Below are 57,671 nucleotides of genomic sequence, written 5' to 3' on the forward strand. Positions count from 1 at the left end.
GCGACGAACCAGCTTGCGGCTTGCTAACAGGCTTCACCAACTCGCCTGCAAGGGACTTTCACCCTCTGGAATAAATTGATACCTTTAGTATCAGGTGCCCATACTGGGCGCACACAAAACCTATAAGGTAGCTGCGCCACCTCATAGCATAATCCGTTGGGGGTAAGCGAAACTACAAATGACAAATCAGGAAATTATCGAAAGCACAGGAGCAAAAGCTTCCTTATCCTTGGGTTTACCTATAGGAATCACTGCCATGTTGCTTTTTGCAATGACATCTGTTACCATCACAGGAGAAAGCCTGTTTCTGTTTGGTTGGTTCGTTATAAATGGAATTTCAACTTTAGGGTTGTTGATTGCCTTTACCTTAACTACCTGGTTTGCAGGAAAGATATTAGCAAAAGATATTTATGCGAACAAGAGTAGGTTCTGGTCAATTATGAAATACTCTATACTTGTAAATCTTGTTATCTGGCCAGTGTTTCTATTGGTGCATGTAATTACGAATCAGGAACTCGATACTTACTTTGGACTTGAAGTTCCTTTGATATTAGCTGTGATTTCTGTCGTCTTTACACCTTTCACTGTCGGACTTTTAATTTATAATGCAGTAGCTAAAAAAATAAATGAATCCTTTGCCCAACAAGGTACTTGAGCAAAGCTTCAACTACGTTTCCATCACCTCATACATCAGCCAATTATAGCAGGTCAGAACAAAATGAACACCTATAAGTCATTTGAAACAGAAAGGCTGATTCTTAGACCAACCTCTGAAGAAGATGCTCCTTTTATGTTTGAGCTACTGAATACTCCAAAGTGGCTGAAGCATATAGGTGACAGAAATGTCAGGTCTGTTGAGGACGCGAAGGACTACATCAAAACAAGAATCCGCCCACAGTTAGAAAGGCTTGGGTTTTCCAACTATACCATCATCAGGAAATCAGATAATGTAAAACTGGGAGTTTGCGGCCTTTACGACAGGGAAGGATTAGAAGGAATAGACATTGGGTTTGCCCTTCTTCCGGAACATGAAAATAAGGGTTATGCGTTTGAGTCTGCTAACGAAGTCAAACGAGTCGGATTAGAAGAGTTCGGAATTGCCCGGATAGGTGCAATCACCACAAAGGACAATGTTGCCTCTCAAAAACTGTTAGAGAAACTGGGACTAAAATTTAGCAGAACAGTAAAGTTACCGGATGACGATGAAGAACTATTGTTGTATGAATTTCAGAAAGAGGCATTGTAATCCCGGCCACTAGACCAAGTTTTAAGTACCGCGCATTTTCCCTACGAACGATAGGATTTTACCAGCTTTGTTATAGTAGCAATTTACAAGACTGCAAAGTCTTGTGCTTTCCACCCACTATTGTTGTTTTATTTCCCAAACAACTCAAGCGCAGCAGCACTCATGGCCTTTACACCTGTTTTGATGGTTGGCTCGGGTAATGGCGCAAATAAAGGAGAGTGAAGCGATGGCAGTGCTTCTCCTTTTTGTTCGGCAGCCCGCACTTTGGCCGGGTCTACGGCACCAAGCCAGAACATACAGATGGGTACTTTCTTGTCTTGTCTGCCAAACCGGCTGAAATCCTCCCCAACCATATTAGGAGGCATCTCCACTAAGTTCTCTTCTCCGAAGCTTTTCTTTAGCACGCCCACGAGCCGCTTCGTCAGCGCAGGGTCATTGATGGTGGCCGGTGTCTGTGGATCACGAATGCTGATAACAGGCATCTTGTTTTCCGGCAAGCCTGCAGACTCAGCTAAGTTTTTACTGATCCGGCGGATGCTGGCGATGATTTGCTCGCGCACCTCGTCTGAGTAAGAGCGTAGGGTAAGCTGCAGTTTTACCTCGTCCGGAATAATGTTGTGTACGGTACCGCCATGTATGGAGCCCACCGTCACCACAGCCGGGTCAATGGGATTTAGTGTGCGGCTGACAACGGTCTGGAAAGCCAGCACCATCTGGGAACTCAGCACCACCGGGTCGATGGTGGTATGCGGTGCAGCACCATGGCCGCCCTGCCCAAACACAGTGATATCCATCATATCCACGCTGGCCATAAAAGGACCTTCGCGGTAACCGATTTTGCCGGCAGGCAACGACGCATTGTCATGCATGGCAATGGCATAGTCAGGTGTCGGAATTTTTTCATACAGCCCGGCCTTAAACATCAGGTCTGCCCCAAACCCATTCTCCTCTGCCGACTGCGCCACCATAACCAACGTCCCTTTCCATTTGTCCCTGGTATGCACCAGTGCCCGTGCCGTTCCGGTAAAAACCGTCATGTGGATATCGTGTCCGCAGGCATGCATCACATTTACCTCGTTACCAGCTGCGTTTATTCCTTTGGCTGTGCTGGCATACGGGAGGCCGGTTTTCTCCTCCAGCGGCAGGGCATCCATGTCCGTACGGATGAGGACAGTAGGTCCTTTGCCGTTTTTCAGCACTCCCACTACCCCATGCGCTCCCATCTTCTCCATCACCTCAAAGCCAAGGCTTTTTAGCTCGTTTGCCATAACCTTGGCTGTCTTCTCCTCATGCAGGGAAAGCTCAGGGTTCTGGTGGAGTTGCTTGTACAGTTTATCCAAAGACGCATAGTTCTTGTCGGTATAAGAAGTAACTTCTTTCAGTGCGGGTGACTGTGCATAAGTAATGGCGGCGGAAAGCGCCAAGCTAAGGAGTAAGGAGAATCTTTTCACAGGTTAAAGTATAATATGGCGCAATTTACAGCTTTAGGCTGAGATTAACCACCTCACTATAAAGGGGCAAAAGCAAAAGGGACAGAATGACTGGCTAAGCAGTCTGTAGCGGTGACAGAATTAAGGAAAGGAACAAGAGTATAAAGCCATCTCTTAACACCTACACCCTCGGTTTAAGGAGAAGCATGTACTACTGTACATCTCTTAGCTGACTTGCTGTGACCTTATGTTAACCATGCTGCGCCCAGGGTTTTGATTGGATAGGAAGTTGCCTGAATAGCTTTTCACTATTATTCACTGCTTTTCTTGCCAAATTTGCAAGTGCTGTTCTCCTGTTCGTCTATTTTTTCAAGAGAATGGCCCATGAAAGGGGCCGCTTCGTCTAAATTAACATTCACAGTAATTTTAAATTATTACATTTGTTAAGCTTAATAGCAACGGTGTACTTGTTTAAGGTGAGATGTAAGTAAGTTTCCTACCGTTTATTTCGGAAGCCGCGCTCTTTTGGGTGCGGCTTCTGTCTTTTCATACCTTTTTTGTTGCTCCAGCGTTATACTCCGGAAAACAGCACCTAAATAAAACGTTGGAAGAATGAAGAGACTGATAATAATGATGGCTTTGCTGGCTACCAGTGTGGCAGCAAAGGCGCAGTTGCAGGCAGGTGTGAAAGCAGGACTAAGCACCGCAAATGTAGAAATACAGCAGCTCCGCAATGACCCGTGGCAGTACACAAAGGCAGAAAATGTAACCGGTTACCATGCCGGTGCCTTTGCCCGCCTCCAGGTAGCTGGTTTGTTCGTGCAGCCGGAGGCCATTTTAACCTCCACCGGTGGTAAGATAGAAGTATCGGGCACAGACAACATCGGCGTACGGGTAGAGAACTTTAAGTTTAACCGGCTCGATGTACCCATTATGATAGGCTACAACTTCCTGAATGTAGTGCGTGTACAGGCAGGGCCTGTTTCCTCCACCCTGCTCAGCGCCAGGCAAGAGGGGCAGGATATCAAACAGTACATGGAGAACGCAGACTGGGGCTTTCAAGCAGGTGTGGGGCTCGACATCGGGAGCATTACGGCCGATGTACGTTACGAACGCATCAACCGCCAACTTACCAATACCGCTCAACAAACGGGTATGCAGGTAAACAACCAGCAGTTCATCTTTAGCCTGGGCTATAAATTAATCAGGTAAAGGGAAAAATCTTTATAAGCAAAAGCCGCAGGTACAGTGCCTGCGGCTTTTGCTTTTAGGAGTAGTTGAACAACAACAAAGTCTTATATCCTAACTAGCCTTTCTTGCTATCAAGGCATGTACATTTCTGCCCCCGGACCAATCGGAAGCCCCGCCAGAATCCAGATGATGAGCAGCAGAACCCAGCCGATAAAGAACACTACCGAGTATGGCAGCATGGTAGAAATAACAGTACCGATACCCGCATTCTTATCATAGCGCTGTATAAAGGCAACGATGAGCGCGAAATACGACATCATAGGTGAGATGATATTGGTCACGCTGTCGCCGATGCGGTAGGCCACCTGCGTGAACTCCGGGGTGTAGCCCAGCAGCATGAACATCGGGATAAAGACTGGCGCCATGATAGCCCATTTGGCGGAGGCAGAGCCCATTATCAGGTTAATGAGAGCTGCTACAATGATGAAGGTGATCATGAGCGGGATATCACTCAATCCAAGCGTCTTTAGTACATCGGCCCCGTTGATAGCCAAGATCAGCCCCAGGTTTGTCCAATTAAAGTAGGCTACGAACTGCGCCGCGAAGAACACCAGCACAATATATGAGCCCAATGTTTCCATCGATTTGGCCATGCCCCGCATGACATCGCTGTCGTTTTTGATGGTTTTTGCGCCCACGCCATAAGCAATGCCCGCTATACCTGCCAGCAGGAAGATAAAGGCCACAATACCGGACATAAACGGCGAGTGCAGGATCTCGTTTGTCTCAGGGTCGCGCAGGTAACTGTTCTCCGGGATCAGGCCTCCCAGAATAAACGCTGTCATCAACAGTATGGCAATGGAAGCGTATAACAGGCCGCGCTTTTCCAAGGCATTCAGCCTGTCTATGCTTTGCGGCTTTTCTTCTCCCTCATACTCCCCCAGCCGTGGAATCACAATTTTTTCCGTTACCCATGTTCCAAGTCCGGCAATAATGAAAGTAGACATAAACATGAAATAGTAGTTTGCAGCAGGGTTCACGATGTAATCCGGGTCAATGATCCTGGCTGCCTCTGTAGACAAGCCGGCTAACAGCGGATCAACAGTACCCAGCAGGAGGTTGGCGCTATACCCACCCGACACACCGGCAAACGCAGCTGCCAGGCCGGCCAGCGGATGGCGGCCTGCCGCCAGGAAAATAACGGCGGCCAAGGGTACCAGCAGCACATAACCTACTTCCGACGCCGTGTTGGAGATAACGCCTGAGAATACGATGACGAACGTAAGCAGGCGCTTCGGCGACGACAGCACCACCAGGCGCAGCACTGCCCCAATCAGGCCTGTACCCTCTGCTATGCCTATACCCAGTAAAGAAACCAGCACCGTACCAAGCGGTGCAAACCCGGTGAAGTTGGTGACCATGCGCGTCAGGATCAGGTGCAGGCCTTCTGTGGAGAGGAGGTTGACTGGTGTCACGGTTTCTCCGGTACCCGGGTGCACCACGGCCAGGTCGAACTGGCTTGCCACCCACGACAGGATAACCACCAGCAGCGCAAAACCGGCAAAAAGTGTGGCCGGGTGTGGCAGGGCATTGCCAATGCGTTCCACCACCGAGAGGAATCTGTCTACCCCTGATTTCTTCTTTTGTACGTCAGCCATAAATGCTTTTTTAGCTTTTATATAAGCGTTGCAGCCTTCTCAGCTGCACGCCCACATCAAGAGGTTTCGAATTTGGCTAAAAAAAGGCACCCCCACAAATTTTATCTAAAAAGCCCTATATTAGCCATCAGCCATCACACGCTTCTTTATGATTCCTGCTTTACAACCCGGTGACACCATCGCTATTCTTGCCACTGCCCGCAAAATTTCCTATCCTGAAATAGAAGTCGCCATACATACTTTCGAGAGTTGGGGGCTGAAGGTGGTGCTGGGGCAAACGATAGGCGCCAGTTACAACTACTTTGCCGGCGACGATGCGCTGCGCCTGCAGGACCTGCAGCAGATGTTGGACGATGAAAACATCAGAGCGATTATCTGCGGACGCGGCGGCTACGGCACCACCCGCATCATCGACCAAGTGGATTTCGCTAAGTTTCAGCAGCACCCGAAGTGGCTGGTGGGGTTTAGTGATGTCACTGCGCTGCACAGCCACATCCATAATTTCGGTATCCAAAGTGTGCACGCTATTATGCCCCTGCTTTTTCCTAAAGATGGCACCGCTGCCTCTATTGAGACGCTACGGAAGGTTTTATTTGGGGAGGAACTGACCTATACCGTTGCACCGCATGAACTCAACCGTACTGGTTTGGGCCAGGGGCAACTCATCGGAGGAAACCTCTCTATGCTGGGCACGCTCACCGGCACCCGCTCTGATTGCAGCACCGCAGGGAAAATCCTGTTCCTAGAAGACCTGGATGAGTACCTCTACCACATCGACCGCATAATGGTGCACCTCGACCGCAGCGGCAAACTCGAGCATCTCTCCGGCCTCATCATCGGCGACATGAGCGACATGAAAGACACTATCCTACCCTTTGGCAAAACCGCACACGAAATCATTCTGGAGCACACAGGCAAGTATAACTATCCAGTATGCTATGGCTTTCCGGTAGGGCACGAGCCGTTGAACCTGGCACTGGTGTGCGGCCGTGAGGCAAAGCTGGAAGTAAGTGAGCAGGGGGCTGTGCTAAGGTATACATGAGGTGTGTCTCCAGTTCGGGTTTACTTCAGAAGCAAAATGGGTCCTGCTCCTGGTCACCTCCTGCCTGAAGAGTATTTACTTATTACTATTAATTTATATACAGCGTTTTACATTTAAAACTATACGGTTAGACTCTGCCTGTTTCTTTTGCCATACGTAAATATTTATTAGAGCATCCATCATAAAATTGCTCTCCTGAAGCATGAGTCCGCGATACCTCTCTGACAAAATTGAACTTGAACACGCACTTCCACCTGGAGACGAAGAGCGCTTCAACGGCTTTGGCATCATGGGGCTTCCATTTTCTTCCGGCCATATACTGGCGCTCCGCCGATTTGTGGCTTCCTCTGTTGGAAGCGGTTATACTTCTGTCTGGCACCGTAATCCTGATTCAGAATGGGCATTCTACGCAAACGAAGCTCCCTGGCACTCCTGCACCAGGTACTTCGGCAAACAGGCTGCACAGGCTATTGTCACCCCTATCGCTATTAAATGGCTGGATGATTTAAGTTTCGGGGTATCCATAGAAGGCGCAGACCTTTATTGGTCTGTAACAGTGGAGGCAACACCCGCAACGAGAGTTATGAACATGATTGGGAATATGTTACCAGACAGCGCCTGGAAAAACGAAACTATCCTGAACATGATGAGCAAGGTGGCAGGAGTTGCCCTCGGCGTTCAGAAGGTGGGGTTGTCAGGCTTTGTACCTAACGGGCAGCATTTTATTGCAAATCTCAAAACGATTTGGGCTGTAAAGGAAAGCCGCGCAAGTATAGCAGGGGTTGATTTCGGGGAACCGGCTCCGTTAAAAGAACAGGCGAACCTCGCTGACTTTTGGATATCACAGAAAGGTATACTTGCTTTTGGCCAGGCCTACTTTGAATTATTTAACCCTGGTAAGCACCCAGCTGCCACCACAAGAGCTGCACAAGGTAGCGCAGCCTGAAAGCCTGTCTCCGGGCAATCAGGACAACAACTTTCACGAATATACTTTACGCCGCCAGGTCTATTCCTTTTTCCCGCACATCCTGGTAATAGTTGCAGATGCTGTTGAGCACGCACTCTCCACACTTTGGGCTGAAGAAGGTGCAGATGCGCTGCCCATGCCAGAACAGGTGCTTATGGAAATTAAAAAGCTCTACAGCGTCTGGAGGCAGCATCCGGAGGAGCAGGTCGTGTGCTTTGTTGGCGGTTACCTTTGCCCCAATCAGCCCTACGCGCTGACTTACCCGGAACACGTGTGTATCAACGGGTAGCACAGGCTTCTTGAAGTTGAAAAGTAGCAGCAAGGTAGCCGTCTTCAAACCAACGCCGGGTAGCTTTGTCAGCCAGTCCATGGCTTCCTCCACAGGCATGTCCTTCAAAAAGTTAATATTTATTTCGCCCCGCTCCTCTTTTATGATGCGGAGCGTCTGCTGTATCTGGGGAGCCTTCTGCAAAGGATAGCGGGTGGTTTGCACTGCATCTGCCAATTCGTCTACATCTGCGTTCATCACACCTTCCCAGTCGCCGAAGCGCTCCAGCATAGTATAATATGCCTTCTCTTCATCGGCATGGTTCGTACGGTGCGAGAGCATGGTGGAGATCAGCTCGTGCATGGGGTCGCGGCGGCTGTCGAGCGTTAAGCGTTTGTAGGCTTCGTTCAGCAACTCGTGCGTCATCAGCGTCTTGTCTTCCTTTGGCAGTTTATGAGCATCCATAGGCAAATCTTTCTCTGATTCCTATCTACGGCTGTGCCTATATCTCCGTTGATTTTAGTATTTAGCAAAGAACATCAGCTTGTAATTCAATTTTGCTGCCTGCTTTCACCCTTTAATAAAAAGTCTGTAATGGCTACATAAAAAATATAACTATGTACACAACTATTTTCACCCTTTCTCGCTATATGTCTTAATCTGCTCGATGCAGCCTATGTTGTCACGTTAAAATACTTGTATGCGAATTAAATTTTTAGGGACTGGCGGAGCATTTGATACCGACTACCGTAATTCAGCCGCAGTGCTCGAATTCAGAGGTATCAACCTGCTGATAGATTGTGGCTTTACCGTGTTCCCGACGTTGGTGGAGAAGAACCTGACACAGAAGATAGACCATATCATACTGACACATTTACACAACGACCATTGCGGAAGCCTTGCAAATTTGCTCCTCTACAAAAGCATTGTGGAGAAGAGCAAGCGCCCGGTTATACTTTACCCTTCAGAGCAGTTTAAGCAGCAGCTTTACCAGTTTCTGCAGATACAGGTGAAAGACCCCGATAAGTATACTGAGTTTGTTCCACTCGACCAGGTGGAGGGTATTATACCGATTGATACCTATGGCCAGCACTCAGAAGGCATGCAGACCTACGCTTATATTTTTGACAACGACAGCCGCATCGTATACTCCGGAGATCTGAGCAAGCCTGAAGTTCTTTTTGAAAGGCTGGAGCGGCTGCCAGGCAAGAAAACATGTGTCTTCCACGACATCACCTTCAACTCAGATAACACGGGCCACACCTACTATAAAAAGCTGCTGCCATACATCAATGGCATTGATATGTACGGCTACCACTGCGACCCTACCCAAAATCCCCAGGATAACCCCATCAGGCTGGTTTACTTTGAAAAAGCCCTCATGGCATAACGGGTAAGCACATACTCCCCCGAAAAACTTTCAGCAGGGGCATCCCTTCTATTGCCTCCTGAACAAAAAGCTGCTGCTGCAGTTGTACCTGAGAGTTTTCCCAAGTTATATTCCTGTTCCACCGGTTCTTTGCTTTAGAAGTGTCTAACAGCAGGCTCCATACTGCTGCCGGAGAAAAGCAGCAGAACAAAAAGCTACTGCCTGAAGTACCAAGTAACCATGACCGCGATTCCAGATGCCAAAAGGCCATTCCTGAGCCAGCCCCTGCACATAGCTTATAGCCTGCTGTTTGCCGTGTTCTGGATTTACACTGGGCTCACCACCCCTGACCTGGTAAACTGGCTGATGGAGAATACGCTTACGCTGTCTATGATAATATTTCTGGTGGCGTTTTATAACATCTTCCGCTTTACAGACACCAGCTACACCCTTATATTCCTGTTCCTGTTGCTGCATGTATATGGCAGCCAGTACCAGTATGCTGACAACCCATTCGGGGAGTGGCTCAGAGAACAGTTCGGTTTTCAGCGGAACCACTACGACAGGCTGGTGCACCTTGGCTTCGGCCTGTTACTGGCTTATCCCATGCATGATGTGCTGGCCAACGGCTTCAGGATAAAACCTTACTGGCTGACTTTCCTTTTGCCGGTTGAGTTCGTCTTATCCCTCAGCGCCGTATATGAAGTGGTAGAATGGTTTGTGGCCGATGTGGCGTATAGTGGTACTGAGCAGGGAATGGACTTTCTGGGAATGCAGGGGGATATATGGGACGCGCAAAAGGACATAGCCTTAGCGTTTGCGGGTAGTATTGCAGCAATGGGAATTGCCTTCGCCATGAGGCGGCGACAATAGCTGAAAGGAATGCTTAGGATGGCGGAAAAGCAAAGCTGACGTTCTGCTGCAACTGCCTAAAGAAACCGCTCAGGCAGTTGACGAAAACAGACCACTGCATCAAACAAGCTCATTCAGGTCTTTCCCGCCCAGCCCTTACTTGTTGAGTTAACCCCACTCAGGCAGAAGCTACTTAGTCTCTGCGGCTACACCTTTTCCTGTGATGGTGGTGACAGAGGTATTGCCTACCAGGCGCTCACAGGCAGTAAAAAAGGCAGTGATAAACAGGCTCAGGAGAGCCATGTACAAGAATTTCTTAATCATACTAACTTTAAGGGATATTTTCTGAACCGAACATTCAAGCACAGGCAGCTACTACTGCAACGCGGCTGTGATTACGTTCCGGGGAGCAGCATGTGTTTATTAAGGCCACAAATATAAATTGGTTGAACCTAACCCCCATTTTTTGCCGCCAGAAAAATATACCGTTCAGCAAACGGATTCGCAGGCATGGTGTTCCGGTAAGGGTATAGGTTGTAGTCAGTTGAGTTAAAAAAGCCAGCCGCACTAATAGCGCGGCTGGCTTTAAATCGAAACGTAAGTTCTTCTTACAAGTCGCCTCTCTCAGCGGCTTTCTTCATTTTCTCATTCGCAAAAATGGCAATCTCTACCCGGCGGTTCTCACGGCGTCCTGCCTCAGTTGAGTTATCAGCAACCGGCTGGTCAAAGGCATATCCCTGCGTCGTCATACGGCTACGATCTACACCTAAAGAAGCGGCATAGTCAGCTACTGCACGGGCACGGCGCTCAGATAACGGCTGGTTGATCTCGCGTGAACCAGTGTTATCAGTATGTCCTTCAATCACAATGTTTGTGTCAGGATACTTTTTCAGCGTCTCAGCCAGTTGGGTGATTTCAGTTTTAGCTGCAGGCTGCAGTTCCGCAGAGTTTACCGGGAACAGGATACCTGCGTCGAAAGTAACTTTGATACCTTCTCCAACACGCTCTACATTGGCGTTCTCCAGGTCACGGCGTAATTCCTCGGCCTGCTTGTCCATTCGGCGGCCGATCACAGCACCGGTAGCACCACCCACAGCAGCACCTATAATGGCACCTGCAGCTGTGTTGCCAGCCACTCTACCTACTACACCACCAACAACGGCACCAGAACCGGCACCAATAATACCACCTTTTGTAGTTTTGCTCATTCCGCGGTCTTCACCGGTAGAAGCAGTACCAGATTGCTGCGCCGTATTACACGAAGTGGTTAAGAAGCCAAGTATGGCGAATATGGAAAGATAAATTCTCAGATTTTTCATGGTTTTAATTTTAAATAAGTTTCCTGAACGGTCAAGTTCAGTGGTAAATACTCTTAATGTTCTAAAATGTTCTGTTTTTACGTGCCCCTCTCCTCATCAATCAGCACTTAAACGGCTGTGTTCTTGAAAGGTTAGCCCTATACAAAATTTGAATATTTTATTCTTTAACGTCCCGGACATTTTCAGGTTGAGGGTTCAGAGTACTTCGTTCGTTGCCAACTACCTTATAGTATGCAGAGGCGGCTGAGTAAAGCAGCGCCCGCTAACTTACGCTAACGGACGCTACCCAAACTAAAAACAGGAAGTAATAAGGTTTATTTCAGCGCACCGCTCTCGGCAGCTTGCTTCAGTTCTTCATTGGCTACAATGATAATCTCTACACGGCGGTTCTGCTGACGGCCTTCTACAGTGGTGTTATCCGCAATAGGCTGGTCGTAGCTGTAGCCTTTTGCCTGCAAGCGTTCGTTTTCCACACCTAAGCTGCGGGCATAAGAAGCTACTGCCTCTGCACGGCGCTCCGACAGTTTCTGGTTAAGTTCATAAGAACCGCTGTTGTCTGTGTGTCCTTCTACTATTACGTTCGTGCCCGGATACTCTTTCAGCGTTTTGGCCAGCTTTGCAATATCCTGCTTGGCAGTGGTGCTCAGTTCTGCAGAGTTCACCGGGAACAGGATACCGGAGTCAAAATTAACCCGGATAGCTTCGCCAACACGCTCTACCTTGGCACCATCCATTGTCTTCTCCAGTTCTTCCGCCTGCTTGTCCATACGGCGGCCGATCACGGCTCCTGTGGCACCACCTACGGCCGCGCCTACAATGGCACCGGCGGCAGTGTTGCCCAGTCTGTTACCGATAATACCACCAATTACAGCACCGCCACCGGCTCCAATCAAACCACCCTTTGTGGTCTTCTTCATGCCAGGCTTGTCAGCTTGCTGCTCAGGTTCGGCTGTTTTAGCTTGTGTAGTTGTTTCGTAATCGCCGGAGCCTGCTACTGGTGCCGTGGACTGGCAAGAGGAAAACAGCATAGATGCGGCTAAAAATGAGTTAAGTGATATGTTTAGTAGTTTCATGGTCTTGAGTGTAAATTTCTGGCTGATATAGTTAATGGTTTTAATGTTTCTGGTTGATTGAAGCATGCTTGTACACCAATTGCAACTCTCATGCCAAAACGAAAAGAACACTCCCATTAATATCTAGCTGATAATATATTTTTCAGTTCTTATACAGACTTATAGGGTATAGCCCTGAAAATCAGCGGGGCCTGCTATATTAGTATAGCAGGCCCCGCTGATTATTTTTTGGCTTTATATTTTAAGATGCTTGTGCCGCTTTGCGCTTCTTAAGCTTTTCAGGTGCCGGCGCCTCCTGTGGCATGACCATACTCAGCAAGTCTGTCAGCTTTTGCTTCATTGCTTTGCGGTCTACTATAAAATCGAGGAAGCCATGCTCCAGTACAAACTCAGCACTCTGGAATCCTTTTGGCAGGTCCTTACCAATTGTTTCTTTAATGACGCGCGGTCCGGCAAAACCGATTAGCGCGCCTGGCTCTGCAATGTTGAAATCACCTAACATGGCATAAGAAGCCGTTACGCCACCTGTTGTCGGGTCTGTAAGCAGCGAAATGTAAGGCAATCCTTCCTCCGCCAGAAGCGCCAGTTTAGCTGATGTCTTCGCCATCTGCATTAAGGAAAAACCTGCTTCCATCATGCGCGCACCACCAGATTTAGAAATCATCAGGAACGGCATGCGGTTTTTCCGGGCATAATCTATGGCGCGGGCAATCTTCTCGCCTACCACTGAGCCCATCGAACCGCCGATAAAGGCAAAGTCCATGCTGGCGATGGTAATGTCCTGGCCATTCATCTTACCATAAGCGGTGCGAACAGCATCTTTCAGTCCTGTTTTTCTTTCAGTGGCCACAATGCGCTGTGGGTATGGCTTAGAGTCCACAAACTCAAGCGGGTCACCTGAAGTCAGGTGCTCATCCATCTCTGTAAACTCATTGTCATCAAAAAGGATAGCAAAGTATTCTTTGGAGCCAATGCGGTCGTGGTAATCGCATTTTACGCAGGTGTGCATGTTCTTGCGGTGCTCGGCCATGCTGGTAACTGCTTTGCACTCCGGGCACTTGTACCACAACCCGTCCGGTGTCTCCTTCTTCTCCTCCGTAGGTGTATGGATTCCTTTTTCAACTCGTTTAAACCAAGGCATCATAGACAAAAGCGTGCTTGCAGCACATATAAATGTTGGGTACTTTTCTTTGCCAGGCGGCAAAGTATAACTATACAGACTGCCTCAATCCTTCAATAAAAGACTTTGAAGAAGCAGGCTACAAAAATATGTAATTATCAGCAGTTGTGCTAAATATTATGCTATTGTAATCTCATTAGCTAAATAAACGTCCTGAACCGCATTTATCAGTTCCACACCTTCTGCAAACTCTCTCTGGAAAGCCCTTCGGCCCAGAATCAGCCCCATGCCGCCGGCCCGCTTGTTGATAACGGCTGTGCGCACAGACTGCTGCAGGTCAGTCTCCCCCTGCGACTCACCGCCCGAGTTAATCAGGCCAGCGCGACCCATGTAGCAGTTTGCCACCTGGTAACGGCAAAGGTCGATGGGGTGGTCGGTACTCAGCTCACTGTACATTCTCTTATCAGACTTAGAGAAATTGATGGCAGTGAAGCCCCCGTTGGTCTCCGGCAGTTTCTGCTTGATGATGTCTGCCTGAATGGTTACCCCGAGGTGGTTAGCCTGGCCTGTCAGGTCTGCCGCCACATGGTAATCCTTGCCGTCTTTTTTGAAGGCGTTGTTGCGGGTGTAGCACCACAGGATAGTAGTCATACCTAACTGGTGCGCCCGCTCAAAGGCCTCCGACACTTCTATTATCTGCCGCGACGACTCCTCAGAACCAAAGTAAATAGTAGCTCCCACGGCTGCCGCGCCCAAATTCCAGGCCTCATCCACAGAACCGAACATTATCTGGTTGTATTTGGTGGGGTAAGTGAGCAACTCGTTGTGGTTTATTTTAACGATAAACGGAATCTTGTGCGCGTACTTCCGCGACATCATCGCCAGGTTACCGAATGTAGTGGCCACCGCATTACAGCCCCCTTCCATCGCCAGTTTCAGGATATTCTCTGGGTCAAAGTAAATGGGGTTTGGAGCAAAGGAAGCGCCTGCTGTATGCTCGATGCCCTGGTCGATGGGCAGAATGGAAATGTAGCCCGTACCCGCCAGCCGGCCGTGGCTGAACAGCTGTTGGAGGTTGCGCAGCACCTGCGGACTGCGGTTTGTCTGGGCAAAAATCCTGTCCACAAAATCAGGCCCCGGCACATGCAGCTGCTCTTTTCTGAAAGTCTTGCTTTCATGGTGTAAAAGCGCTTCCGCATCCGGGCCAAGCATCGAAACAATATTTTCGTACGTCATCAGTCTTGTGTTTTTTGAAATGGAGATACTATGCTGGATTAGTGATTACGGAACGGCTGTATGAGGAAAGCATTTTACTTCCGGTTGGTACAAAGCTGTTTTGTTCGGCCTGTGAGGAAACCTATGCTGAAGGCATCCTTCAGAAATATACTAGGAGCAGCTTAAAAAGTTGCTCGCAAACAACAGCGCCAGCCACTTGGAAAGTAGCTGGCGCCGGGGTATTCAAATGAACTTCAAAGAAGAAGAATGATACGGCACAGCCATTCGCTGTTACAAACCAATGGCTCCGGTACACTTATGCATTTGCCGTACTACTTGAATCGTATTACCTGATGCCCGGTCCTTCTACTTGCACTCTTCGTTCACCACTTTACCATCTATGATTACTGCACAGACGTGGGTGGTGTACTCAAAAGGGTCGCCATCGAACAGGACCACATCAGCGTCCTTTCCTTTCTCTAGCGAGCCAACACGCTGCTCCAAACCAATGAGTTTAGCTGGAGTAGTGGTGATGGAAGCCAAGGCCTGCTCCGGGTTCATACCGTTGGCAACGGCTACGCCTGCCTCAAACAGCAACACACGCGCACGCGGCACATACTGCTCAAACCCGCTCTGGATAGCCACCGGCACACCTGCCCTGGCAAGTACACCCGCTGATTCAAAAGACATGTTTTTGCTATCACCGTTTGCCCGGGCCATCGTAGGGTGAAGAATAACGGGTACACCTGCCGCCTTTATCTCATCTATCAGAAGATACGCCTCCGCACCTCCATCCAGAATCATATCCAGGTTAAATTCTTTTGCAAGGCGCAGGGCCGCCATAACGTCGTTGGCTCTGTTTGCCGTAACAAGGGCCTTATACTTTTTATTCAGCACACCCGCCAGGTACTCCAGTTTCAGGTTGCGGTCCGGGCGCTTGCTCACGTCAGCGTTGGCCATCTTCTTTGTGTATGCCTGCGCTGCCTGTAGTTCGGCCCGCAGCATGGCCATGCCTTTGGCTGAGGTTTTGGGGGAGTTATAGTTTTCTCCTACCGTTGACCCTAGGGTAAAGGCGATCATCTTCGTGGTATCCATCAGCGTAGCAAAACCATCCGGAGATGTTTTGATGGTCATCGTCTGGCCACTTACCAAGGCACCCGGTCCGTGACCGGTGTTGATGGTCGTTACGCCGTGGTCACGCACCCACTCCACCAGTTCCTCCTGTGGGTTGTAAGCATCCAGGGCACGAAGCTCCGGCTGGACAGGCGCTGTTTTCTCTAGTTGCTGCTGATCGGCGGGAATATTATAGATGCCTGCCAGGCCCACAGAAGTATGGGCATCCACAAAACCTGGCGTCACAACTTTTGCAGTATACGTTTTATAGCCCTGAGGCACCTGTACAGCATTGGCAGCACCTACTGCCTCAATCTTTCCATTGCTGATCAGCAACACACCATTTTTTATAGGTGCTCCTGCCTGTGTATAAACTGTTTCGCCTTTCACAGCTATCTGCGCTTGCACCTGCGACATACCCACTATCGTCGCAGCCATCAGGGCAGCAGCCAATTGTATTTTCTTTTTCATTTTGAATCTCTAAAAGCTATTTACAAGTTGAACTGAAAGCATACAGAATGCTCCCTGCCAGCTCAACTTCATAACTCTGAACTTTTAACTCTTAACTTCTTAATGCGCGTGATAGTGTAGCTCTCCATCGTAGGCATTGTACCCGCCTGTGGCAAAAGCCTTATCCTCAGGCTTGCTGAAGTCGAAGCGCTTCTGCCCCTCTACCCACGTTTGCTCAACCCGGGTGTAGACACTAAATGGCTCCCCGTTCAGCACGACAAAGTCAGCGTCTTTGCCTTTCTCCAGCGAACCAACACGGTTTTCCAGCTCCAGCATTTTAGCACCTGCAATGGTGAGGGCCTCAATCGCTTTCTCTTTGCTCATACCTGCCCGCACGCCCAGTGCGGCACCACGCAGGAATAAGCGGGAATCGGTGATCCCGTCGTCGGTGTGGAAGGCGGTGAGAACACCGGCTTTCTCCAGTGCCGCCCCATTTGTATTGCTGATATCTACCGCTTCCGACTTACCGCCCGGGGAGTCAAGTGTAATGATGGAGGCAGGCACACCGGCTTTTGCAATTTCATCGGCAGCTTTCCAGGCTTCGCTTACATGGTGCAGCACCAGCTTAAAGCCAAACTCTTTCTGTAGCCGCAGGGCGGTCAGGATATCGTCGTAACGGTGGGTGTGGAAATGCACAATGCGTTTGCCGTTTAGCACCTCTACCAGTGGCTCCAGTTGGGGCTTGCGCTCCGGCATTTTATCGGCCTTGCCTTTGGCTGCCTTTAGTTTTGCTTCATACTGCTGCGCTTCCAGGAGCATCTGCCGCACCATGGCCGCGGATTTCGCTCTTGTACCCGGAAAAGGAGCAGACTTCATAGGGTTGGTACCGTTGGCCATTTTCATGCCGCCGCAGATGCCGTTTATCACATCATCGCAGAAGGCCATATCGCCAACGGTTTTGCCTTCCCGCATTTTCAGGTATACTGTTTGGCCGCTCATCAAGTGTCCGGAACCCGGCATCACGTTCACCGTCGTAATGCCTCCGGCGAGGGCGCGCTTAAAGGTGTCGCTCATCGGATTGATGCCGTCGATAATGCGTACGTCTGGGTGCAGGGGCGCAGAGGCATCGCCGCCCGAACCTTCGCCCAGGTGCGAGTGCGTGTCTACGAGGCCGGGCATCAGCACCTTGCCTGTCATATCAAACTCCACGGATCCTTTGGGCACTCTTACTTTATCGGCAGTGCCAACGGCTGTTATTTTCCCGTGCTGCACCACCAGCACACCGTTCTCAATGGGCTGCCCGGCTACAGGAATGATTCTGGCGCCTTTAAAAACATGCGGCTGCTCCTGCGCCATCAGAGGACTGCTCCCCAGAAACAGCGCGAGCCCCAAGGCGGCCAACAATCGTTTATTGATTATCATAAGGTATAAGGGTGATGTAGAAGTTAATTTAGCCACACAACTTAGCCATTTTATTCTTCCCATGAAAACAAGCACGCTTTATTCCTGTTCATACTTCCAACTAACCCAGTTCAATATCCGAAGCGCAAAAGCTGCGAGAACAACAGGATAGCAACCATAAACTGAAAACGAAATGAAAGCAAGCACAAATTCAAGTACAAAAAAACTCTTATCCTACCTCACCATCCTGTTAGTAGGCGCGGGCCTTTATTCCTGCGTTGCCGCCACAGAAGTGATTGGCTCCTGGAAGAGACCGGAAGCAGTAGCCGAAACGTATAATAATGTAGTGGTAGCCGCCATGACAGACAACATACAGGCAAAGCAGATAATAGAAGAGCAACTCGAAGCCCAACTGGAGATGCGCGGAATCAAGGCCACCAAAAGTATAGAACTGTTTCCGCCCTCTGCCATTGCCAGCGAGGGAGCAGACCCGGACATGATGTTGCAGCGCATCCAGGGTGAAGGCTACGACGGCATTATAACAGCAGCGGTGGTAGACCAGGAAACGGAAACACGCTATGTACCCGGCACCAATGCATATGGCGCTTATACCCCGGTTTCGCGCTTCGGCTGGTACAATACCTTCAGAGGATACTATGGGTACATGTCACCAACTTTATACCAGCCCGGCTATTACACCAAAGACAAAATTTACTTCCTGGAATCTAACCTTTACGATGCAGGCTCTGAGAACCTTGTTTGGTCGGCACAGTCCCGTTCTTATGACCCGGGAACGGTGACTTCTTTTGCCGATGAGTTTGCCGAGGTTACAGTGAAGCAGTTGGCAAAAGACAATGTGATTCAGTAGCTACTGACAAAGGAACATCTACAGAAACAAAAGATGGCTAATAAGAGGCACCTGGTTGTGCTACTTCCTGTAAGTAATCTTTCCCCTATAAACTAAAAGCAGAAAGGCCTCCACGTTGGAGGCCTTTCTGCTTTTATACTTCTTCAGGTTACTACAGAGCTATTCGTTATACAACACATGTAGCACCGTCTGCCCTACTGCTTTCAGTGTATTTTTGCTGATAATTTCCATGTTATCGGAGTGGCGGTGATGGTAAGGTCCAAAATAGTCACCGTCAGCAGCATTCATATTATACTCTATGATGTCTATCATGCGGATATTGCCAAGCCTGTTGACGTAGTAGTGGTCGTCGATGATAGCCGGCGCGTTCACGTACTTAAAGTAGTCGGAGTAGCCAAGCCTGTTTCCTGCTTTCCATACTTTATTCACGACTTCCCGGGCAAACTGCATCGAGTGGCCTTCCCGGGCGAAGCGTGCATTCTCGGCTCCCACCATATCTAACAGAATCCCGTAGTTGGCCCTGTAGTTAGGTACATGTTTGTTCTTGCTCCAGTACTGTGATCCAAGGGCCCAGGTGTCCTCTTTATAAGGCAACTCGCTGTTGTCCGGCTGACCATAGTCTTCTCCGTCAAAGAAAATCAGATCCACGCCCACATCCGGTTTCTTCTGTGCCTCGTGTATGGTTCTGGCAATTTCCAGCAGCACGCCCACGCCACTGGCGCCATCATTCGCACCTGCAACCGGCTTATCCGGTTCGTGTTCGTCTTTATCGGCAATAGGACGGGTATCCCAGTGGGCAGCCAGCAATATCCGGTTGGCTGCACCAGGATTATAGGAGGCAATCACATTGCGCAGGTTCAGCATGGTGCCATCGTAGGCTGCCACCTGAAACTTCTGCTCTGTTACCTCTGCACCATACTCTTTCAACTTCTTTACAATCCATTCGCCAGTAGCATAGTGTGCAGGCGTATTAGGCACACGCGGCCCGAATGTCACCTGCTTCTCTACCAGTGCATAAGCTGTGTCAGCATTAAAAGCAGGTGCCTGCACTGCTTCTTTCTCGTCCTCTACCCTCACCTGCCGCGCAGCGCCGTTGTCGGTTGAGTCGCAGGAGTAAAAGGCAAGCGAACTACACAACAGCAGTGCCAGCATATTCCATTTATTCTTCATAAGCCCAGTCAATTCCTGTTTTAAGGTCTTTGATCACAATGCCTTGCTTCTTTAGCTCGGCTCGGATCACATCTACCTTATCATAATGTTTGGCCTCTTTGGCCTCTTTGTAAAACTGCAGCACCAGGTCCAGCATCTCCTCTACGTCCCCTAATGGTTCCTCCTGCAGCCCCAGTACGTTCAGCACCAGTTCCTGGTAAGTATCCCGAACCGTATCAAACGTGCCCCGCGACAACTGCTCTATCTTGATCTGCCCCAGGTTCAGGCTGTTAATCTTCTTGAGCAGGTTAAAGAGCGAGGCAATGGTACGGGCTGTATTCAGGTCATCGTTCAGGCCCCGGTAGCAATCCTCCGTCAGCTTCAGCAGTTCCTCGTTAAGTTTGACATCCGGCTCCACCTCCGCCGTATCTTGCGGGTACTGCAGCTTCTTGAGTATGTTCAATCCGTTCATCAGCTTGGTATAGCCTTTGCGGGCTGCCTGCAGCGCCTCGTTGCTGAAATCAAGGGTGCTGCGGTAATGCGCTTGCAAAATAAAGAAGCGGATGGTCATGGGGCTGTAAGCCTGCTCCAGCATCTCATGGTTGCCACTGAACAGCTCGCTCAGGTTGATAAAGTTACCCAAGGATTTGCCCATCTTCTGACCGCCCACCGTAATCATGTTGTTATGCACCCAATACCGGGCGCCTTCGCCGTGGTCGCAGCTTGCCTGGTTCTGCGCAATTTCGCACTCGTGGTGCGGGAACATCAGGTCCAGGCCTCCTCCGTGTATATCAAAGGTTGTGCCTAAGTATTTGCGGCTCATGGCAGAGCACTCCAGGTGCCAGCCCGGAAAGCCTTCGCTCCACGGCGAGGGCCAGCGCATGATGTGCGTAGGAGATGCTTTTTTCCAGAGCGCGAAATCCACTGGAGAGCGTTTTTCCTCCTGCCCCTCAGTGTCGCGGGTATTGCTCAGCAGGTCCTCAACGTTGCGGCCAGACAGCTTCCCGTAGTTATGGTTCTGGTTGTAGGCTTTCACATCAAAGTAGACAGAGCCGTTCACCTCGTAGGCAAGCCCGTTATTCAGTATCTCCTGTATCATCTCTATCTGCTCGATGATGTGGCCGGAGGCCCGGGGTTCTATGTCCGGAGGCAGTACATTCAGTTTGCGCAGTTCCTCATGGTACACGTTGGTATAGTGCTGCACTACCTCCATCGGCTCCAGGTGCTCGAGCTTGGCTTTTCGCTGGATTTTATCTTCTCCCTCGTCGGCATCGTTCTCCAGGTGGCCCACATCCGTGACATTGCGCACATAACGCACCTTATAGCCTTGGTTTTTGAGGTAACGGTACAGGGTATCGAAGGTAATGGCACTGCGGGCATGGCCCAGGTGCGGCTCCCCGTAAACGGTTGGCCCGCAGACATACATCCCCACAAAGGGGGCGTGCAGCGGCTCAAACACCTCTTTTTTTCGCGTTAGCGTATTGTACAGGTTCAGTTTCTGTTGCATGACTAATCAGATATATACACCAGCAGGTGCGGCGCTTTTCAGCGCATCAGCCAGTATTATGCGGCCTCTTAATGGTTCAAAACTATAAATATTGCCTCCCAACTCCTAAGCACACTTCTAAACTTTACCTCTTAAGCTGCAAATGTGCATTCGTAAGAATGAAATTTAAACGTGCGCCAGCACTACTCTTCCGTCTTTGGCTCCAGCACATATTTTGCCGATATCGGGAAGTGATCTGACAAGGCCATTTCATAATGCACTTCGAACTCGTACGCCCGAAGCCCCTGACTGTAAAACTGGTTGTCAATCCGTAAAAACGGAAGCGGGCCGTTATAGGTAGCCCCCAATCCGCTACCAGCCTTCACAAAGGCATTCTGCAGCTTTTTGTTCAGTTCATTATATGTGTAGCTGAAAGGGATATCGTTATAATCGCCGCTAACCACAAAGGGATACGGGCAGTCATCAAAATGCTCCAGCAGCATCTCTACCTGATAGCCCCGCGCTATAAAGCCTTTCCGCAGGCGCCTGGCAAGGTTACGACCTTCTCTCTTAAAACTCTCCTCGTCGCTTCCGATAGAGGTGTAAGTATTCTCTATATCTTCAGCTTTGATACTCATAGACTGCAGGTGCGTGGCATACACCCGCACCGTATCTCCATCCATATTAAGATCAGCCCATATGGCACGGTTGCCACTGGATTTTTCGGAAAAATGAATAACGCCTTTCTCTACAATGGGATACCTGGAAAAAATGGCCAAACCCAGATCACCGTGCTTGCGGTTGGAACTGGCTGCGGAAAAGAACTCCTCTTTACCGTGCCGTGTGCCTATTCTGCTGATGATGTTATAATTGTATTCTTTAGATTTCGGGTTGCTGTAAAATTCCTGCAGGCAATACACATCTGCCGGATGCGCCGCTACCCAGTCTACCATTTCAGTAGATACGCCTGCTGTACGCCTTTCTTTGCCTTCATAGGCTGTGAACATATGCGTATTCAGGCTAAGTATATGCAGGGTTTTGGCGTCCTGTGGCGGCAGTTCCTTTACCAGGCCCAGCGGTACCAGACGCTCGTAATAGTCCCACCCCAGCACCATCACCGCCAGGGGCAGAAACACAAACCAGGAGAGGCGCAGTGCCCAGTAAAGCAGGAACAGGAAATTCAGCACCAGTGCCCCCGGCAGTGAGAATGCAATAAAGCCCGCCGGCCAGAACTCGTAAGGTGGTATCTGCATACACAGGACTGCCAGCAGCAGCCACAACACCACTGCGATGTTGAGGATGAGCCATATACGGGTGCGTATATTTTTGAAGGTAGTAGACACGAGAGCAAACTTACGAATTATGATACTATCTATTTCTATCCCACGCCGGAAGACAAAAGATATTATGCTGCCGCGAAATAATTTCTGCACCCTGTGTCACTATCTCAGCCTTGCCCGAACTTAATTAAAGGGGCTGCTGTTACACATCAAGGCCGCTTATTAGTGGTCTCCTGCACAGTTCGGCTTTTGCCTTCTCTTCCTTGTAATTAGATGATTGCGATAATTTAATACAGGCATTGGCAATACGCTATGTTGTTTATCTAAGGATTTTGTAGTAAATTTGTGCCATTATTTCCAAGGAGATGAGGGGACACGGGGTCCCCTTCTTTATTTCTTAACCGTTTGCTATGGCACTTACTGCAACAACCATAAGAAAAATGGCAGAGACGAGCCTGCCGGAGCAGGACCTCTTTATTGTGGATGTGGCTGTTTCTGACTCGCCCCGTCCTAAAATCACGGTGCTGGCCGATGGGGAGCAGGGCATTACGATAGACCAGTGCGCTACGATTAGCCGCCGCATCAACAAACAGATTGAGGAGTTGCTTGGCGAAGAAGAGGTGAGCTATGTACTGGAGGTAAGTTCACCCGGTCTGGACTTCCCCCTGACACAGCCACAGCAATTTAAGCGTAATATAGGCCGCAACCTGAAGCTGAGGCTGCAGGATGGCACCGAGAAAACAGGAAAGCTGGAGGAAGTTACTGAAACCGGGATTAACCTGTTGGAAGAAGTTAAACAAAAAGGCAAAAAGGCAACGTATGTGCCTGCGCAAATACCTTTCGGGGAGATTGTAAAAGCAAATGTTGTGATATCTTTTAAATGACAAAATAATGAATAGTTCAGTCCTGATCGAATCGTTCTCCGAATTCGCGAAATTCAAGAACATTGACCGCCCGACTATGATGCGCATCCTCGAGGATGTGTTCCGCACCATGATCCGTAAAAAGTGGTCTACTGACGAGAACTTTGACATCATTCTTAATGTGGAGAAGGGTGACCTGGAGATTTGGCGCAACCGCGAGATTGTGGACGACAACTCGGAGGATATCTGGGACCATGACAAGATTAGCCTTTCGGATGCCCGCAAGATTGAGCCTGACTTTGAGGTTGGCGAGGAAGTGTCTGAAGAAGTGAAACTGGAAGACTTCGGCCGACGTGCCGTACTCACAGCCCGCCAGACCCTGATCCAGCGCATCAAGGACATGGAGAAAGAACTTGTATTCCAGAAGTACAAAGACCAGGTAGGAGAGATTATCTCCGGCGAGGTGTACCAGGTTTGGAACCGCGAAGTGTTGTTGCTTGACCAGGAGGAAAACGAACTTCTGATACCGAAGGTAGAGCAGATACCCAAAGACCGTTACCGCAAAGGTGATGTGGTAAGAGCGGTGGTGCAGCGTGTGGAGATAGTGAACGGTAACCCGAAGATTATCCTTTCCCGTACGTCACCGGCATTTTTGGAGCGCCTGTTCGAGAACGAGGTACCGGAAATTTACGATGGACTGATCGCCATCAAGAAAATTGTGCGTGAGCCAGGTGAGCGCGCCAAGGTTGCCGTGGAGTCTTTTGACGACCGCATTGACCCGGTAGGCGCCTGCGTGGGTATGAAAGGTTCCCGCATCCACTCCATCGTACGCGAGTTGGAGAATGAGAACATTGACGTGATCAACTATACTGAGAACCTGGAGCTTTACATTCAGCGCGCCCTTAGCCCGGCTAAGATCAGCAGCATGAAGATTGATGAAGAGTCAGGCCGGGTATCTGTATTCCTGAAGCCGGACCAGGTATCACTGGCTATCGGTAAAGGCGGACAGAACATTAAGCTGGCAAGCCGCCTGGTGGGTCTTGAGATAGATGTGTTCCGTGAGTCTGAAAGCTATGAGGAGGACATCAGCCTGGAAGAGTTCACAGACGAAATTGAAGATTGGGTAATTGCAGAACTGAGACGCATCGGCCTCGACACAGCGAAGAGTGTGCTGGCTGTGAGCAAAGAAGATTTGCTGCGCCGCACAGAGTTGGAAGAGGAAACCATTGAGGATGTGTTCTCTATTCTGCGCGAAGAGTTGGAAGAAGAAGATAACCAGTAGTTGCGAGTTGCGCGCTGTTCATTTAATTTTGAGAGAATTACAACGGCGTGCAGCTTTATCAGTCTCTGACTAGGCAACTATATTTTACACAGTATTAAAAGACAGCATATTAGAACAAAATGGCAGAAGAAAAAACAAGGAGGCTCAAACAGGTTGCAACTACATTGAACATTGGTACTACTACCATTGTGGACTACCTCTCTGCTAAAGGTTTTGACGTGGAAAACAAACCCACTACCAAAATCACGGCAGAGCAGTTCAGTATGCTGGCGAAAGAGTACGCTTCTTCTATGCAGGACAAGCAGGAGGCGGAAGAAATAAATATAGGTAAAAAGCCGCAGAGCAACCAGGTGATCGAGTCTGAAAAGCACCATCACCCTGAACCAAAGAAGCAAAGCGAGCCTGAGCAGGAAATGCTGATAAAGAACAGCAGCCAGCCACGGCAGGAAACCCCTGCCCCGAAGCCGGCAGCCGCTGTTCCTCAGCTACAGGGCATTAAAGTATTGGGTAAAATAGAACTGGATGCCAAAGGCAATCCGATTCCGAGGAAACCTGCACCCGCACCTGCACCGACGCTTGCTCCAGCACCTGCTGCTGAAGAAAAACCAGCGCCAGTTCCTGAGCCGAAGGTAGCCGAAAAGCCTGCCGCAGAGGCGCCACAGGCCGCAGCGCCTGCGCCAGAGAAACCTGCTGCACCAGCGCCAGCACCAGAGAAAACAGAAGCGCCAAAAGCTCCTGAGACTCCTGCTGCGCCGGTACAACCAGCTGCCAAGGCCCCTGAGGCTCCTGCCAAGCCGAAAGAGGATGCACCTGCGCAGCAACCACCGGCGAAGCCTGCCGCTGAGAAACCAGCCGCAAGCGCACCAAAACAGCCAGCACCAGAGAAGGCGCCTCAGCAACCGGCCACTCCTGATGCAGCGAATGAGCAAGAAAATAACAAGGATATAGAAAAGATTTCAGGAAGAGCAGACCAGTTAAAAGGTCTCACTGTACTTGGCAAAATAGAGTTGCCTACAGAATCGCGCAGAAAAGGTTCTAAGCCTGTGGCGTCGTCAGACGACAAGAAAGGCAAGAAGAAAAAGCGCAAGCGCATTATTGTGGGCGAAGGCGGCCAGCAGGGTCAGGCGCAAGGCCAGGGACCCGGTCAAGGCAACCAGCGTCCTATTGTTCCTTCGCAGCACAGAGCTGCTGGCGGAGGTGCCGGTAGCAGCCAGCGTCCACCACGAGGTGGCGCCAAAGGAGGGCCCAGACCTACTGCCCCGGCTGGCAGACCAGTTAAAGCAGAGGTTACGGACAAGGAAATTCAGGAGCAGATTAAAGCAACGCTCGCAAAGCTGAGCGGTGGTAAAGGCGGTGGTAACCGTGCCAAGTACCGCCGTGAAAAGCGTTCTGCCGTTGCTGATGCCACTGAAGAGCGCCGCATGGCAGAGCAGGCAGAGTCTAAGACACTGCGTGTAACTGAATTCGTGTCGGCCAATGACCTTGCCTCCCTGATGGATGTGAGCGTGAACGACATCATTAAGGTGTGTATGCAAATGGGTATGTTCGTCTCCATTAACCAGCGCCTTGATGCTGAAGCCATCACTGTTATTGCAGATGAGTTTGGCTACGACGTTGACTTCATTACAACAGAAGACGAGCAGGCCCTGGAGGATATAGGTGAGGAGAACGAGGAGGATTTGGAAGAGCGTGCCCCAATCGTAACCATCATGGGTCACGTTGACCACGGTAAGACATCCCTGCTCGACTACATCCGAAACGCAAACGTGACTGCAGGTGAAGCCGGTGGTATTACGCAGCACATCGGTGCCTATAAAGTGAAAACAGAAAGCGGCCGTACTGTTACCTTCCTCGATACACCGGGTCACGAAGCCTTTACGGCCATGCGTGCCCGTGGTGCCAAGGTAACAGACGTTGTTATTATCGTAGTTGCGGCTGACGATTCCGTGATGCCCCAGACAAAAGAGGCCATCAACCACGCACAGGCAGCCGGTTCACCAATCATTATCGCACTGAACAAAATAGATAAGCCAGCCGCTAACCCGGATAAAGTAAGGGAAGAACTCGCCCAGATGAATATCCTGGTGGAAGAATGGGGTGGTAAATACCAATCGCAGGAAGTATCTGCTAAAACAGGTGCAGGTATTCCGGAACTGTTGGAAAAAGTGCTTTTGGAAGCTGAAATTCTTGAATTGAAGGCGAACCCGAACCGTGCTGCAATAGGTACAGTTATCGAAGCCTCCCTGGACAAAGGCCGTGGCTATGTAGCTACCGTGCTGGTACAGACAGGTAACCTGAAAATAGGTGATGTGGTACTGGCTGGCTCTCATTATGGTAGGGTAAAAGCCATGACCAACCACCTTGGCAAGAAGATGAAAGAAGCTGGGCCGTCTACGCCAGTGCAGTTGCTTGGATTGGATGGAGCACCACAGGCCGGCGACAAGTTCCTGGTAATGGAATCGGAGCGCGAGGCACGTGAAATTGCCACAAACCGTTCGCAGGTACAGCGTGAGCAGAGTTTGCGTACCCGTAAGCATATTACGCTGGATGAGATTGGTCGCCGTCTGGCAATCGGATCATTCAAGGAGCTTAATGTGATTGTGAAAGGTGACGTGGATGGTTCCGTGGAAGCACTTGCTGACTCCCTCTTGAAGCTGTCTACGCCTGAGGTTCAGGTAAGCATCATTAACAAAGGCGTGGGGGCCATCTCTGAGTCTGATGTGTTGCTGGCTTCTGCCTCTGACGCGATTATCATTGGTTTCCAGGTGCGTCCTTCCCTGAATGCGCGTAAACTGGCAGAGCAGGAGCAAATTGATGTACGCCTGTACTCTATCATCTACGACGCTATCAACGAGGTAAAAGATGCCATGGAAGGTATGCTTGCACCAACACTGAAGGAAGAGATTACGGGTAACGCGCAGGTGCGTGACGTCTTCAAGATTACAAAGGTGGGTACAATTGCAGGTTGTATGGTGACAGATGGCAGCATACAGCGTAACGCCAAGGTTCGCCTGGTGCGCGATGGCATTGTAGTACACGACGGTGAAATACTGGCTCTGAAGCGTTTCAAAGACGATGTGTCGGAAGTGAAACAGGGCTACGAGTGTGGTATCAGCCTGAAAAACTACAATGAGATTGAGATTGGTGACGTGATTGAAGCCTACGTAGAGAAAGAGATAAAGCGTACACTATAAGTCGGATTTTAATTTTGAACAAAGCGCCCCAGCTGCTAACGCGGCTGGGGCGCTTTGCATTTTTTGAATGCCTGTTTATGTCATGGCTTCTGAATCCCACCGAACCTGAATACTCTATCGGAATCAGGATTATCAGAATGAAGACTTGTGGCTGCATCATCCACCTGGGCTTTTATGAATAATGAGCACATGTACCATACAAAGTAAGAACAAGGCTGAACAAAGACAAAGGCTGTAAGCCGGAAACTAGATGATTCTAAAAAAAGAAGCCTGACAGAACTTAATCTGACAGGCTTCTCTACTATAACTTGAGTTGAAGAACTTTTTCTATTGTGAACGGCGCAGTCGGCGCTTGTCGCGCTTATGCTTCTTCATCATTTTCTTCTCTTTTTTCAAAATCTCTTTCATTCGCTTGCTGTTCGCAATCTTCTTTTTATCAAAGGTTTTGCGGCGGTCATCTTCGTAGGCATTGAAACGGGTATCTAAACCAGCTGCACGGCGATCGGCGGCATCAACTGATGTGCCTTTGCGCTCTACCTTAGCAGTACCCCAATACTCATCCTTAGCAGACAAGGTGCTGCTCTGTGAGGTTTGGGCATTCGCTTCCGGGTAGAAAAGGATGATTCCAAAAGTAAAAAGCAGCAGGGTCAGTTTCTTCATGTTAATTCTACTTATCAAGGTGTCTTAGGTATACAACGTAAAACTCTTACAAAATCTTTTGTGCTTCCTTAACACGTAGAATGAAGATAAAAGTTCTGCTACTCAAAATTATGTGACCAACCCATACGGGGCTTCGTTTCAGTGGCAGCCTTTACCATGAAACAGCAGTCACACCATTATTTACAAACCGGCCCATCGTGCCATCTTCCCAAATCAGGCACTTAAAAGACTGACCTAAATGTACTTGTTTACTTTCAATTTACAAGTCTCGCTGTGTCAGGTACTGGAAAATTCATAAAAAGCTATGTTCTTATACAACCTTTTTGCTCGGATCAGTAGCGGGTACCTCATTTTCGCCTTTTAGCAAATCGCGTATCTCAGCCAGTAGCACCTCCTGTTTGTTAACAGCTGCCGCTGGCTTGGCTGCTTCCTCTTCGCGTAAGCGGTTGATGGTGCGCACCAGCATGAAAATGGCAAACGCGATAATAAGGAAGTTGAACACTGACTGCAGAAAGTTACCATAGTTCAGGGTAACGGCAGTGGCCACCACCTCTCCGTTTTCTACCACAGCCTCCCGCAGCACCAGTTGAAGGCTGGAGAAATCTACTTTACTTACCAGCAGCCCCAGGGGCGGCATGATAATGTCGTCTACCAACGACTTGGTGATGGCTCCAAAAGCAGCACCAATCACCACACCTACAGCTAGATCGATAACATTTCCTTTGACGGCAAACTTTTTAAACTCTGAAAAGAAACCCATGCATGTATAAGATTAATGATTCAAGAAATGAGCTGCAAACTTAGCCATTCTGTCAGACATTCCACACCTCTTCCTGCACCACTGTTACCCAGACCTGCCCGACTGGCTGTTTAGGGATTGAACTAAATCACTATCTTTGTAAAGAAGAATTTGAATTCAACCTGAGTCGGATTAACCTATGATTACATACGAGAACCTGCTGCTTAACCTGGAAAATGGTATTCTTACGATTACTGTCAATAGGGCAGACAAGCTGAACGCACTTAACTCTGCTACAATTAGCGAGATAAAACAAGCTATACAGCAAGTGTATGAAGATACTGCCGTGAAGGGAGTTATTATAACAGGGGCTGGCCCTAAGGCTTTTGTGGCTGGCGCCGATATATCTGAAATTGCAGAGTTGAGCGAGGTGAATGCCCGTAGTTTTTCGGAGCGCGGGCAGGAGGTTTTCAGCATGATTGAGCGCTGCAATAAACCTGTGATAGCGGCCATAAACGGTTTTGCTTTAGGAGGAGGTTGCGAGTTGGCCATGGCCTGCCACATGCGTGTAGCCAGCGACAATGCCCGGCTTGGCTTACCGGAAGTAAGCCTTGGCGTATTGCCAGGCTATGGGGGCACACAGCGCCTCACACAGCTGGTGGGCAAGGGCAAGGCCATGGAAATGGCGATGACCGGCGACATGATTCCTGCAGAGGAGGCAAAAGCACTTGGTTTAGTAAACCATGTGGTGCCGCAGGAAGAACTGATGAGCAAGTGCCTGCAGATTATGGAGAAGATAAGGACCAAGGCGCCGTTGGCAGTAGGCCTTGTCATTGATTGTGTAAACGCGGTATTCAACAAAGATGAAAACGGATACCAGACAGAGGCAAATGCATTCGCCCGCTTATGTGCCTCCGAAGACTTTGTAGAAGGCACCAACGCATTCCTGGAGAAGCGCAAACCAAACTTTACAGGTAACTAAAAAAGGAACACCCGGCTCTCAAACCTATCGCATGAGTATAGCCAAGAAACTGGTAGGGCAAACTGCTGCCTATGGCCTAAGCAGTATCGTTGGCAGAGCCCTAAATTACCTGCTCGTACCTATCTACACCAAAGTCTTCCTCCCCGAGGAGTATGGTGTGGTTTCTTACCTCTACGCTTTTGTCGGATTCTTCAACATTCTGTACACCTATGGAATGGAGACAGCCTTTTTCCGTTTTGCCAACAAAGCCGGGGCCGACAGGGACAAACTCTACAACGAGGTACTCACCCTGATCATGTGTAGCAGCGTCGTCCTCACAGGAATACTGCTGCTTATTTCCGGGGCCGTAGTAGAGTATAAAGGGTATCCCCAGGAGTACCTGAACTACATCAACTGGCTAGCCATTATACTGGCGATAGATGCCATTGTGGCCATCCCTTTCGCCAGACTGCGCCTGCAGAACAAGGCCATCAAGTTTGCCTCCATTAAACTTGTTAACATATTACTGACGGTAGGGGCAAACCTTTTTTTCCTGGTGGTTCTCCGGAATATATACTATGGCGATTACCTGCAGGAACTGAGGCCACTGGCAGAGCAGCTGTATAACCCGGATTTCGGGATTGGCTATATTTTCCTGATAAATCTGGTAGCCAATGCCCTCCTGATTCCGATGCTGTGGAAGGAGTTCTCAGTTTTAAGATTCGAACTGAACCTGAAACTGCTGCGGCCAATGTTCCTCTATGCCTACCCGCTCCTATTTATGGGTCTGGCAGGTATGGTGAACGAAGTAATCGACAGGATACTACTGGAGGAGTGGCTGCCGGAAAGCTTTTATCCCAACAGAAGCAACATGGCGGCTGTCGGGATTTACAGCGCCTGCTACAAGCTCTCCATCTTCATGACGTTGGCCATTCAAGCCTTCCGATATGCAGCCGAACCTTTCTTCTTTTCGCAGGCCGAAGAGAAAGACTCGCCCCAGTCGTTTGCCCTTATCATGAAGTGGTTTGTGATTGCCTGTGCCTTTATCTTCCTGTTCATTTCCGCTAACTTAGAAGACTTTGCGCTACTGCTTCGCCGGGAGAGCTACCGAGAGGGTATAATGGTGGTGCCGGTGCTCCTGCTGGCCAACCTGTTCCTGGGCGTGTACTACAACCTCTCCGTGTGGTTCAAACTGACTGACAAAACAAGGTTCGGCACTTACATCAGCTTCGGTGGGGCAGCCATTACCATCATCTTCAACCTGCTCCTGATTCCGGTGCTGGGGTACATGGGCTCGGCCATCGCTACCTTTATCTGTTATTTCAGTATGGCAATGGTGAGCTACTTGCTGGGCAACCGCCACTACCCTATCCCCTATCCGGTTAAAACCATAGTAGCCTATATTCTGCTGGCTACCGGCCTGGTGTGGCTAGCCCTTGACGTTGAGATTGAGAACTTCTGGCTGCGACACGCTTACCACTTAGGCGTATGCGCCATCTTCCTGGTTATTGTATGGCTGCGGGAACGTCCGCGTTTCTCTAAAATGAAAGCATGACATATCTATAGATAATGAATACACAAGACTTACTGGTTAACGTCATTAACCAATCCAAACACACTCTTCCCTCCTACCAAACGCAGCACTCGGCAGGCATGGACCTGCGGGCAAACCTCGACGCGCCGGTTACGTTGAAGCCACTGCAGCGGGCACTCATCCCGACGGGTTTATTTATAGAGCTACCTGAAGGGCACGAGGCACAGATTAGGCCGCGTAGCGGCTTGGCCTATAAGCATGGTATTTCTATTGTGAACAGCCCAGGCACGATTGATGCCGACTACCGTGGCGAGATAAAAGTGCTGCTGGTAAACCTGTCTGATCAGGAGTTTGTAGTAGAAGACGGAGAGCGCATTGCACAGATGGTAGTGGCCCGCTATGAGCGTATAGTATGGCGTGCAGCAGAGAGCCTGACAGACACAGAGCGCGGTGCAGGTGGCTATGGCAGCACCGGCACAAAATAATTTTTGTAACCTCAGCGCTTTTTTTCGTTAATATTATAAGGCGCTTGTTAGTACTACAACAGAATATCACCCCAATTATTAAATAAATGTAAAATCGCTGCAGCAGCAGGCGCTCCTGTAGCTTAAACCAATCAAATAACAACTATGAGGATAATCATACCGATGGCAGGAATGGGCAAGCGCATGCGTCCCCACACCTTAACTGTTCCCAAACCACTTATCCCGATTGCAGGCAAGCCTATTGTGCAGCGCCTTGTAGAAGATATTGCAAAAGTATGCGAGGAGCCTATTGAGGAGGTTGCCTTTATTATCGGCCACTTCGGGAGCAAGGTAGAGCAGGATCTGAAAAGAATCGCTGAGGCCGTTGGCGCGAAAGGCAGCATCTATTACCAGGAAGAGGCCCTGGGCACCGCTCACGCCATTCTTTGTGCACAGGCTTCTCTGGAAGGAAAAGTAGTGGTAGCCTTTGCCGACACACTCTTCAAGGCAGACTTCAAGCTCGACACCAACGCCGACGGTACCATCTGGGTACAGCGCGTGGAAGATCCTCGTCCTTTTGGCGTGATAAAGCTGAACGAGCAGAATGAGATAACTGATTTTGTGGAAAAGCCGGAGCACTTTGTTTCTGACCTGGCCATAATCGGTATCTATTATTTCCGCGACGGAGAGTACCTGCGCAGTGAGCTGCAGTACCTGCTGGACAACAACATCAAAGACAAAGGTGAGTTCCAGTTAACCAATGCGTTAGAGAACATGAAGAACAAAGGCACAACCTTTATTCCAGCCGTGATCTCTGAGTGGCTCGACTGCGGAAATAAAAACGCAACTGTTTATACTAATCAACGCTATTTGGAGTATATAAAGGATGAGGAAGGCTTGGTGGCCTCATCGGCAAAGCTGGAGAACGCGGTGATTATCCCTCCTGTATACATTGGTGAAAACGCCAGAATTACCAACTCGGTAGTCGGCCCGCACGTTTCCATCGGAAACAACACAAGCGTATACAACTCAGTGGTTAGCAACTCGATCGTTCAGGAAGACACCTCCGTAAAAAACGGCAACGTTGCAAACTCTATGTTAGGCAACTTTGTTGTATATGAGGGGCGACAGTCTGACCTTAGCCTCGGTGACTTCAATACGCTTACAGAGTAGATTTATGAAAACATTCGGAAACTTAATACTTGCCACTTGCTGCCTGGCCTTTGTTGTTTCAGGTGAGAGCAATGCTCAGTCTTCTAAAAAGAAAGACAAGTCTGCGCCCATTACGGCTACTGCCCCGCAAATGCAGCAGCCAACGGAGCGCGACAGGCAGATAAGCGAGGCACTGTTTCTGGATGGAATGAAATATTACATGCTGGAGGACTATCAACAAGCCCTCCAGCTTTTTCAAAAAGCATACACCGTTACCCCCAACAACGCCGCCTTAAACTATAAGATAGGCGAAACATACCTGCACCTGAAGGACTCAGAGGCAGCCATGCCTTTTGCCAGGGCTGCTGTGGCTCTTGAGAAGCAGAATGCCTATTACTATCTTTTAGTGACGCAGCTGCATACCGAAAAGAAGCAGTTTAACGAGGCCGCCCAGGCTTTCAACGACCTGCTGCGCAATGTACCCAACTCAGAAGAATACCTTTTTAACCTCGCAGACCTTTACTTATCGCAATCCCGCTTTGAAGACGCCCTGAAAACGTATGAGCGCATCGAAAAGCAGTTTGGTGAAATGGAGCAGCTCCTGGTGAACCGCCAGCAGATATACCTGCGCCAGAAGAATATGCCAAAGGCTATTCAGGAGGGTGAGAAACTACTTGAAACCAACCCAACGGAGATTCGCTACTTCCTGGCGCAGGCAGAGCTTCTGAATGCCTCGAAAAAGCCGGACGACGCGATAAAAGTGCTGGACAAAGCTTTGCGTATCGAGCCGAATAATCCCTTTGCTCACCTGATGCTCTCTGACCTTAACCGGCAGAAAGGCAACAAATCAGAAGCTGAGAAACAGGTAAAAGAGGCATTCCGCAGCCCGGGCCTGGATATTGACACAAAGGTGCGCATTCTGGTTGACTTCATCCGCCAACTCCCTAACCCTGAAGTAGAAGGGGTAGCGCTGGAACTGGTTGACCTGACGATTAAAAACCACCCCAATGAAGCCAAAGCGTACGCTGTAGCGGGTGATCTGCAAACCATAGTAGGCAAGAAAGCAGAAGCACGCGACAATTACCTGCAGGCCGTAAAGCTGGACGATTCTCACTTTAAGATCTGGCAGCAGGTTGTGTTGCTGGATGCGGAGCTATCAGAGGCAAGTGCCATGGTAAAGCACTCGGAGCAGGCACTGGAGCTTTTCCCGAATCAGGCAGTATTCTGGTTCTATAACGGCACTGGCCACCTTATAACAAAAGATTACGCGAAGGCTGTTAGGTCACTGGAGCACGGTAAACGCCTGTCTGCTGGCGAGCCGGAATTACTGGTGCAGTTCAACATGCAGCTGGGCGATGGCTATAACTCCCTGAAAGAATACGAAAAGGCAGACCAGGCATACGAGGCGGTGCTGGCACAGGACAAAAACAACCAGCACGTACTCAATAACTACAGTTATTTCCTGTCGCTGCGCAACCAGAACATGCAGAAGGCTCTGGAAATGTCAGAGCGCCTTGTGAAGCAGCATCCTACTAACCCCACCTACCTAGATACTTATGCCTGGGTACTGTACAAAAGCGGCAAGTATACAGAAGCACGCAAGTACCTGGAGCAGGCAGTTGCCATTTCAGACGATGCCACCATTGTAGAGCATTACGGTGATGTGCTCTTTAAGCTGGGGAAAAAAGAAGAGGCTGTGAGCCAGTGGCAGAAAGCCAAGTTAAAAGGTGAAGCCTCTGCCTTTATTGATAAAAAGATAAAAGATAAAAAGCTGTATGAGTAAACACATTTTGCTTTGCCTGGCAGTAGTGTTCCTGCTGGCAGGCTGCAAAAGAGAAACAGCTCCCACCACTGCCTCTGCCACCACAGAAACGGTAGGCACAGTAGCCGTTAACAACTTCGACTTTAACTACCTCTCCTCCAAAGGGCAGATTACCCTGAACGACAAAAACCAGAACCTGTCGTCAGGAGTCTCTATCCGGATGAAGAAGGACAGTGTGATATGGGTGTCGGTGCAACCTGGCCTCGGCATTGAGGCGGCCCGCATGATGCTGACGCAGGATTCGGTGTACCTGATGAACCGCCTGCAAAAGGAGTATGTGGCTACCGACTATACTTTTCTCCGTAACAAGTTTCAGGTGGATGTCAACTTTGAGGTCCTGCAGTCTATCCTGCTCGGAAATCTTCAGACGCAGGGAACAGAGAAAGCCATGGATGAGGGAAACCTGCAGCACGTGCAGCAGCTGCGCGAGAACCTGCTGTTCGACTACTTTATCGGCCGCCTGAACAGTAAACTGCAACAGCTGAACGTGCAGGACAAGAATACGGGCAACACCATTACCGTGAAGTACGACAGCTTTCAGAACATAGGACAAGAGCCTTTTGCGCACGCACTGGCAGCACAGGTACTCCAAAAAGGCGAGGTGTCGGACTTTAAACTTAACTACAACCGCGTAGCGGTTTCTGATGAGATGCTCTCATTTCCGTTCAGCATACCGACTGATTATAAACGCGGACCTATCAATTAAATATCTGGGGCTGTTGGTTCTTCACTTATAGTTTTGCCATATTTGCAGACTCAGAGTAGAAGAACCGCCCTTTTGATGAACGCCCTTTACAGATTCATTTTTTTCCTGCTGTTGCTGTGCCTTCCGCTGGCAACCCACGCTCAGAAAACAAAGAGTAAGGCGCAGCTGGAAAAGGAGAAGAAAGAAAACCTCAGACGTATAAAAGAAGCAAACCGCATTCTGCAGCAAACCAAGAAGCAGAAGGAAGCCTCGATTGGTCAGCTCAACGCCATACAGGAAAAGATTACGGTTCAGAAGGGCGTCATCAGCAACATCTCCCGCGAGATAAACTACATTGAATCTGACGTAAAAGAAACAGAGGGTATAGTAGGGGCACTCCAGGATGATCTGGATAAGCTAAAAGCAGAATATGCCACCATGGTATACGCCGCCTCCAAAACGGCAAACAGCTACAACAAGCTCATGTTCCTCTTCGCATCCGACTCCTTCAACCAACTGGTTCGGCGTATGCGCTACCTACAGCAATACTCAGAGGCACGCAAAAAGCAGGTAGAGCAGATCAACAAGGTGCAGGCTGTTTTGGGCGGCCAACTGGCCATATTGGAATCTAAGAAGCAGCAAAAGCAAAACCTGCTGGGCAAGCAACTGGCAGAGAACAAAAACCTGCAGACCATGCGGCGGCAGCAGGACAGCGTGATTACCAAGTTGAGCAGGCAGGAGACAAACCTGCAGCAGGAGGTGGCCGCCCGGCAGGAAGCTGTGAAGAAACTGGATAAGCTGATTGCCGATATTGTGCGGGAGGAAATTGCCCGCGCGGCAAGAGCGGCACGTGCAGCAGGCAAAGCGTCAAGCGGAGGCGCCGGCAAGGTAACCTTAACTCCAGAGCTGGCACTTATTTCCAATTCTTTTGCTGGTAACAAAGGGCGCCTGGCCTGGCCGGTAGAGCGGGGATTTGTTTCCCAGAAGTTCGGCCGGCACAACCACCCGGTACTAAAGGGAGTGGTGGTAGAAAACCACGGAGTAGACATTCAGACGACACAGGGAGCGAACGCACGCGCCATTTTTGAAGGCACCGTACTAACTGTCGCGACGGTACCAGGCATGAACAACATTGTGATGGTGCAGCATGGCGACTATTTTACAGTGTACGCGAAGCTGAAAACTGTAAACGTAAAGCCTGGCCAGACAGTCAAGATAAAAGATGTGATTGGCACCGTCTATACCGATAGCGATGGCACTACAGAGCTTCAGTTCCAGGTATGGAAGAACCAGCAAAACCTGAACCCGGAGAGTTGGATAGCGCACAAGTAGCAAGAGAGCAGCTAGACGCTAGGAATGTATAAAAAGAGGAAGCCACAGTTACAGCTGTGGCTTCCTCTTTTTATTGCGCCTGAAGGCTAACCAGGTTCTCCAAGCATAAGTTTTTAAAAGCAAGAGGAATAAAAATGGGCACAGGTACAAAATAAAAAAACACCCCACAGTGCAGGGTGCCTTTCCAAGCTATGAAAACAAACTTAATATTTATATGAAAGCACGCTTCTGAGAAGCCTGCGTCAAAATCCTGGGTTCAAATCTACAACGAACTGGCCAAAGATGCAACTTTAATGCATTTAAGCTAAGCCAAAGTATCTTATAATTTATTTATACCTATACTTATATTTAATATAAAGGTTATGGAACTTTAGCCCTTTTTCTTAAGAACAAACAGAAACATCCGTAAGTTGCTTGTGGTCAATAAATTTAAAGGAGCTTTACTCTTTACTTTTTTATAGTAACACACCTCAGGATGTACAGTTCAGCATTATTCTGGTCCCGGAGGTGGTCTCTAATCCAAGACGTTGCCTGAACTGTTGGTATATAAGCCAATTATATTTTATCTTAAGCGCATTAACCATTTGCTGTTGTTTATAGCAGTATGGCTATATAAGTCTTCCATTCAGGAGCAACAGCCCCTAAGAGCCAGGAGAGGTGTTTAGAATACATCCCTCTCCTGGAATGGCAGGAACTGGTTTTCTGCCTGCTTTTTCCAAGCTAAGCTCCTGGATAACAGCTGTTATCCATATAAATAGCAACGTTTAGGAGCCCGATTAAACTAATCTAGGCTGTTATGGGTTTAATTAAAATATTAGCTCTAATTTTGTAGCAATCATTTAAACTTTTTAAAAGATGGAAATTACCAACACACTTTTGTTTATTGGAGGTCTCGGAGGCACAGAAATCATCTTAATCCTTTTCGTAATCCTGCTTCTTTTCGGTGCCAAGCGTATTCCTGAACTAGCCAGAGGTATGGGCCGCGGTATCCGCGAGTTCAAAGATGCTACAAAGGAGATCAAGAACGACATTGAGACTTCTGTAAAAGACGACAGCCACTCTACCAAGTAATTGTACGGATAAGCTTGTATTAGCTGTATGTATTTGAGTACTGTATTCCTTTTCCTGGGGGACCTTGGAGGAGGAGAAATGCTTGTTGTAATAACAGCAGTGCTTTTACTGTTTGGCGCAGATAAAATTCCGGGTATAGCACGCTCTGTTGGGCGTGGCATGCGCGAGTTTAAAGACGCAACAAACGAAATCAAAAACGAACTTGAACAATCCATCAAAGACGAACCTAAGTCAAAAATAGATTGAGACAGTATAACTCGCTACGCGACATCCGCACCGATATCGCCAATGGGCAGGCAACGTGCAGGCAACTGGTAGAACACTATCTGCAGAACATCGAAGAGAAGGCTGAACTGAATGCCTTTCTGGAAGTATTCAACGAAGAAGCATTGGCGCAGGCGGATGCCGTAGATCAGAAAGTAGCCAATGGCAACGCCGGCAAACTGGCCGGTATGGTCATAGGCATCAAAGATGTGCTCGCCTACAAGGGCCACAGTCTGCAGGCCTCCAGCAAGATGCTGGATGGCTTTAAGTCGTTATACACCGCTTCGGCTGTAGAACGCCTGCTTCAGGAGGATGCCATTATCATTGGCCGCCAGAACTGCGATGAATTTGCCATGGGAGCCTCTAATGAGTCCTCTGCTTTTGGTAATGTGCTCAACGCTGATGACACCTCCCGTGTACCGGGTGGTTCTTCGGGCGGTTCGGCAGTAGCTGTACAGGCTGACCTTTGTTTGGCTTCTATTGGTTCTGATACCGGTGGCTCCGTGCGCCAGCCCGCCTCTTTTTGCGGAGTTATCGGCTTTAAGCCTACCTATTCCCGTATTTCCCGCTATGGCCTTATCGCTTACGCCTCTTCTTTCGACCAGATTGGTGTGATTACGAAGAGTGTACCAGATGCAGCGCTGCTGCTGGAGGTAATGGCGGGCAAAGACGGCATGGACAGCACTGCCAGCGAACGCGAGGTGCCAGCTTACAGCGAGTTACTTACCACAGACAAGAAATATAAAATCGGCTACATCCGCGACTGCTTCGAGAACGAAGGCCTGGACGCGGAGGTAAAAGAAGCTATACTGGGTGTAAAGGAAATGCTGAAGGACGATGGGCACCAGGTGGAGGCGGTAGAATTCTCTTACCTCGACTACATTGTGCCAACATACTACATCCTGACCACCGCCGAAGCCAGCTCGAACCTGGGCCGCTACGACGGTGTGAAGTATGGCTACCGCTCAAAAAACGTAACAGACCTGACGTCGCTGTATAAGAAAACCAGGGCCGAAGGCTTTGGGCATGAGGTACAGCGCCGCATTATGCTGGGTACTTTTGTACTGAGTGCCGATTATTACGATGCCTACTACACCAAGGCACAAAAAGTGAGACGACTGATTAAAGAGAAGACGGATGAGTTGCTTCAGCAATATGATTTTCTTATCTTGCCTACCGCTCCTACAACTGCGTTTAAAATAGGAGAAAACATAGAAAATCCGTTGGCCATGTATTTGGCCGATATCTTTACAGTGCAGGCCTCACTTGCAGGCGTACCAGCCATTTCTATTCCGGCTGGCCGCGATGCTAACGGCCTGTCCATAGGGTTGCAGTTACTGACCCGCTCATTTGAAGAGCCTGCTTTGCTTGCCTTTTCGAATTATATCATGGACAAGATAACCGTTGAAGCATAAATTAATGCCATGACTCATTCTAAATTCTTTACACTGCTAACGGCTGTGGTCTGTAGCGTATGGGTGAACAATACCCTTGCTCTCGGCCACAGCCGTTTGCATGAAGCACCATTGACAGCGGAAGGCGACACACTGAAGGGAAAGATAACCCCAACCCAGCTTTCCCCTGAAGAGGAAGCCCTGCTGGTGGAGCACATCCCGAATGTACCTAGCGACCTGATCGCTGACAGGCTGAGTTGTATAGAGACGGATATCCCGCTTGAGTTCAACAATTATGTAAGGAATTTTATTGATTACTTCACCATCCGGAACAGGAAGTATTCCCGTACTATGCTTACGCGTGAGAACGTGTACTTCCCGATGTATGATAAGTACCTCAAGAAGCACAACATGCCGATGGAGCTGAAATACCTCTCCATTGTGGAGTCAGGGCTTAACCCAAAGGCCCTGTCGCCAGTGGGAGCAGCCGGCCTTTGGCAGTTCATGAAGCCGACCGCCAGCGACTTTGGCTTAAAGTACAACGAGTATGTGGATGAGCGCCTGGACCCGGAGAAATCTACCGAAGCGGCACTTAAATTCCTGCGCCGCCTGCACAACAAATATGGAGACTGGGAATTGGCCATGGCAGCCTATAACTGTGGCCCCGGTAACGTGAACAAAGCCATCCGCAAAGCCGGAGGCGGCAAAAAGACTTTCTGGGAGATATTCCCATACCTGCCAAAAGAAACCCGCGGCTACATCCCGACCATGACAGCCGTTATTTATACCATGCATCATGCCGGAGACCACAACATCTTCTCCGATTCCATTCTGTATCAGCCGCAGGTAGCCTACCTGGAGGTATCACAGGACCTGGACATAAAGAGACTAGCTGCTGAACTTCATGTCACGCCGGCTGAACTGATGGCCCTGAACCCCGAGATAAAAGGAACCACTATTCCGCAGCACCTACGCAACTACAAGCTTCGGATTCCGGCAGAACGCGCTTCCTTGCTGGCCTCCGCTGAAGACAAAAATTGCATTATGCTGGCCGCTGCCCCGGTTCGGGAGCCAATCAAGCGAAAAGAGGACCCTGCAGAAGCACCCATTCTACTTGCCTCCGCTAAAACTGAAAAGCACGTAGAGAAGCCAGCTGATAAGAAATCTGAAAAAGCAGTAGAGAAAACTGTAGAAAAGGAAGTAGAAACCGCTGTAGCTGTAACTCCTGCTTTTGATAAGGAAACAAGTTACACGGTGCAGCGTGGTGATAACCTAACGCAGATTGCCTTGCGCCACCAGGTGACCGTTGCCCAGTTAAAAGAGTGGAATGACCTGGATGGCAGCAGCATCCGGCCAGAGCAGAAGCTGGTTATTATCCAGCAGGCAACCGAAGAGGCAGAACAGCCTGTGTTGCTTGCATCTACCGAAGAAGCAAAGCCAACTGCCAAAGCAGCTACAAAGCAAGTGAAAGAAAGCGTGCAGATAAAGCAGGTGATACACCATGTGCAGCCAGGCGATACCCTCTGGAACATCTCCCGCCAATACGAGGGCATCAGCATAGAGCAGATCAGGAAGCTGAACAAGCTCAAGTCTGATCACCTGAAGCCAGGCCAGAAGCTTATCCTGAGCTAACACCTTCTCATACCATTAAGAAAAGCACCTTCTGCAGAAGAGGGTGCTTTTTGTTTATCGGCAGGTTAACAAATGCATGAAGTCTGATTAAAATTGAATAATTTCTGCTTTAGTGTCTCCTGCACCTCTTATCTTTGACAGCGGTTTGGATAACCGCCAAATTCTTATAAAATTGGTGTTTAGCTACATATACATAGTAAAAGGTCAATACTGTACTGCCAGCGCAGGGAACAAGTACTACAAACAACAAACGCATTTATGATTAAAGTAAACAGAGAGGACGCACTTAACTACCACATGGACGGCAAGCCCGGGAAGATTGAGGTAATACCCACCAAAATGGTAAGTACCCAACATGACCTGGCACTGGCATACTCCCCTGGCGTTGCGGAACCATGTAAAGAAATTCATGCTGATAAGGAAAATGTATATAAGTATACTGCCAAAGGCAACCTTGTTGGAGTCATCTCTAATGGAACAGCAGTACTAGGACTGGGTAATATCGGCCCTGATGCATCTAAGCCGGTAATGGAAGGTAAAGGCGTACTCTTTAAGAAGTTTGCTGGTATCGATGTGTTCGACATAGAAATAGACAGCACGGATCCAGATGAGTTTATTAAGATAGTAAAGTCGCTGGAGCCAACGTTTGGCGGTATCAACTTGGAAGACATTAAAGCACCTGAGAGCTTCAAGATTGAGGTGGCACTGAAAGAGCAGATGAACATACCGCTGATGCACGACGACCAGCATGGCACGGCCATTATCTCTGCAGCGGCTCTTCTGAACGCCCTCGAACTGACTGGCAAGAAGATAGAGAATATTAAGATGGTGATGAACGGTGCTGGTGCTGCCGCCATTGCCTGCGCTAAGCTGTACGTTGCCCTCGGCTTGAGGATGAACAACATGGTGATGCTGGACAAAGAGGGTGTTGTACACCCTGACAGGGACGACCTAGATATTTACAAGGCACAGTTCGTGACCACGCGCAAAGTAAGAACACTAGCAGAGGCCATGGAAGGCGCTGATGTTTTTGTAGGCCTCTCGGCGGGGAATGTGCTGGCACCGGAACTGGTGAAGACCATGGCAGCAGACCCAATTATTTTTGCCCTGGCAAATCCTGACCCCGAGATACCTTACGCTGTGGCTATGGCCACGCGCGATGACTTGATTATGGCTACAGGTCGCTCAGACCATCCGAACCAGGTAAATAACGTGCTGGGTTTTCCTTACATTTTCAGAGGAGCCCTGGATGTACGCGCTACAGAGATAAACGAGGAAATGAAACTGGCTGCTGTACATGCGCTCGCCAGTTTAGCCAAAGAGCCCGTGCCGGATGTGGTATTGAAGGCATACAGCGATACAACCATCAACTTTGGGCGCTTTTACCTGATACCAAAGCCCCTGGACACCCGCCTCATCACCACCATATCACCGGCAGTGGCGAAAGCAGCCATGGACAGCGGTGTTGCCAAGAACCCTATCACTAATTGGGAGGCGTATGAGCAGGAGTTAAAGGAGCGGATTGGCATTGATCAGAAGTTGATGACCCGCATCATGAATCAGGCGAAGAAGGACCCGAAGACAGTTGTGTTTACAGAGGCCGACAACTACAAGATCCTGAAGGCGGCCCAGATTGTGAAAGAGCAGCGCATTGCAAAGCCTATCCTGCTGGGTAACCGCGAAACCATCGAAGCCATTATAGCCGAACACAAGATGGACCTGCAAGGGGTCACCATTATGGATACGTATCAGGAAGATGCACGGCGGGAGGAGTATGGCCAGTTGCTTTTTGAGAAGCGCCAGCGCAAGGGACTCACCTTGTTCGATGCGAAGCGACTCATGCGCGACCGCAACTACTTTGGCAGTATGATGCTGAACAACGGCGAAGCGGACGCCCTTATCTCCGGCCTTACCCGCGATTACTCCAAAACGATTTTACCGGCACTGCAGGTTGTGGGCGTAGAAGAAGGGGTGAACAAGGTAGCAGGCATGTACATTATCCTAAGCCAGCGGGAGCCGTTCTTCTTCGCTGACACCACTGTAAACCTGAACCCGACTGCTGACGAGTTAGTCGACATTATCGGCTTAACAGCACGCACCGTCAAGTTTTTCGACACAGAGCCACGTGTAGCCATGCTCTCTTATTCTAACTTCGGTTCTGTAAGCGGCGAAGTGCCAAACAAAGCAGCTGAGGCTGTGCGTAAGGCAAAAAAACGCTACCCTGAGCTTTTAATAGATGGTGAAATGCAGGCTAACACAGCCCTGAACCGCAGCCTGCTCCGCGAGCACTATCCGTTCAGCGAACTGGCAGAGCATGGAGCCAATACCCTAGTGTTCCCTGATTTGGCCTCTGGTAACATTGCCTATAAAGTACTGCAGGAGATTGGCGGCGCTGAGGTAATCGGCCCGGTGCTGATGGGCATGCGCAAACCCGTACATATTTTACAGTTAGGCTCTTCTATCCGCGAGATTGTGAACATCGTGTCAATTGCTGTAGTAGATGCCCAGAATTACAATAACCAACACATATAGATGATAGCCTATATTGATGGCAAACTCACGCACAAAGACCCAACTTACGTCATTATCGACATAGGTGGCGTAGGTTACCAGATTAAAGTTTCGCTGAACACATACTCCTCGCTGCCTGGCAGTGAGCGCTGCAAGCTGCATACGTACCTGCATATAAAGGAAGATGCACACACGCTCTACGGTTTTACCACGGCAGCCGAAAAAGACTTGTTTCTGCTTCTGATATCCATTTCGGGCGTGGGCCCCAACACGGGGCTCATGATCCTGTCTTCTTTGTCGGTAGAGGAGGTGCAGCAGGCTATTGTGAGAGAGGATGTGCGCACCATCCAGCACGTGAAAGGGATAGGGGCTAAAACAGCCCAACGCATTATTCTGGAGCTAAAAGATAAAGTCAGGAAAGAGGTCCTTATTTCGGATGCTGCTGTGGCTGGAACAGCACACAATACAAATCGTGCCGAAGCGTTATCAGCATTAGTAACGTTAGGTTTCGCGAAGAACGTGGCCGAGAAAACACTTGACACCATAATCAAACGCGAGGGCGGTAATCTGAGCGTTGAGGAGTTGATTAAGTTTGCGTTGAAGTCTTCATAAGAGAATATATCCCATTTTGAACTGGAAAAGTAAAAAAAGCAGCCTGCTTCTGGCGGTTGCCACTATTTCTATGCTGGGCTGGTGGTCACAGGCGGAAGAGTTACGTTCGACAAAGCGGTTCAAATTAACGATTCTCAACAACCTGCTGCTGCAGGACACAGTCAAAACAGACACATCTAAAGTAGAGCAATACATACCCAGCCGGAGACCCACTTTTGTGCCTTCTGACAGGTATGGGAACCCGTTCGGCGCCCGGTCCAGTTCCTCTCCCCTGCTGCTGGGGCAGCCCAGCAACCTGCAGCTAAATGTAGAACTGGACGATAGCCTGGGACTGTACAATATCACCGAAACGCTGGGTGATGTGAACTACAGACCGCCGTCGTCTATGAGCCTGCGCGAGTACTCGGAGTGGCAGCAGCGCGAGGCTATCCGCAACTACTGGCGCGCCAAGTCTGCTGGCCTGGATGGCGAGAGCGTAGTCAGCAGCAGCCGCCTGATTCCGAAGCTGTACATCAGCCCGGTGTTCGATCGTATTTTCGGCGGCAACTTCGTGGATATTCAGCCAAACGGTAATGTGTCGCTTAAGTTCGGCGCGCGCTTTAACCGCAACCAGAACCCTACCATCCCACTTAGCCAGCAGCGCACCGGCGATTTTGACTTTGAGCAGAACATCTCGCTGAACCTGGTAGGTAAGATCGGGGATAAAATGCGCCTGAACTTTAACTGGGATAACAATGCCAACTTCGACTTCGAGAACAATATGAAGTTGGACTATACGGGCTATGAGGAAGAGATTGTACGGAAGGTAGAGGCCGGTAACGTGAGCCTGCCGCTTAACAACTCCCTTATTATGGGTGCCCAGAACCTGTTTGGCATCAAAACACAGCTGCAGTTCGGCCGCCTGGGTGTTACCACCATTGCCTCCAGTGTGCGGGGCACAAACGATGAGGTGGTTATTCAGAACGGTGCCCAGAACAGGCCTTTCTCTATCCGGGTAGATGAATACGACAATAACCGTCACTTCTTCCTTTCGCAGTTCTTCCGGGGCCGCTATAACCAGGCGCTACGGACCCTGCCGCTGGTTAACTCCGGCATTGTAATCCGCCGCATCGAGCTGTACGTTACCAACAACAACCGCTCTACAGAGGACCTGCGCAACATGGTGGCTTACATGGACCTTGGTGAGGCAGACCCGTTCCGTGACCAGTTTGAGGGCGGAAGACCAGCTACGGCACCTGCCGATAACGCAGCTAACAGCCTTTACGGCCAGATTGCCCGCAACAGCACCGCCCGCAACAACTCGCAGGTAGATACTTACCTGAACAGCCTCGGCCTGCAGAAAGGCATTGACTTTGAGCATGTGCGCGCCCGCAGGCTGGACCCTCGGGAGTATAAATTCAACCCGCAGCTAGGCTACATCTCGCTTAACACCATGCTGCTGCCAGACCAGGTGCTGGGGGTGGCGTTTGAGTATACTTACAATGGTAAAACCTACCAGGTGGGGGAACTGATGGATGACTACCAGAACCTGAATGCCGACCAGGTTATCCACATGAAGTTGCTGCGGGCCACCAACCCATCGCTGGAATACCCTACCTGGGACCTGATGATGAAAAACGTCTACAGCTTGGATGCCACACAGGTAACACGCGAGAACTTCCAGCTGCAGATAGTTTACAAAGACGATGAGACAGGCGTAGACATCACCAGCCTGAAAGAAGCCAGCCCTATCCAGAATATCCCGCTGGTAGAGGTCCTGAACTTGGACAACGTTAACACCAACAACGACAAGCCGAGCGACGGCAACTTCGACTTCCTGCCAGGTATTACCATAGACCCGGAAACCGGGCGTATCTACTTCCCGCAGGTAGAGCCATTTGGGGATTACCTCGCAGAAAAGCTGGAGGGCCGGCCTGAGCTTATTGAGCGGTATGTGTTCCAGGAGCTGTATGACCAGACGCAGACAGATGCGCAGCAGAATAACGTGAAGGCAAAGTTTTACCTGAACGGCCGTTTCCAGGCTTCATCTGCTGACGAAATCATGCTGCCGGGCTTCCGTATTGCAGAGGGCTCTGTAAGAGTGTACTCTGGCGGCACGCTCCTTGTGGAGGGCACCGACTACCAGGTGTTCTATGACATGGGCCGCATTAAGATTCTGAACCCAAGCTACATCAGCTCGGCCAATGACCTGCGCGTAACCTATGAAAAAGCAGAACTCCTGAACATACAGCCCCGCACCATGCTGGGGGCCCGCTTTGATTACCGCCTGAGCGACGACATTAACCTGGGGGCAACGGTTTTAAGTATAAACGAACAGGCTTTCATCAACCGCGTCAGTATTGGCGATGAGCCAACGAACAATACCATCTATGGTTTTGACGTGAACCTGCAGAAAGAGTCGAGGTTCCTGACAAAGCTTACCGACGCTATTCCGCTGATAGAAACCAAAGTACCGTCTCTTATTACGTTCAGCGGTGAGTTTGCACAACTGGTGCCTGCTAAGTCTAAATCTAACGCCAACGAAGACGGTGCCTCCTATATAGATGACTTTGAAGGGGCAGAAACGCCTTATAGCCTGGGCGGCTTCAGTAACAGCAACTGGCGGCTGGCCTCCACGCCTGCTCCGCTTATTCCAGGAGCAGGACTGGCTTATTCCTACAACCGCGCGAAGTTAGCCTGGTATACCATCGACCAGATCTTCTACCGCAACAGGGATAACCTGAAGCCCTCTAATATCACGGACAAGGACCTGCAGAACCACTATATACGTGGCGTACGACGCCAGGAGATATTCCCGGGGCGCGATGCAGAGATTTCCAGTACGTATGAATACACCTTTGACTTGGCCTACTATCCACGTGAGCGGGGCCAGTACAACTATAACCCGAACCTGACGCCTCAGGGCCTCATAGCAGATGACCCGCGTAACAACTGGGGCGGTATCAGCAGGGAAATATCTTTTGACACAGACTTCGACAACGCCAACATAGAGTATGTGGAGTTCTGGCTCATGGACCCGTTCATTACAGGACCAAACGGCCGGAAAGACGCAGAGGGGAACGAGATTACGAGCAACGAAGGCGGTGAGTTGGTGCTGAACCTCGGAAGCATATCAGAAGACATCCTGCGCGACAACCAGTACGCTTTTGAGAATGGCTTGCCTACCTCTCCTACTGACCCGCAGAACCTTCTGGAAACTACCTGGGGCCTTGTGACGCAGCAGCAGTTTCTGACAGATGCCTTTACCGGTATTCCGGGAGGCCGCCAGTTCCAGGACATTGGATTGGACGGACTGAATGATGCAGGCGAGGCGGCTTATTTCCAGAATTCCTTCTTAAACCAGATACCGGGAAGACCGCCGCAGATAGTATTAGACGATCCATCGGCAGACAACTTCCTGCACCACCTCGACGAGCGCTACGACCAGCAGAATGCCGGTATTCTGGCCCGTTATAAAAACTTCAATGGCATGGAGAACAACTCGCCGGAAAACAGCCGTTTCTCTAACTATGCCTTCCCTGATAAAGAAGACCTGAACCGCGACAACGTTATCAACGACCTGGAGCAGTATTATGAGTATAAGATAAACCTGAATCCGGAGCAGCTGGAAGTTGGCCGCAATTATATTGTGGACCGTGTTACAAAAGAGCTCAATGGTGATAACGTAACCTGGTACCAGTTCCGGATTCCGGTGCGCCAGCCAACAAATACAGTGGGCGGTATCAGCGGCTTTAAATCTATCCGGTTTATGCGCATGTACTTGACGCAGTTTGCTGACCCGGTGGTGCTCCGCTTTGCGCAGTTCCAGTTTGTTGCGAACCAGTGGCGTAAGTTTGAGCAGCCGATTACCGATGGCAGCCCTTGCCTTACCTGTACCGATGAGGCCCGTAGCTTCACGGTGTCTACTGTAAACATAGAAGAGAACGGGCAGTTTGTGGAAGGCAGCCAGGACATACCGTACATACTGCCTCCTGGCATTGCCCGCCTCCGCGACTACACCTCCACCAACGACCGCCGCCAGAATGAGCAGTCGCTGCAACTATGTGTGGAGGACCTGAAAGACTCATTCTCCAAAGCTGTATTTAAGAACATCTCGCTGGACATGCTCATCTACAAGCAGCTGAAGATGTTCCTGCACGCAGAATCGGATGACCCTGCTACAAGGGACGGTGATGTGCAGGCTTTTATACGCATTGGTACCGACTTCACGCAAAACTACTATGAGTATGTGGTGCCGCTGAAAATAACGCAGCCAGGCAGCAGAATGGAAAACGACATCTGGCCGGCAGAAAACCAGATTGAGATAGCCCTGCAGGCGTTTGTAGATGCTAAAGTAGAGCGTAACAGAGCCACAGACCATCCGCTATACAAACCATTTGAAGTAGTGCTGGATGGCGGCAAAATTATACGCGTAGTCGGCAACCCTGACTTCAGCGAGGTAGAAGGTATTATGATGGGGATACGTAACCCGCGCCAGGCAAGTGATGACGGGCGACCGCACTCTGTTTGCATCTGGGCTGATGAGTTGCGTGTAACCGACTTCCGCAACCAGTCGGGCTGGGCCGGTAACGCCCGACTGAACACAAAGCTGGCTGACTTTGCCAATATTACAGCCACGGGTGCCTATACTACTGTAGGTTTCGGTGGGCTGCAGCAGAAACTGGCACAGCGTGCCCGTGAGAACACAGCCTTGTTTGATGTAAGCGCCAATGTGGTGATGGACAAGTTCCTGCCGGAGAAGTGGGGAATAAAAATTCCGTTAACTTTACAGTATGGCGTCCTGAGCAGCGAACCACAGTTTGACCCGCTGGACAAGGATGTGCCGCTGGACCAGTCGCTCACAAAGCTGGAAACAGCTGAACAGCGGTCTGCCTACAGAAAAGAAGTAACCACCCGCGAAACCAGGAAGAGCATTAGCTTACTCAACGTACGCAAAGAGCGGATAGACACCGAGGCGAGAGTGCGTCTGTATGATATAGAGAATTTCTCCTTCTCCTACTCTTATGCAGAGCGCATGTTCACCAACATAGAAACCGACCGCGACTACAGCAAAACCTATACAGCTGCAGTTGCTTATGCTTATAACAACACGCCCCGAAGCTATACTCCTTTTGCCGGCGCTGAAAGGCTGAATTCTCCGTACCTGCGTCTGATAAAAGAGTTCAACTTCTCCCTGGTGCCAAGCCGCTTTGCCTTCCGGGCTGATTTGAACCGCTTCTACAACGAAAGATACCTGCAGCGCCCTGACCCGGTAACCCGCTTTGTTACCACACGTGGCATTGCCCCTGTCTTTCAGAAGTACTTTTACTTTAACCGCATCTACGATATGCGTTGGGACCTGACAAAAGGCCTGTCGCTGGATTACACCGCTACAAACCGTGCTGTGGTGGATGAGCCGGATGCCCGTATCAACAACGAGGTAGATTCTTTGCAGTACAAGAACAAGATCATCAGGGATAACCTGCTGCGCGGTGGCCGTAACACCAACTTTAACCAAATGGTAGCGCTGAACTATAAGCTGCCTTTCGACAAGTTCCCGCTTACAGACTGGGTAGATGCGGAAACCCGCTATGCTGCCACCTATATCTGGACGGCTGGCTCTACAGCTCTGAACCAGGCTGCTGACTTTAAGCTGGGCAATACTGTAGAGAACAGTACCGAGATTAGCGTGAACGGCAAAATCGATATGGTGAAGCTATACAACAAGGTGAGGTTCCTGAAAGACATTAACTCACCGACGCCAACAAGACCGGTAGCCGCACCAGTTGCCAACGACACAACTGTACGGAAGCCGCAGGCAGACCTGAAGCTTTTGAAGGGACTGGCTCGGGTGCTGATGATGACACGCTCGTTGAATGTAGCCTACCTCGAAAACCGTGGGTCTATGCTGCCGGGCTACCTGCCTACCACCGCGTTCTTCGGTTTTGATGATGCCTTCGAAGCACCTGGCCTTCCGTTTATACTCGGAAAGCAGTATGACCTCGATGACCTGTACCACAGGGCGTATACCAATGGCTGGTACACCGACAGCAGCCAGTACCTGAATACACCTTTCAGCGCCATCAATACGCAGACACTTACAGCGCGTGCTAACCTGGAGCCGTTCCCTAACTTTAACATTCAGTTGGATGCACGCCGCACCAAGTCAGTGATTGACGAAGTGTTCTATAGAAAGGAGGTAGATGACTTCGGAGATATTGGTGTTATTGACCAGCGTCAGAATCCGTTTACGTCAGGCTCTTTCAGCACCTCTTTCCTGGCACTGGGCACTTTGTTTGAATCAACTAAGGATGGTACCTCAGAAGCTTTCACCAGCTTTGTGCGTAACCGCTACGACGTGCGCGACAGGCTGACAACGGCAAATGCGGAAGCCACTGACTCTTCATATTCCCTCAACTCGCAGGAGGTGCTCATGAAGTCGTTCCTGTACGCCTACCAGGGGCGCGACATTAGCGGATATGAGGCCAAAGCAGAAAACCCGTTAAGCCGCCTGCCGATCCCGAACTGGCGCATCGATTACAATGGTCTGGAGCGTCTGCCTTTCTTCCAGCAGTGGTTCAGCCAGATCAGTATTTCACATGCTTATAACTCCAGCTTCAACATTACGAGCTTTACTACCTCGCTGGCTTACAACCAGGAGCCAAACGGCTTCCCGACGCAGCTGAACGAGTTTGGCAGGATCGAACCGTACTACCTGGTAAGCCAGCTAACAGTTATGGAGCGCCTTGCACCGCTCCTGGGCATTAACTTCCGGACAAAGACAAACCTTACCGGCCGCCTGGAGTATAAAATTGAGCGTAACCTGTCGCTGAACCTGACGAATGCACAGGTAACGGAAACAAACGTGAAGGACTATGTGCTTGGATTTGGCTACAGCACCAGCAACTTCCGTATACCGTTTAAGATTGGCGGACAGCGCAGGGTACTGGAGAACGAGCTGACGATGCGCCTGGATTTATCTGTGCGCGAAAACCAGACGGTGCAGCGGGCTATCACAACCGACAACTTAGGAGTAGAGCGTAGTCAGAACCAGATTACAAACGGGACCCGTCAGTTGCAGCTGCGACCTACTATAGATTATGTGCTGAGCCAGCGCCTTAACCTGCAGTTCTATGTACTGCGCTCTGTTTCAGATCCGAAGATATCAACGTCTTTCCGCAACAGCGTAACCGAGGGTGGCGTGCAGTTACGAGTTAATTTGCAATAAAATTTTAGCATTGCGAAAAAGACCGTAATTTTGAGGAAAATCAAGACTAACAAAACTCATGAACTTACCTGATAACCTAAAGTATACCAAAGACCACGAGTGGATCCGCATTGAAGGCGATGTAGCCGTTGTAGGCATCACTGATTTTGCCCAGAGTGAGTTAGGTGACATCGTATATGTTGACATCGACACAGTAGAGAAGCAGATAAACCAAGAGGATGTGTTTGGTACAGTGGAGGCTGTGAAAACAGTATCTGACCTGTTCAGCCCACTAAGTGGTACTGTGCTTGAGTTTAATGAGAAGTTAGAGAACAGCCCGGAGTTGGTAAACTCTGACCCTTACGGCGATGGCTGGATTATTAAAATGTCTGTGGACGATTCCACTCAGATTGATGGCCTCCTAAGCGCAGAGGCTTACCGCGAAGTTATTGGTCAGTAAGCGCTATTAGCAGCACTTGATACTCCGGTATAACCTTTTTACAATATTATGGGCAGCAGTGATACTGTTAACAACACTGCTGCCCTCTTCTTCCCTACCCTCTGTCTCCGTTTGGTGGGATTTTTTCTCCTTCGACTCCTTTGCCCACGCCTTCTTATTCTGCGTTCTGATATTCCTGATGATTGTAGGGTTCTCAAAGCAGTTTTCACTTCTAAAGCTCAAGCACTACCCTATCCGGTACGCCCTTTTTATCAGTACCCTGTTCGGCATCTTTGTAGAGCTGATGCAGCATTTCCTGATTCCCGGACGCCATGGAGATATCGTGGATGTACTGTGCAACACGCTTGGCTGCGTCATAGGTATTGTGGTTTTTAAGTGGGTGTACGTCTGGTAATCCCAGAGTCAGAATGAAAGTCTTTCTTCTTCCTTTGTCATGTATAAAGGATTTGTATAGCATCTCGCAAAGCATATCTTTGGAGGATGAAGCAACTCTATGCTCTCTTGCTGCTGTTACTGGCAGCAACCGCTGTCTTTGCACAGGACATGCTGCGTGTGCGCCAGACAATTGACACCCTCACCTCCGCCACCATGCATGGCCGAGGCTATATAATGGAAGGAGATGCCAAAGCTGCCAGCTATATACAGGACAAGTTTAAGCAGATGGGGCTACAGCCTTTCGGGAAGTCATACTTCCAGCCTTTCAGCTTTCCGGTAAACACCATAGCAGAAACACCGCGGCTACAGGTTGCGGGGCAGGTTCTGAAGCCTGGCGTAGACTTTGTAGCCAATGCTGCCTCCGCTTCCGGCCAAGGCACAGCCGACATCCTTAAACTGGATAGTACAGTCATTCATGCCGCCGCCGCACAGCAGTTTTTCAGACAGAGTTTTAAAGGCAAGGCCATTGTATTCCGGCAGCAGGACCAACAGCAAATAAACAAACTGCCGCCACCCTACCTGCAGAAGCTGCAACAGGCCAAAGTGCACATCATACTGCAGCCCAGAGCACTGCTAACGTCTGTGGCTCCGCAGCAGGCACCCCTTCCGGTACTGGAGGTGCTGGAAGCATCATGGCCAAAGAATGCCAGCAGCCTTACTTATGATGTGAAAGCGCAGCTAAAGCCACGGCATGAAGCCAATAATGTGATAGCCTATATAAAAGGCAGCACCCAGCCAGATTCCTTCCTCGTTTTCTCCGCGCATTACGACCACCTGGGCGGGCAGGGCAAGGATGTGTACTTCCCGGGGGCAAACGATAATGCCAGTGGCACCGCGATGCTACTGGAACTGGCCGAGTATTACAGCCAGCCACAGAACAGGCCTGCCTACAGCATGGCGTTTATCGCCTTTGCAGCAGAAGAGGCTGGTTTGTTAGGTTCGTTCTACTATACAGAACATCCGCTGTTTCCGCTGCGCCAGATCCGCTTCCTTTTGAACCTTGACTTATTGGGCACTGGCTCTGAAGGAATCATGGTAGTGAACGGAAAGGTACATGAGCAGGAATTCGCCCTTTTGCAGCAACTGAACCAGCACCACCAGTACCTCATACAAATCAGGAGCCGTGGCAAAGCCGCCAACTCCGACCATTATCCTTTTTCAGAAAAAGGTGTACCCGCCTTTTTCTTCTATACCCTGGGAGGCACTGCCGCCTACCACAACACAAACGACTTTGCACAGCAACTGCCGCTCACAGAATTCAGAGATGTGTTTCAGATGATTATAGATTTTGCAAAAGAGCTGCAAAACTGATACTAATGCGTAGTGTATGCAATTGAGAAATTCACTGCGGAATTTCCTGTTCACAGATAAAATAAAAAAGCGCCTGCCACTGTATACCTGGCAGGCGCTTTTTTACTTATGGAGACAAATGAGTCCAGCATCTCATGTCTTGATACTGGTGTCTAATAATCTACAGAATATTGTTAATCTGTTCTTTAATTTTCTCCAGTTCTTCTTTCATCTCCACCACGTGGTGCTGAATGACAGAGTCGTTTGCCTTGGAGCCGATGGTGTTAATTTCGCGGCCAATTTCCTGGGCAATAAAATTAAGTTTCTTGCCTGTTGGCTCCGGCAGGTACACGGTTTCTGTGAAATAGTGCAGGTGATTTACCAGTCGTACTTTTTCCTCGGCAATATCGAGCTTCTCAATGTAATATACCATTTCCTGCTCAAACCGGTTCTGGTCGAAATGCTCTGAAACAGCAAGTTCTGTCATGTGCCCACGGATGCGGTTGCGTATATTCTCCATTCGCACCGGATCGTGCTTATCAATTTCAGCCAGCAGAATCCTAATCCTGTCGATGTAAGACATGATTTCGGCTGTCAGGGCTTTGCCTTCATCACTACGGAAAGAATTGATGTTCTGAAGCGCCTCTTCCAGCAGGGGCTGTACTTTGCCCCAGTCCGCTTCAGATGTCTCCTCATCCTCCTGCTCCTGCTGCAGCACCTCGGGCATGTGCAGCGCCAACCGGAACAAGTCAGTTTTAGAAGCACCCACCGCGTCGGCAGCTTCATTCAGTTCTTTATAGTAAGCCTGTAGTAACTCTTTGTTGATGGTGTTCTTTGCCTTCTGCGCCTTGTTCTTGGAAAGCTCAATGTTCACTCCAACCTTTCCACGCACCAGGGCTTTCTGCACCATGTTCCGGATATCATATTCATGGTCTGATATTACCTTCGGAATCCGCACACTCAAATCCATGCTTTTGGAATTCAGTGATCTGATTTCAACAGAAATAGAATACTGGTCGGCATCAAGGCGTGCGCTACCAAAGCCTGTCATAGAATACAGCATAAGCTAATTGTATTATTTTAAATGCAAATTAGGCAAATTTATCCATTCTTACTTAGCAAGTACCACGAAAGGTAGTCTAATGTGTGTTGCCTATTATAAATTGTTTAACTTTGTACTATGAAATTTGGTGTAGTCGTTTTTCCAGGGTCCAACTGCGACCAAGACCTTGTAGATGCCATCAGCATTGGCATGCAACAAGAAGTTGTAAAACTGTGGCATAAAGAACACGATTTGCAAGGGTGTGACTTTATTCTCCTGCCAGGTGGTTTCTCTTACGGGGATTACCTGCGTTCCGGTGCAATTTCCCGTTTCTCTCCTATTATGCAGGAGGTAGTTCAGCATGCGAACCGCGGGGGTTATGTCATGGGAATCTGCAACGGTTTCCAGATTTTAACAGAGGCGGGCTTGCTTCCGGGCGCTTTGCTGCGAAACGTGAACCAGAAATTCATCTGCGACAACGTGCACATCCGGCCTGTTACCACCAACCTGCTGCCCACGCGCCTGCTGGATGTAAACAAAGCCTACAAAATTCCGGTGGCACATGGCGAAGGCCGCTACTATGCGGATGAGGATACCATTAAGGCAATGCAGGACAATGACCAGATCATGTTTGAGTACTCCAGCAATGTTGCTGATACAAATGAGATCTATAACATCAACGGCAGTCTGCTGAATATTGCCGGTGTAAGTAACGACAAAAAGAATGTGTTCGGTATGATGCCGCACCCGGAACGTGCTGTAGATCCGGAATTGGGTAATACTGATGGCCGCCTTATTTTTGAATCGATATTAGAGGTAGTGAACGTGTAGTGTTTAAGTCAGAGAATTCTACACTCCATGAGCCCCACCTGCATGATGCAGGCGGGGCTCATGCTTTTAAGACTACTGTAGTGGACAAATTTATGCCTAAGTCTTATCCAGTGCCGGCTCAACTAAATATTTATTTTATCTGTTTGTGCTCTCAAGGCCGGGAAGCTTCGTTTTCCCGCATCGCGCTGTGTAGCTGAACCTGCCTAGGGAAGAGGCTCTCTATTTGCTCTGCTCATTCTGCTTCACTGCGTTCGTCACCGGAACATCTACATGGCGCTCTTTATCGAGGGCCCTTCCACCACGGAAAAACTGGAAACACCTTCACTTCGTGCTGGCAAATGTCAGTGATCTATAAGGGAGAAGCTTACCGGGATGGGATGAATGTTTACTGTTTAAACTTTTTGATAAGAAATTTTGACAGACAAGGCTGGCTGAGTGTTCGGCTAGTGGTAAATGGTTCTTCAGTGGCTAGACGAGCTTCCAGGGGAACAGAGGTATAAATGCTTAAGCCTGGGTTGAGCGGAGCATCTTGTTAACGGCATCAATTATGGTTCTCAGGTCGGCGGGATGGTTATCCACTACTTCGCCACGCTCTTTCCCCAGGCGCACGACAACAAGGTCTTCTTCCGGTATCACGATAATGTACTGCCCTAGTATGCCTCGTGCATAGAAAACGTCCTGCCCCTTATAGCCAAGCAACAGCCACCATTGGTAGCCGTAGAAGTCTACTTTCTTGCCATCTGCTCTTTTAGGCAGGCCATTGGGCGTTAGGGAGGCTTGTACATAGGAAGGGGGCACTATCGTATCGCCGTTCCAACTGCCGTTGTGCAGGTACAGTTTGCCGAGGCGGGCAAAATCACGGGCGTTTGAGAAGAAGCAGCAATATGCTTTCTCTATACCCTCAGGCTTATCCACGCTCCACTCCGCATCCTGTACGGCACCTATTGGCTTCCATAGTTTCTCTGAGGCCAGTTCGCTCAGGCTCTTGCCCGTAGCCGCCTGTAGCACAAAGGCCAGCACCTGCGTATCACCGCTTTTGTAGATAAACTGCCGCCCTGGCTCCTCTACTGCCTCCAGCCTGTCTATCACCTTCTTCAGGTTACTTCCGTAGTAGCTTTCGGTGGTCATGGAAAAGGGGTTAATGTATGACTCATCCCAGTTGAGGCCGGAGCTCATCCAGAGCAGGTGCTTTATCTTTATTTTTCCTTTGTCGCCTTCTCTGAACTCTGGAAGGAAATCTCCCACCGGCTGCTCTACGCTCTTTATCTTTCCCTCTTTGATAGCTATGCCAACCAGCATGCTCACGATGCTTTTAGCCATAGAAAAAGAATTGCTCAACGACTCATCTGAATAGCCATCCCAGTACTGCTCGTAAAGTATAGAGTCATTTTTTACTATCAGGAAGGCCACAGAACTCAGATCCTCGTGCAGACGCTCCAGTTCTTTCGGGGAAGTAAGCTTATTGTAAGCTGCCGCGATTGGCCACGGCTGCGCTATTTGCGGCGCCTCAACCTGCCGCTGCTCAAAGATGATATTGTCGTCTATATCTGCCAGGTTATAGTAGATGGCCCTGTACACGTAGTTTTTATCAGCCACGTAAATCCAGGTGGCAAACAGCCCCAGCAACAGCAATGCACCTACTCCATAGTATCTGCCTTTCCGGCTCATAGGAAATAACTTAGAAGTCGTAGCCCAGGGTGATGTAGAACTTAGGACCAGTGCGGCGATCTTCCGCCTCTCCCCATGCTACATCCAACT

The 57,671-nt window shown here is 49.5% G+C and carries 47 protein-coding genes (1 of these 47 running past the window's edge); 29 read left to right on the forward strand and 18 right to left on the reverse strand.

Going from position 1 to position 57,671, the window contains the following annotated elements; translation table 11 throughout:
- Positions 1 to 178 precede the first annotated feature (178 nt).
- Positions 179 to 655 (forward strand): hypothetical protein, encoded by a 477-nt coding sequence (locus tag ACFS7Z_RS23580; protein WP_377490557.1) that lies wholly within the window; start codon positions 179 to 181, stop codon positions 653 to 655.
- A 63-nt stretch (positions 656 to 718) separates the two neighbouring features.
- The gene (locus ACFS7Z_RS23585; RefSeq protein ID WP_377490561.1) at positions 719 to 1,246 is read left to right on the forward strand and encodes a GNAT family N-acetyltransferase; all 528 of its coding nucleotides are present in this window, start codon (positions 719 to 721) and stop codon (positions 1,244 to 1,246) included.
- 128 nt (positions 1,247 to 1,374) lie between these two features.
- Here the strand turns inward: ACFS7Z_RS23585 and ACFS7Z_RS23590 are convergent, their stop codons facing one another.
- Positions 1,375 to 2,697: an amidohydrolase gene (locus ACFS7Z_RS23590; RefSeq protein ID WP_377490564.1), complete on the reverse strand. Its 1,323-nt coding sequence runs from the start codon at positions 2,695 to 2,697 to the stop codon at positions 1,375 to 1,377.
- Positions 2,698 to 3,288: 591 nt separating this feature from the next.
- Between ACFS7Z_RS23590 and ACFS7Z_RS23595 the strand changes: the two genes are divergently transcribed.
- Positions 3,289 to 3,888, forward strand: coding sequence for a porin family protein (locus tag ACFS7Z_RS23595; RefSeq protein ID WP_377490567.1), 600 nt, complete (start codon positions 3,289 to 3,291; stop codon positions 3,886 to 3,888).
- 110 nt (positions 3,889 to 3,998) lie between these two features.
- Here ACFS7Z_RS23595 and ACFS7Z_RS23600 read toward each other — a convergent pair whose 3' ends face one another.
- Positions 3,999 to 5,525 (reverse strand): AbgT family transporter, encoded by a 1,527-nt coding sequence (locus tag ACFS7Z_RS23600; RefSeq protein WP_377490570.1) that lies wholly within the window; start codon positions 5,523 to 5,525, stop codon positions 3,999 to 4,001.
- Between the two features lie 148 nt (positions 5,526 to 5,673).
- Between ACFS7Z_RS23600 and ACFS7Z_RS23605 the strand changes: the two genes are divergently transcribed.
- Together ACFS7Z_RS23605 and ACFS7Z_RS23610 are read left to right on the forward strand one after the other, a co-directional pair.
- The gene (locus ACFS7Z_RS23605) at positions 5,674 to 6,567 is read left to right on the forward strand and encodes a S66 peptidase family protein (RefSeq protein WP_377490572.1); all 894 of its coding nucleotides are present in this window, start codon (positions 5,674 to 5,676) and stop codon (positions 6,565 to 6,567) included.
- 202 nt (positions 6,568 to 6,769) lie between these two features.
- Positions 6,770 to 7,513 carry a hypothetical protein gene (locus ACFS7Z_RS23610; protein ID WP_377490574.1) on the forward strand — a complete coding sequence of 248 codons (744 nt, stop codon included), beginning with the start codon at positions 6,770 to 6,772 and terminating at the stop codon, positions 7,511 to 7,513.
- A gap of 46 nt (positions 7,514 to 7,559) precedes the next feature.
- Here ACFS7Z_RS23610 and ACFS7Z_RS23615 read toward each other — a convergent pair whose 3' ends face one another.
- Positions 7,560 to 8,267 carry an endonuclease III domain-containing protein gene (locus tag ACFS7Z_RS23615; protein ID WP_377490576.1) on the reverse strand — a complete coding sequence of 236 codons (708 nt, stop codon included), beginning with the start codon at positions 8,265 to 8,267 and terminating at the stop codon, positions 7,560 to 7,562.
- A 235-nt stretch (positions 8,268 to 8,502) separates the two neighbouring features.
- On the opposite strand from ACFS7Z_RS23615, the gene ACFS7Z_RS23620 reads away from it, so the two are divergent.
- Both ACFS7Z_RS23620 and ACFS7Z_RS23625 read left to right on the forward strand, forming a co-directional pair.
- On the forward strand, positions 8,503 to 9,192 hold the full coding sequence (locus tag ACFS7Z_RS23620; RefSeq protein WP_377490579.1) for an MBL fold metallo-hydrolase: 690 nt from the start codon (positions 8,503 to 8,505) through the stop codon (positions 9,190 to 9,192).
- A 219-nt stretch (positions 9,193 to 9,411) separates the two neighbouring features.
- On the forward strand, positions 9,412 to 10,044 hold the full coding sequence (locus ACFS7Z_RS23625; RefSeq protein WP_377490582.1) for a DUF2238 domain-containing protein: 633 nt from the start codon (positions 9,412 to 9,414) through the stop codon (positions 10,042 to 10,044).
- A 168-nt stretch (positions 10,045 to 10,212) separates the two neighbouring features.
- Here ACFS7Z_RS23625 and ACFS7Z_RS23630 read toward each other — a convergent pair whose 3' ends face one another.
- The 7 genes from ACFS7Z_RS23630 to ACFS7Z_RS23660 form a co-directional block, all read right to left on the reverse strand.
- Positions 10,213 to 10,347 carry a hypothetical protein gene (locus ACFS7Z_RS23630; protein WP_377490585.1) on the reverse strand — a complete coding sequence of 45 codons (135 nt, stop codon included), beginning with the start codon at positions 10,345 to 10,347 and terminating at the stop codon, positions 10,213 to 10,215.
- Positions 10,348 to 10,631: 284 nt separating this feature from the next.
- Positions 10,632 to 11,342 (reverse strand): OmpA family protein, encoded by a 711-nt coding sequence (locus ACFS7Z_RS23635; protein WP_377490588.1) that lies wholly within the window; start codon positions 11,340 to 11,342, stop codon positions 10,632 to 10,634.
- Between the two features lie 314 nt (positions 11,343 to 11,656).
- Positions 11,657 to 12,415 (reverse strand): OmpA family protein, encoded by a 759-nt coding sequence (locus ACFS7Z_RS23640; RefSeq protein ID WP_377490591.1) that lies wholly within the window; start codon positions 12,413 to 12,415, stop codon positions 11,657 to 11,659.
- Positions 12,416 to 12,656: 241 nt separating this feature from the next.
- The gene (gene accD / locus ACFS7Z_RS23645; protein ID WP_377490714.1) at positions 12,657 to 13,556 is read right to left on the reverse strand and encodes an acetyl-CoA carboxylase, carboxyltransferase subunit beta; all 900 of its coding nucleotides are present in this window, start codon (positions 13,554 to 13,556) and stop codon (positions 12,657 to 12,659) included.
- Positions 13,557 to 13,712: 156 nt separating this feature from the next.
- A complete protein-coding gene (locus ACFS7Z_RS23650; RefSeq protein ID WP_377490594.1) occupies positions 13,713 to 14,771 on the reverse strand; it encodes a class I fructose-bisphosphate aldolase in 1,059 nt (352 codons plus the stop codon).
- A gap of 345 nt (positions 14,772 to 15,116) precedes the next feature.
- Positions 15,117 to 16,334 (reverse strand): amidohydrolase family protein, encoded by a 1,218-nt coding sequence (locus ACFS7Z_RS23655; RefSeq protein ID WP_377490597.1) that lies wholly within the window; start codon positions 16,332 to 16,334, stop codon positions 15,117 to 15,119.
- A 99-nt stretch (positions 16,335 to 16,433) separates the two neighbouring features.
- On the reverse strand, positions 16,434 to 17,735 hold the full coding sequence (locus ACFS7Z_RS23660; RefSeq protein ID WP_377490600.1) for an amidohydrolase family protein: 1,302 nt from the start codon (positions 17,733 to 17,735) through the stop codon (positions 16,434 to 16,436).
- Positions 17,736 to 17,907: 172 nt separating this feature from the next.
- Between ACFS7Z_RS23660 and ACFS7Z_RS23665 the strand changes: the two genes are divergently transcribed.
- The gene (locus tag ACFS7Z_RS23665) at positions 17,908 to 18,582 is read left to right on the forward strand and encodes a hypothetical protein (RefSeq protein ID WP_377490603.1); all 675 of its coding nucleotides are present in this window, start codon (positions 17,908 to 17,910) and stop codon (positions 18,580 to 18,582) included.
- Positions 18,583 to 18,741: 159 nt separating this feature from the next.
- Here ACFS7Z_RS23665 and ACFS7Z_RS23670 read toward each other — a convergent pair whose 3' ends face one another.
- The 3 genes from ACFS7Z_RS23670 to ACFS7Z_RS23680 form a co-directional block, all read right to left on the reverse strand.
- Positions 18,742 to 19,752 carry a M28 family peptidase gene (locus ACFS7Z_RS23670; protein ID WP_377490606.1) on the reverse strand — a complete coding sequence of 337 codons (1,011 nt, stop codon included), beginning with the start codon at positions 19,750 to 19,752 and terminating at the stop codon, positions 18,742 to 18,744.
- Positions 19,742 to 21,238 (reverse strand): cysteine--tRNA ligase, encoded by a 1,497-nt coding sequence (gene cysS / locus ACFS7Z_RS23675; protein ID WP_377490609.1) that lies wholly within the window; start codon positions 21,236 to 21,238, stop codon positions 19,742 to 19,744. Before cysS ends, ACFS7Z_RS23670 begins: the two co-directional genes overlap by 11 nt.
- A gap of 182 nt (positions 21,239 to 21,420) precedes the next feature.
- Entirely contained in the window at positions 21,421 to 22,560 is a 1,140-nt protein-coding gene (locus tag ACFS7Z_RS23680; RefSeq protein WP_377490612.1) for an endonuclease/exonuclease/phosphatase family protein, read from the reverse strand.
- A 377-nt stretch (positions 22,561 to 22,937) separates the two neighbouring features.
- Between ACFS7Z_RS23680 and ACFS7Z_RS23685 the strand changes: the two genes are divergently transcribed.
- The 3 genes from ACFS7Z_RS23685 to infB all read left to right on the forward strand — a co-directional run bounded on the left by ACFS7Z_RS23685 (position 22,938) and on the right by infB (position 27,836).
- Positions 22,938 to 23,381 (forward strand): ribosome maturation factor RimP, encoded by a 444-nt coding sequence (locus ACFS7Z_RS23685; protein WP_377490615.1) that lies wholly within the window; start codon positions 22,938 to 22,940, stop codon positions 23,379 to 23,381.
- Between the two features lie 7 nt (positions 23,382 to 23,388).
- Positions 23,389 to 24,642, forward strand: a complete 1,254-nt coding sequence (gene nusA / locus ACFS7Z_RS23690) for a transcription termination factor NusA (RefSeq protein ID WP_377490618.1) — start codon at positions 23,389 to 23,391, stop codon at positions 24,640 to 24,642.
- Between the two features lie 119 nt (positions 24,643 to 24,761).
- Positions 24,762 to 27,836: a translation initiation factor IF-2 gene (gene infB, locus ACFS7Z_RS23695; RefSeq protein ID WP_377490622.1), complete on the forward strand. Its 3,075-nt coding sequence runs from the start codon at positions 24,762 to 24,764 to the stop codon at positions 27,834 to 27,836.
- 327 nt (positions 27,837 to 28,163) lie between these two features.
- Here infB and ACFS7Z_RS23700 read toward each other — a convergent pair whose 3' ends face one another.
- Complete coding sequence (locus ACFS7Z_RS23700; protein WP_377490625.1) at positions 28,164 to 28,496, reverse strand: hypothetical protein; 333 nt, start codon at positions 28,494 to 28,496, stop codon at positions 28,164 to 28,166.
- Between the two features lie 310 nt (positions 28,497 to 28,806).
- Complete coding sequence (gene mscL / locus ACFS7Z_RS23705; protein WP_377490628.1) at positions 28,807 to 29,256, reverse strand: large-conductance mechanosensitive channel protein MscL; 450 nt, start codon at positions 29,254 to 29,256, stop codon at positions 28,807 to 28,809.
- A 178-nt stretch (positions 29,257 to 29,434) separates the two neighbouring features.
- Between mscL and ACFS7Z_RS23710 the strand changes: the two genes are divergently transcribed.
- The 17 genes from ACFS7Z_RS23710 (at position 29,435) to ACFS7Z_RS23790 (ending at position 54,061) form a co-directional block, all read left to right on the forward strand.
- Positions 29,435 to 30,217, forward strand: coding sequence for an enoyl-CoA hydratase/isomerase family protein (locus ACFS7Z_RS23710; RefSeq protein ID WP_377490631.1), 783 nt, complete (start codon positions 29,435 to 29,437; stop codon positions 30,215 to 30,217).
- Between the two features lie 31 nt (positions 30,218 to 30,248).
- Positions 30,249 to 31,751: an oligosaccharide flippase family protein gene (locus ACFS7Z_RS23715; RefSeq protein ID WP_377490634.1), complete on the forward strand. Its 1,503-nt coding sequence runs from the start codon at positions 30,249 to 30,251 to the stop codon at positions 31,749 to 31,751.
- 14 nt (positions 31,752 to 31,765) lie between these two features.
- The gene (gene dut / locus ACFS7Z_RS23720; RefSeq protein ID WP_377490637.1) at positions 31,766 to 32,215 is read left to right on the forward strand and encodes a dUTP diphosphatase; all 450 of its coding nucleotides are present in this window, start codon (positions 31,766 to 31,768) and stop codon (positions 32,213 to 32,215) included.
- 144 nt (positions 32,216 to 32,359) lie between these two features.
- Positions 32,360 to 33,367 (forward strand): sugar phosphate nucleotidyltransferase, encoded by a 1,008-nt coding sequence (locus ACFS7Z_RS23725; RefSeq protein WP_377490640.1) that lies wholly within the window; start codon positions 32,360 to 32,362, stop codon positions 33,365 to 33,367.
- A 4-nt stretch (positions 33,368 to 33,371) separates the two neighbouring features.
- Entirely contained in the window at positions 33,372 to 35,129 is a 1,758-nt protein-coding gene (locus ACFS7Z_RS23730; protein ID WP_377490643.1) for a tetratricopeptide repeat protein, read from the forward strand.
- On the forward strand, positions 35,122 to 35,874 hold the full coding sequence (locus ACFS7Z_RS23735; RefSeq protein ID WP_377490646.1) for a DUF4292 domain-containing protein: 753 nt from the start codon (positions 35,122 to 35,124) through the stop codon (positions 35,872 to 35,874). The genes ACFS7Z_RS23730 and ACFS7Z_RS23735 overlap by 8 nt, the downstream gene beginning before the upstream one ends.
- Before the next feature lie 75 nt (positions 35,875 to 35,949).
- Positions 35,950 to 37,185, forward strand: coding sequence for a murein hydrolase activator EnvC family protein (locus ACFS7Z_RS23740; RefSeq protein WP_377490649.1), 1,236 nt, complete (start codon positions 35,950 to 35,952; stop codon positions 37,183 to 37,185).
- Positions 37,186 to 38,040: 855 nt separating this feature from the next.
- On the forward strand, positions 38,041 to 38,256 hold the full coding sequence (gene tatA / locus ACFS7Z_RS23745) for a twin-arginine translocase TatA/TatE family subunit (RefSeq protein WP_377490652.1): 216 nt from the start codon (positions 38,041 to 38,043) through the stop codon (positions 38,254 to 38,256).
- 27 nt (positions 38,257 to 38,283) lie between these two features.
- Entirely contained in the window at positions 38,284 to 38,502 is a 219-nt protein-coding gene (locus ACFS7Z_RS23750) for a Sec-independent protein translocase subunit TatA/TatB (RefSeq protein ID WP_377490654.1), read from the forward strand.
- Positions 38,499 to 39,935 carry an Asp-tRNA(Asn)/Glu-tRNA(Gln) amidotransferase subunit GatA gene (gatA, locus tag ACFS7Z_RS23755; protein WP_377490657.1) on the forward strand — a complete coding sequence of 479 codons (1,437 nt, stop codon included), beginning with the start codon at positions 38,499 to 38,501 and terminating at the stop codon, positions 39,933 to 39,935. Before ACFS7Z_RS23750 ends, gatA begins: the two co-directional genes overlap by 4 nt.
- A gap of 9 nt (positions 39,936 to 39,944) precedes the next feature.
- Positions 39,945 to 41,546, forward strand: coding sequence for a lytic transglycosylase domain-containing protein (locus tag ACFS7Z_RS23760; protein ID WP_377490660.1), 1,602 nt, complete (start codon positions 39,945 to 39,947; stop codon positions 41,544 to 41,546).
- Between the two features lie 258 nt (positions 41,547 to 41,804).
- A complete protein-coding gene (locus ACFS7Z_RS23765; RefSeq protein ID WP_377490663.1) occupies positions 41,805 to 44,078 on the forward strand; it encodes an NADP-dependent malic enzyme in 2,274 nt (757 codons plus the stop codon).
- Positions 44,079 to 44,669, forward strand: a complete 591-nt coding sequence (gene ruvA / locus ACFS7Z_RS23770) for a Holliday junction branch migration protein RuvA (RefSeq protein WP_377490666.1) — start codon at positions 44,079 to 44,081, stop codon at positions 44,667 to 44,669.
- A 16-nt stretch (positions 44,670 to 44,685) separates the two neighbouring features.
- Positions 44,686 to 51,876 (forward strand): T9SS outer membrane translocon Sov/SprA, encoded by a 7,191-nt coding sequence (gene sov, locus ACFS7Z_RS23775; RefSeq protein WP_377490669.1) that lies wholly within the window; start codon positions 44,686 to 44,688, stop codon positions 51,874 to 51,876.
- A gap of 58 nt (positions 51,877 to 51,934) precedes the next feature.
- Positions 51,935 to 52,315, forward strand: coding sequence for a glycine cleavage system protein GcvH (gene gcvH / locus ACFS7Z_RS23780; protein WP_377490672.1), 381 nt, complete (start codon positions 51,935 to 51,937; stop codon positions 52,313 to 52,315).
- A gap of 58 nt (positions 52,316 to 52,373) precedes the next feature.
- The gene (locus ACFS7Z_RS23785) at positions 52,374 to 52,709 is read left to right on the forward strand and encodes a VanZ family protein (RefSeq protein ID WP_377490675.1); all 336 of its coding nucleotides are present in this window, start codon (positions 52,374 to 52,376) and stop codon (positions 52,707 to 52,709) included.
- A gap of 86 nt (positions 52,710 to 52,795) precedes the next feature.
- The gene (locus tag ACFS7Z_RS23790; protein WP_377490678.1) at positions 52,796 to 54,061 is read left to right on the forward strand and encodes a M28 family metallopeptidase; all 1,266 of its coding nucleotides are present in this window, start codon (positions 52,796 to 52,798) and stop codon (positions 54,059 to 54,061) included.
- Positions 54,062 to 54,221: 160 nt separating this feature from the next.
- Here ACFS7Z_RS23790 and ACFS7Z_RS23795 read toward each other — a convergent pair whose 3' ends face one another.
- Positions 54,222 to 55,103, reverse strand: a complete 882-nt coding sequence (locus ACFS7Z_RS23795; RefSeq protein WP_377490681.1) for a YicC/YloC family endoribonuclease — start codon at positions 55,101 to 55,103, stop codon at positions 54,222 to 54,224.
- Positions 55,104 to 55,220: 117 nt separating this feature from the next.
- Between ACFS7Z_RS23795 and purQ the strand changes: the two genes are divergently transcribed.
- On the forward strand, positions 55,221 to 55,913 hold the full coding sequence (purQ, locus tag ACFS7Z_RS23800) for a phosphoribosylformylglycinamidine synthase subunit PurQ (RefSeq protein WP_377490684.1): 693 nt from the start codon (positions 55,221 to 55,223) through the stop codon (positions 55,911 to 55,913).
- A gap of 504 nt (positions 55,914 to 56,417) precedes the next feature.
- On the opposite strand, the gene ACFS7Z_RS23805 is transcribed toward purQ, so the two are convergent.
- Together ACFS7Z_RS23805 and ACFS7Z_RS23810 are read right to left on the reverse strand one after the other, a co-directional pair.
- Positions 56,418 to 57,581 (reverse strand): serine hydrolase domain-containing protein, encoded by a 1,164-nt coding sequence (locus ACFS7Z_RS23805; RefSeq protein WP_377490687.1) that lies wholly within the window; start codon positions 57,579 to 57,581, stop codon positions 56,418 to 56,420.
- A 10-nt stretch (positions 57,582 to 57,591) separates the two neighbouring features.
- Positions 57,592 to 57,671, reverse strand: partial view of a hypothetical protein gene (locus ACFS7Z_RS23810; RefSeq protein WP_377490690.1) — the 3' end only. The gene runs 3,139 nt beyond the window's last position; only the last 80 of its 3,219 coding nucleotides appear in the window; its start codon lies beyond the right edge, outside the window — the gene reads right to left on this strand; the stop codon is at positions 57,592 to 57,594.

This window comes from Pontibacter toksunensis (assembly GCF_042686245.1).
GTDB classification, from domain to species: Bacteria; Bacteroidota; Bacteroidia; order Cytophagales; family Hymenobacteraceae; genus Pontibacter; species Pontibacter toksunensis.

Excerpts from the sequence above, each read along its gene's own strand:
- ACFS7Z_RS23750 (WP_377490654.1), top strand. The coding sequence starts at position 38,284 with ATGTATTTGAGTACTGTATTCCTTTTCCTGGGGGACCTTGGAGGAGGA.
- ACFS7Z_RS23650 (WP_377490594.1), bottom strand. The coding sequence starts at position 14,771 with ATGACGTACGAAAATATTGTTTCGATGCTTGGCCCGGATGCGGAAGCG.
- ACFS7Z_RS23640 (WP_377490591.1), bottom strand. The coding sequence starts at position 12,415 with ATGAAACTACTAAACATATCACTTAACTCATTTTTAGCCGCATCTATG.
- ACFS7Z_RS23735 (WP_377490646.1), top strand. The coding sequence starts at position 35,122 with ATGAGTAAACACATTTTGCTTTGCCTGGCAGTAGTGTTCCTGCTGGCA.
- ACFS7Z_RS23740 (WP_377490649.1), top strand. The coding sequence starts at position 35,950 with ATGAACGCCCTTTACAGATTCATTTTTTTCCTGCTGTTGCTGTGCCTT.
- ACFS7Z_RS23580 (WP_377490557.1), top strand. The coding sequence starts at position 179 with ATGACAAATCAGGAAATTATCGAAAGCACAGGAGCAAAAGCTTCCTTA.
- ACFS7Z_RS23670 (WP_377490606.1), bottom strand. The coding sequence starts at position 19,752 with ATGAAGAATAAATGGAATATGCTGGCACTGCTGTTGTGTAGTTCGCTT.
- nusA (WP_377490618.1), top strand. The coding sequence starts at position 23,389 with ATGAATAGTTCAGTCCTGATCGAATCGTTCTCCGAATTCGCGAAATTC.
- ACFS7Z_RS23615 (WP_377490576.1), bottom strand. The coding sequence starts at position 8,267 with ATGGATGCTCATAAACTGCCAAAGGAAGACAAGACGCTGATGACGCAC.
- ACFS7Z_RS23760 (WP_377490660.1), top strand. The coding sequence starts at position 39,945 with ATGACTCATTCTAAATTCTTTACACTGCTAACGGCTGTGGTCTGTAGC.
- ACFS7Z_RS23635 (WP_377490588.1), bottom strand. The coding sequence starts at position 11,342 with ATGAAAAATCTGAGAATTTATCTTTCCATATTCGCCATACTTGGCTTC.
- ACFS7Z_RS23660 (WP_377490600.1), bottom strand. The coding sequence starts at position 17,735 with ATGATAATCAATAAACGATTGTTGGCCGCCTTGGGGCTCGCGCTGTTT.
- cysS (WP_377490609.1), bottom strand. The coding sequence starts at position 21,238 with ATGCAACAGAAACTGAACCTGTACAATACGCTAACGCGAAAAAAAGAG.
- dut (WP_377490637.1), top strand. The coding sequence starts at position 31,766 with ATGAATACACAAGACTTACTGGTTAACGTCATTAACCAATCCAAACAC.
- ACFS7Z_RS23715 (WP_377490634.1), top strand. The coding sequence starts at position 30,249 with ATGAGTATAGCCAAGAAACTGGTAGGGCAAACTGCTGCCTATGGCCTA.
- ACFS7Z_RS23630 (WP_377490585.1), bottom strand. The coding sequence starts at position 10,347 with ATGATTAAGAAATTCTTGTACATGGCTCTCCTGAGCCTGTTTATCACT.
- ACFS7Z_RS23655 (WP_377490597.1), bottom strand. The coding sequence starts at position 16,334 with ATGAAAAAGAAAATACAATTGGCTGCTGCCCTGATGGCTGCGACGATA.
- ACFS7Z_RS23610 (WP_377490574.1), top strand. The coding sequence starts at position 6,770 with ATGAGTCCGCGATACCTCTCTGACAAAATTGAACTTGAACACGCACTT.
- ACFS7Z_RS23585 (WP_377490561.1), top strand. The coding sequence starts at position 719 with ATGAACACCTATAAGTCATTTGAAACAGAAAGGCTGATTCTTAGACCA.
- ACFS7Z_RS23600 (WP_377490570.1), bottom strand. The coding sequence starts at position 5,525 with ATGGCTGACGTACAAAAGAAGAAATCAGGGGTAGACAGATTCCTCTCG.
- ACFS7Z_RS23620 (WP_377490579.1), top strand. The coding sequence starts at position 8,503 with ATGCGAATTAAATTTTTAGGGACTGGCGGAGCATTTGATACCGACTAC.
- ACFS7Z_RS23765 (WP_377490663.1), top strand. The coding sequence starts at position 41,805 with ATGATTAAAGTAAACAGAGAGGACGCACTTAACTACCACATGGACGGC.
- ACFS7Z_RS23665 (WP_377490603.1), top strand. The coding sequence starts at position 17,908 with ATGAAAGCAAGCACAAATTCAAGTACAAAAAAACTCTTATCCTACCTC.
- ACFS7Z_RS23795 (WP_377490681.1), bottom strand. The coding sequence starts at position 55,103 with ATGCTGTATTCTATGACAGGCTTTGGTAGCGCACGCCTTGATGCCGAC.
- ACFS7Z_RS23685 (WP_377490615.1), top strand. The coding sequence starts at position 22,938 with ATGGCAGAGACGAGCCTGCCGGAGCAGGACCTCTTTATTGTGGATGTG.
- ACFS7Z_RS23700 (WP_377490625.1), bottom strand. The coding sequence starts at position 28,496 with ATGAAGAAACTGACCCTGCTGCTTTTTACTTTTGGAATCATCCTTTTC.
- mscL (WP_377490628.1), bottom strand. The coding sequence starts at position 29,256 with ATGGGTTTCTTTTCAGAGTTTAAAAAGTTTGCCGTCAAAGGAAATGTT.
- ruvA (WP_377490666.1), top strand. The coding sequence starts at position 44,079 with ATGATAGCCTATATTGATGGCAAACTCACGCACAAAGACCCAACTTAC.
- ACFS7Z_RS23710 (WP_377490631.1), top strand. The coding sequence starts at position 29,435 with ATGATTACATACGAGAACCTGCTGCTTAACCTGGAAAATGGTATTCTT.
- ACFS7Z_RS23730 (WP_377490643.1), top strand. The coding sequence starts at position 33,372 with ATGAAAACATTCGGAAACTTAATACTTGCCACTTGCTGCCTGGCCTTT.
- ACFS7Z_RS23790 (WP_377490678.1), top strand. The coding sequence starts at position 52,796 with ATGAAGCAACTCTATGCTCTCTTGCTGCTGTTACTGGCAGCAACCGCT.
- accD (WP_377490714.1), bottom strand. The coding sequence starts at position 13,556 with ATGCCTTGGTTTAAACGAGTTGAAAAAGGAATCCATACACCTACGGAG.
- gcvH (WP_377490672.1), top strand. The coding sequence starts at position 51,935 with ATGAACTTACCTGATAACCTAAAGTATACCAAAGACCACGAGTGGATC.
- infB (WP_377490622.1), top strand. The coding sequence starts at position 24,762 with ATGGCAGAAGAAAAAACAAGGAGGCTCAAACAGGTTGCAACTACATTG.
- purQ (WP_377490684.1), top strand. The coding sequence starts at position 55,221 with ATGAAATTTGGTGTAGTCGTTTTTCCAGGGTCCAACTGCGACCAAGAC.
- ACFS7Z_RS23605 (WP_377490572.1), top strand. The coding sequence starts at position 5,674 with ATGATTCCTGCTTTACAACCCGGTGACACCATCGCTATTCTTGCCACT.
- ACFS7Z_RS23725 (WP_377490640.1), top strand. The coding sequence starts at position 32,360 with ATGAGGATAATCATACCGATGGCAGGAATGGGCAAGCGCATGCGTCCC.
- tatA (WP_377490652.1), top strand. The coding sequence starts at position 38,041 with ATGGAAATTACCAACACACTTTTGTTTATTGGAGGTCTCGGAGGCACA.
- ACFS7Z_RS23595 (WP_377490567.1), top strand. The coding sequence starts at position 3,289 with ATGAAGAGACTGATAATAATGATGGCTTTGCTGGCTACCAGTGTGGCA.
- ACFS7Z_RS23805 (WP_377490687.1), bottom strand. The coding sequence starts at position 57,581 with ATGAGCCGGAAAGGCAGATACTATGGAGTAGGTGCATTGCTGTTGCTG.
- ACFS7Z_RS23625 (WP_377490582.1), top strand. The coding sequence starts at position 9,412 with ATGACCGCGATTCCAGATGCCAAAAGGCCATTCCTGAGCCAGCCCCTG.